Origin of the sequence: Paenibacillus sp. FSL M7-1046 (assembly GCF_038007405.1) — a bacterium.
Taxonomy (GTDB): Bacteria; Bacillota; Bacilli; order Paenibacillales; family Paenibacillaceae; genus Paenibacillus_AQ.
Genome location: NZ_JBBOXB010000001.1, coordinates 6,629,849 through 6,687,519 on the forward strand (window position 1 = coordinate 6,629,849; position 57,671 = coordinate 6,687,519).

General features: G+C 49.8%; 57 protein-coding genes and 1 riboswitch (2 of these 58 running past the window's edge). Of the genes, 19 read left to right on the top strand and 38 right to left on the bottom strand.

From position 1 onward, the window contains the following. The 9 genes from NYE29_RS29640 to NYE29_RS29680 form a co-directional block, all read right to left on the bottom strand. Nucleotides 1-1,690: the beginning of a GH36-type glycosyl hydrolase domain-containing protein gene (locus NYE29_RS29640; RefSeq protein WP_340898685.1), read on the bottom strand. It extends 1,700 nt beyond the left edge of the window; the window shows 1,690 of its 3,390 coding nt (coding positions 1-1,690); its start codon is at nt 1,688-1,690; its stop codon lies off the left edge, out of view. Between the two features lie 70 nt (nt 1,691-1,760). After that, on the bottom strand, nt 1,761-3,929 hold the full coding sequence (gene bglX / locus NYE29_RS29645) for a beta-glucosidase BglX (RefSeq protein ID WP_340898686.1): 2,169 nt from the start codon (nt 3,927-3,929) through the stop codon (nt 1,761-1,763). 231 nt (nt 3,930-4,160) lie between these two features. Beyond that, complete coding sequence (locus tag NYE29_RS29650; protein WP_076112721.1) at nt 4,161-5,153, bottom strand: LacI family DNA-binding transcriptional regulator; 993 nt, start codon at nt 5,151-5,153, stop codon at nt 4,161-4,163. Between the two features lie 42 nt (nt 5,154-5,195). Continuing rightward, the gene (locus tag NYE29_RS29655; RefSeq protein WP_038590959.1) at nt 5,196-6,020 is read right to left on the bottom strand and encodes a carbohydrate ABC transporter permease; all 825 of its coding nucleotides are present in this window, start codon (nt 6,018-6,020) and stop codon (nt 5,196-5,198) included. Between the two features lie 42 nt (nt 6,021-6,062). Further along, nucleotides 6,063-6,962, bottom strand: coding sequence for a carbohydrate ABC transporter permease (locus tag NYE29_RS29660; RefSeq protein ID WP_076112720.1), 900 nt, complete (start codon nt 6,960-6,962; stop codon nt 6,063-6,065). A gap of 119 nt (nt 6,963-7,081) precedes the next feature. Further along, nucleotides 7,082-8,326, bottom strand: a complete 1,245-nt coding sequence (locus tag NYE29_RS29665) for a sugar ABC transporter substrate-binding protein (protein WP_340898687.1) — start codon at nt 8,324-8,326, stop codon at nt 7,082-7,084. Nucleotides 8,327-8,820: 494 nt separating this feature from the next. Further along, entirely contained in the window at nt 8,821-9,837 is a 1,017-nt protein-coding gene (locus NYE29_RS29670; RefSeq protein ID WP_340899845.1) for a LacI family DNA-binding transcriptional regulator, read from the bottom strand. A 13-nt stretch (nt 9,838-9,850) separates the two neighbouring features. Further along, nucleotides 9,851-10,993: an amidohydrolase family protein gene (locus tag NYE29_RS29675; RefSeq protein WP_340898688.1), complete on the bottom strand. Its 1,143-nt coding sequence runs from the start codon at nt 10,991-10,993 to the stop codon at nt 9,851-9,853. Nucleotides 10,994-11,152: 159 nt separating this feature from the next. Next, nucleotides 11,153-11,488 (bottom strand): antibiotic biosynthesis monooxygenase, encoded by a 336-nt coding sequence (locus NYE29_RS29680; protein WP_038590947.1) that lies wholly within the window; start codon nt 11,486-11,488, stop codon nt 11,153-11,155. A gap of 320 nt (nt 11,489-11,808) precedes the next feature. On the opposite strand from NYE29_RS29680, the gene NYE29_RS29685 reads away from it, so the two are divergent. Next, entirely contained in the window at nt 11,809-12,141 is a 333-nt protein-coding gene (locus NYE29_RS29685; RefSeq protein WP_340898689.1) for a hypothetical protein, read from the top strand. A gap of 56 nt (nt 12,142-12,197) precedes the next feature. After that, nucleotides 12,198-12,740, top strand: coding sequence for a GNAT family N-acetyltransferase (locus NYE29_RS29690; RefSeq protein WP_340898690.1), 543 nt, complete (start codon nt 12,198-12,200; stop codon nt 12,738-12,740). A gap of 373 nt (nt 12,741-13,113) precedes the next feature. On the opposite strand, the gene NYE29_RS29695 is transcribed toward NYE29_RS29690, so the two are convergent. The 6 genes from NYE29_RS29695 to NYE29_RS29720 form a co-directional block, all read right to left on the bottom strand. Beyond that, entirely contained in the window at nt 13,114-14,262 is a 1,149-nt protein-coding gene (locus tag NYE29_RS29695) for a DUF4179 domain-containing protein (protein WP_340898691.1), read from the bottom strand. Beyond that, nucleotides 14,252-14,782 (bottom strand): sigma-70 family RNA polymerase sigma factor, encoded by a 531-nt coding sequence (locus NYE29_RS29700; protein WP_340898692.1) that lies wholly within the window; start codon nt 14,780-14,782, stop codon nt 14,252-14,254. The genes NYE29_RS29695 and NYE29_RS29700 overlap by 11 nt, the downstream gene beginning before the upstream one ends. A 174-nt stretch (nt 14,783-14,956) precedes the next feature. Continuing rightward, nucleotides 14,957-16,189, bottom strand: coding sequence for an aminopeptidase (locus NYE29_RS29705; RefSeq protein ID WP_340898693.1), 1,233 nt, complete (start codon nt 16,187-16,189; stop codon nt 14,957-14,959). Nucleotides 16,190-16,300: 111 nt separating this feature from the next. Further along, the gene (locus NYE29_RS29710) at nt 16,301-16,951 is read right to left on the bottom strand and encodes a hypothetical protein (RefSeq protein WP_340898694.1); all 651 of its coding nucleotides are present in this window, start codon (nt 16,949-16,951) and stop codon (nt 16,301-16,303) included. Continuing rightward, nucleotides 16,944-17,435, bottom strand: coding sequence for a sigma-70 family RNA polymerase sigma factor (locus NYE29_RS29715; protein ID WP_340898695.1), 492 nt, complete (start codon nt 17,433-17,435; stop codon nt 16,944-16,946). The genes NYE29_RS29710 and NYE29_RS29715 overlap by 8 nt, the downstream gene beginning before the upstream one ends. Before the next feature lie 146 nt (nt 17,436-17,581). Then, complete coding sequence (locus NYE29_RS29720) at nt 17,582-17,932, bottom strand: hypothetical protein (protein WP_340898696.1); 351 nt, start codon at nt 17,930-17,932, stop codon at nt 17,582-17,584. 186 nt (nt 17,933-18,118) lie between these two features. Between NYE29_RS29720 and NYE29_RS29725 the strand changes: the two genes are divergently transcribed. Beyond that, the gene (locus NYE29_RS29725; RefSeq protein WP_340898697.1) at nt 18,119-19,255 is read left to right on the top strand and encodes a VanZ family protein; all 1,137 of its coding nucleotides are present in this window, start codon (nt 18,119-18,121) and stop codon (nt 19,253-19,255) included. An 88-nt stretch (nt 19,256-19,343) separates the two neighbouring features. Here NYE29_RS29725 and NYE29_RS29730 read toward each other — a convergent pair whose 3' ends face one another. Beyond that, nucleotides 19,344-20,108, bottom strand: coding sequence for an exodeoxyribonuclease III (locus NYE29_RS29730; RefSeq protein WP_340899846.1), 765 nt, complete (start codon nt 20,106-20,108; stop codon nt 19,344-19,346). A 137-nt stretch (nt 20,109-20,245) separates the two neighbouring features. On the opposite strand from NYE29_RS29730, the gene NYE29_RS29735 reads away from it, so the two are divergent. Continuing rightward, on the top strand, nt 20,246-21,415 hold the full coding sequence (locus NYE29_RS29735) for an MFS transporter (RefSeq protein WP_076112710.1): 1,170 nt from the start codon (nt 20,246-20,248) through the stop codon (nt 21,413-21,415). Between the two features lie 308 nt (nt 21,416-21,723). Here the strand turns inward: NYE29_RS29735 and NYE29_RS29740 are convergent, their stop codons facing one another. Together NYE29_RS29740 and NYE29_RS29745 are read right to left on the bottom strand one after the other, a co-directional pair. Then, the gene (locus NYE29_RS29740; protein WP_340898698.1) at nt 21,724-22,827 is read right to left on the bottom strand and encodes a citrate synthase/methylcitrate synthase; all 1,104 of its coding nucleotides are present in this window, start codon (nt 22,825-22,827) and stop codon (nt 21,724-21,726) included. A 118-nt stretch (nt 22,828-22,945) separates the two neighbouring features. Next, complete coding sequence (locus NYE29_RS29745) at nt 22,946-23,797, bottom strand: helix-turn-helix transcriptional regulator (RefSeq protein ID WP_340898699.1); 852 nt, start codon at nt 23,795-23,797, stop codon at nt 22,946-22,948. Nucleotides 23,798-23,933: 136 nt separating this feature from the next. Here NYE29_RS29745 and fabF point away from each other — a divergent pair, with 136 nt between their 5' ends. Continuing rightward, the gene (gene fabF, locus NYE29_RS29750; protein ID WP_340898700.1) at nt 23,934-25,175 is read left to right on the top strand and encodes a beta-ketoacyl-ACP synthase II; all 1,242 of its coding nucleotides are present in this window, start codon (nt 23,934-23,936) and stop codon (nt 25,173-25,175) included. 113 nt (nt 25,176-25,288) lie between these two features. Here fabF and NYE29_RS29755 read toward each other — a convergent pair whose 3' ends face one another. The 8 genes from NYE29_RS29755 to NYE29_RS29790 all read right to left on the bottom strand — a co-directional run bounded on the left by NYE29_RS29755 (nt 25,289) and on the right by NYE29_RS29790 (nt 33,719). Next, nucleotides 25,289-26,722, bottom strand: a complete 1,434-nt coding sequence (locus tag NYE29_RS29755) for a glycoside hydrolase family 43 protein (protein ID WP_340898701.1) — start codon at nt 26,720-26,722, stop codon at nt 25,289-25,291. A 187-nt stretch (nt 26,723-26,909) separates the two neighbouring features. After that, nucleotides 26,910-27,980 carry an ABC transporter ATP-binding protein gene (locus NYE29_RS29760; RefSeq protein ID WP_038590915.1) on the bottom strand — a complete coding sequence of 357 codons (1,071 nt, stop codon included), beginning with the start codon at nt 27,978-27,980 and terminating at the stop codon, nt 26,910-26,912. A gap of 138 nt (nt 27,981-28,118) precedes the next feature. Then, a complete protein-coding gene (locus NYE29_RS29765) occupies nt 28,119-28,658 on the bottom strand; it encodes an HXXEE domain-containing protein (RefSeq protein WP_340898702.1) in 540 nt (179 codons plus the stop codon). 92 nt (nt 28,659-28,750) lie between these two features. Further along, a complete protein-coding gene (locus NYE29_RS29770; protein ID WP_340898703.1) occupies nt 28,751-29,731 on the bottom strand; it encodes a phosphotransferase family protein in 981 nt (326 codons plus the stop codon). Between the two features lie 5 nt (nt 29,732-29,736). Continuing rightward, entirely contained in the window at nt 29,737-30,705 is a 969-nt protein-coding gene (locus NYE29_RS29775) for a sugar phosphate isomerase/epimerase family protein (RefSeq protein ID WP_340898704.1), read from the bottom strand. 41 nt (nt 30,706-30,746) lie between these two features. Next, complete coding sequence (locus NYE29_RS29780) at nt 30,747-31,817, bottom strand: Gfo/Idh/MocA family protein (RefSeq protein ID WP_340898705.1); 1,071 nt, start codon at nt 31,815-31,817, stop codon at nt 30,747-30,749. A gap of 44 nt (nt 31,818-31,861) precedes the next feature. Next, a complete protein-coding gene (locus tag NYE29_RS29785) occupies nt 31,862-32,959 on the bottom strand; it encodes a Gfo/Idh/MocA family protein (protein WP_340898706.1) in 1,098 nt (365 codons plus the stop codon). Beyond that, entirely contained in the window at nt 32,952-33,719 is a 768-nt protein-coding gene (locus NYE29_RS29790) for a sugar phosphate isomerase/epimerase family protein (protein WP_076112700.1), read from the bottom strand. Before NYE29_RS29790 ends, NYE29_RS29785 begins: the two co-directional genes overlap by 8 nt. 309 nt (nt 33,720-34,028) lie before the next feature. Here NYE29_RS29790 and NYE29_RS29795 point away from each other — a divergent pair, with 309 nt between their 5' ends. Next, a complete protein-coding gene (locus NYE29_RS29795) occupies nt 34,029-34,847 on the top strand; it encodes an AraC family transcriptional regulator (RefSeq protein WP_076112699.1) in 819 nt (272 codons plus the stop codon). Between the two features lie 431 nt (nt 34,848-35,278). Further along, entirely contained in the window at nt 35,279-35,959 is a 681-nt protein-coding gene (locus NYE29_RS29800; RefSeq protein ID WP_076112698.1) for a TIGR00266 family protein, read from the top strand. Between the two features lie 56 nt (nt 35,960-36,015). Here the strand turns inward: NYE29_RS29800 and NYE29_RS29805 are convergent, their stop codons facing one another. Continuing rightward, entirely contained in the window at nt 36,016-36,606 is a 591-nt protein-coding gene (locus NYE29_RS29805) for a TetR/AcrR family transcriptional regulator (protein ID WP_076112697.1), read from the bottom strand. 98 nt (nt 36,607-36,704) lie between these two features. Between NYE29_RS29805 and NYE29_RS29810 the strand changes: the two genes are divergently transcribed. Then, nucleotides 36,705-37,250, top strand: coding sequence for a hypothetical protein (locus NYE29_RS29810; protein ID WP_340898707.1), 546 nt, complete (start codon nt 36,705-36,707; stop codon nt 37,248-37,250). A 98-nt stretch (nt 37,251-37,348) separates the two neighbouring features. On the opposite strand, the gene NYE29_RS29815 is transcribed toward NYE29_RS29810, so the two are convergent. Beyond that, complete coding sequence (locus tag NYE29_RS29815; protein ID WP_038590839.1) at nt 37,349-37,819, bottom strand: Fur family transcriptional regulator; 471 nt, start codon at nt 37,817-37,819, stop codon at nt 37,349-37,351. A 212-nt stretch (nt 37,820-38,031) separates the two neighbouring features. On the opposite strand from NYE29_RS29815, the gene NYE29_RS29820 reads away from it, so the two are divergent. From NYE29_RS29820 to NYE29_RS29830, 3 genes are all read left to right on the top strand, one after another. Further along, nucleotides 38,032-38,904, top strand: a complete 873-nt coding sequence (locus NYE29_RS29820) for an AraC family transcriptional regulator (protein WP_340898708.1) — start codon at nt 38,032-38,034, stop codon at nt 38,902-38,904. Nucleotides 38,905-38,983: 79 nt separating this feature from the next. After that, nucleotides 38,984-39,559 (top strand): hypothetical protein, encoded by a 576-nt coding sequence (locus NYE29_RS29825; RefSeq protein ID WP_340898709.1) that lies wholly within the window; start codon nt 38,984-38,986, stop codon nt 39,557-39,559. Nucleotides 39,560-39,673: 114 nt separating this feature from the next. Beyond that, on the top strand, nt 39,674-40,348 hold the full coding sequence (locus NYE29_RS29830) for an S-layer homology domain-containing protein (protein WP_340898710.1): 675 nt from the start codon (nt 39,674-39,676) through the stop codon (nt 40,346-40,348). 225 nt (nt 40,349-40,573) lie between these two features. On the opposite strand, the gene NYE29_RS29835 is transcribed toward NYE29_RS29830, so the two are convergent. Genes NYE29_RS29835 through NYE29_RS29845 form a run of 3 tightly spaced genes read right to left on the bottom strand, consistent with a single transcriptional unit; the run spans nt 40,574 to nt 42,895 of the window. Beyond that, nucleotides 40,574-41,326, bottom strand: a complete 753-nt coding sequence (locus tag NYE29_RS29835) for an amino acid ABC transporter ATP-binding protein (RefSeq protein WP_076111377.1) — start codon at nt 41,324-41,326, stop codon at nt 40,574-40,576. A 12-nt stretch (nt 41,327-41,338) separates the two neighbouring features. Beyond that, complete coding sequence (locus NYE29_RS29840; RefSeq protein WP_340898712.1) at nt 41,339-42,007, bottom strand: amino acid ABC transporter permease; 669 nt, start codon at nt 42,005-42,007, stop codon at nt 41,339-41,341. A gap of 54 nt (nt 42,008-42,061) precedes the next feature. Further along, on the bottom strand, nt 42,062-42,895 hold the full coding sequence (locus NYE29_RS29845) for an amino acid ABC transporter substrate-binding protein (RefSeq protein WP_340898713.1): 834 nt from the start codon (nt 42,893-42,895) through the stop codon (nt 42,062-42,064). Nucleotides 42,896-43,169: 274 nt separating this feature from the next. Further along, nucleotides 43,170-43,273: riboswitch (TPP riboswitch) on the top strand. A gap of 151 nt (nt 43,274-43,424) precedes the next feature. On the opposite strand from NYE29_RS29845, the gene NYE29_RS29850 reads away from it, so the two are divergent. From NYE29_RS29850 to thiE, 6 genes are all read left to right on the top strand, one after another. Then, a complete protein-coding gene (locus tag NYE29_RS29850; protein ID WP_340898714.1) occupies nt 43,425-44,189 on the top strand; it encodes an ABC transporter ATP-binding protein in 765 nt (254 codons plus the stop codon). Next, entirely contained in the window at nt 44,170-44,946 is a 777-nt protein-coding gene (locus NYE29_RS29855) for an ABC transporter permease (RefSeq protein WP_340898715.1), read from the top strand. The genes NYE29_RS29850 and NYE29_RS29855 overlap by 20 nt, the downstream gene beginning before the upstream one ends. Beyond that, a complete protein-coding gene (locus NYE29_RS29860; RefSeq protein ID WP_340898716.1) occupies nt 44,943-46,001 on the top strand; it encodes an ABC transporter substrate-binding protein in 1,059 nt (352 codons plus the stop codon). The genes NYE29_RS29855 and NYE29_RS29860 overlap by 4 nt, the downstream gene beginning before the upstream one ends. 521 nt (nt 46,002-46,522) lie before the next feature. Next, the gene (thiM, locus tag NYE29_RS29865) at nt 46,523-47,320 is read left to right on the top strand and encodes a hydroxyethylthiazole kinase (protein ID WP_340898718.1); all 798 of its coding nucleotides are present in this window, start codon (nt 46,523-46,525) and stop codon (nt 47,318-47,320) included. A gap of 25 nt (nt 47,321-47,345) precedes the next feature. After that, nucleotides 47,346-48,164 carry a bifunctional hydroxymethylpyrimidine kinase/phosphomethylpyrimidine kinase gene (gene thiD / locus NYE29_RS29870; RefSeq protein ID WP_340898720.1) on the top strand — a complete coding sequence of 273 codons (819 nt, stop codon included), beginning with the start codon at nt 47,346-47,348 and terminating at the stop codon, nt 48,162-48,164. Continuing rightward, entirely contained in the window at nt 48,161-48,820 is a 660-nt protein-coding gene (thiE, locus tag NYE29_RS29875; protein WP_340898721.1) for a thiamine phosphate synthase, read from the top strand. Before thiD ends, thiE begins: the two co-directional genes overlap by 4 nt. A 107-nt stretch (nt 48,821-48,927) precedes the next feature. On the opposite strand, the gene NYE29_RS29880 is transcribed toward thiE, so the two are convergent. Further along, the gene (locus NYE29_RS29880; RefSeq protein WP_340898722.1) at nt 48,928-49,473 is read right to left on the bottom strand and encodes a GNAT family N-acetyltransferase; all 546 of its coding nucleotides are present in this window, start codon (nt 49,471-49,473) and stop codon (nt 48,928-48,930) included. A 127-nt stretch (nt 49,474-49,600) separates the two neighbouring features. Here NYE29_RS29880 and NYE29_RS29885 point away from each other — a divergent pair, with 127 nt between their 5' ends. Beyond that, on the top strand, nt 49,601-50,056 hold the full coding sequence (locus NYE29_RS29885) for a MarR family winged helix-turn-helix transcriptional regulator (protein WP_340898723.1): 456 nt from the start codon (nt 49,601-49,603) through the stop codon (nt 50,054-50,056). Between the two features lie 33 nt (nt 50,057-50,089). Further along, nucleotides 50,090-51,919 (top strand): ABC transporter ATP-binding protein, encoded by a 1,830-nt coding sequence (locus NYE29_RS29890; protein WP_340898724.1) that lies wholly within the window; start codon nt 50,090-50,092, stop codon nt 51,917-51,919. A gap of 111 nt (nt 51,920-52,030) precedes the next feature. Here the strand turns inward: NYE29_RS29890 and NYE29_RS29895 are convergent, their stop codons facing one another. The 6 genes from NYE29_RS29895 to NYE29_RS29920 form a co-directional block, all read right to left on the bottom strand. Continuing rightward, entirely contained in the window at nt 52,031-52,726 is a 696-nt protein-coding gene (locus tag NYE29_RS29895) for a pseudouridine synthase (RefSeq protein ID WP_340898725.1), read from the bottom strand. Nucleotides 52,727-52,822: 96 nt separating this feature from the next. After that, nucleotides 52,823-53,002 (bottom strand): DUF3934 family protein, encoded by a 180-nt coding sequence (locus NYE29_RS29900; protein ID WP_038590786.1) that lies wholly within the window; start codon nt 53,000-53,002, stop codon nt 52,823-52,825. Between the two features lie 147 nt (nt 53,003-53,149). Next, nucleotides 53,150-54,235 carry an aspartate-semialdehyde dehydrogenase gene (gene asd, locus NYE29_RS29905; protein ID WP_038590783.1) on the bottom strand — a complete coding sequence of 362 codons (1,086 nt, stop codon included), beginning with the start codon at nt 54,233-54,235 and terminating at the stop codon, nt 53,150-53,152. A 111-nt stretch (nt 54,236-54,346) separates the two neighbouring features. Next, on the bottom strand, nt 54,347-55,051 hold the full coding sequence (locus NYE29_RS29910; protein WP_340898726.1) for an alpha/beta hydrolase: 705 nt from the start codon (nt 55,049-55,051) through the stop codon (nt 54,347-54,349). Between the two features lie 164 nt (nt 55,052-55,215). After that, a complete protein-coding gene (locus NYE29_RS29915; protein ID WP_340898727.1) occupies nt 55,216-56,427 on the bottom strand; it encodes a VWA domain-containing protein in 1,212 nt (403 codons plus the stop codon). After that, nucleotides 56,428-57,671 carry the 3' portion of a DUF5682 family protein gene (locus NYE29_RS29920; protein ID WP_445322226.1) on the bottom strand. 1,099 nt of this gene lie beyond the right edge of the window, so 1,244 of the gene's 2,343 nt are visible here — the last part of the coding sequence; its start codon lies off the right edge, out of view; the stop codon is at nt 56,428-56,430.

The window sequence follows — 57,671 nt, forward strand, 5'->3', positions numbered from 1 at the left end:
TCCACTCTGCGCTTTCCTCCAGTTCAAGCACCGCAAGCGAAGCACTGCCCTGAACCGGTCCGTCTGCCAGCAGACTTTCATCTCCCAGACGGTAAGAAGCCCCATCGAGGAACATCTTGTAAGTGAGCTCCGGATATACCTCAGCACTCGTTCCGGACTTCTCGCCGCGGAAGCTGATCACTCCGTTCGGATCCTGAGCCATTTGGTAAGGCACCTCATACTCTGCCACATTCATCGTAATCTGGTTGCTGACGAGGAAACGGTAGGCTTGGCCGCTTACAGATCGCACATGCAGCTTTACTTCCGGTGAATCAACTGTTGTATAGTTGGTAATTACAAGCGTGTCGGAAAGAGTTTTATAGTACCAGCGCACGTAGTTAAAGCCGATTTCAAATAGCGACGGCATCGCAAGCATACGGTATTGTCCATCCATTTCCACATAAATACGCTGTCCTGAAGTCTTGTACACATTCAGCGCGTTACGGGGGTTGGACATCATTTTATTGAAATTCGTATTACCGACTACCACCTGGGAATTGAAAATCCCATACATATACGAGGTTGTGGTCATGACCTCAGCACCCAGATGAGCATTGTCCCCGCTCATCAGAATATGCCCATGCGGACGTTCGACCAGCAATTCCTTACGCTTGAGCACAATATGCTCATAGGTGCCGGTAAAGAAGGCCAGCAGCTGGCCGCCATCACGTTCTTCCTCAAATCTCTGCGGGAACAATGAGTTCAGCTCTTCTTCAAGCATGTCTACAGTTTGCAGCGGAGCTCCAAAACGTGAAGATAAGGAGGTCTGATTCAGCCAATGACCTGTTTCCTGAACATCTCCCAGGGCTTCAGCCTCATCCCACGCTTGACGCAGTGCCGAATGAAATTCCAGCTCTGTAATGGCTGCGGGATGGTCTTCACGGAACAGTCCGTAAAAAGTAAAACATGCAGCTCCATCCAGTTGAACTTTCTCGGATTTCAGCGCCGTATAGGCAAATTCATATTGATAAATCTCATTGGCCAGCTGTTCCTGGTACAATGCTTCCGGTTTGTCGGTTTCCTTGTAGGATAATCCGAAGAACTGGAATCCATCAGTGGAATACCCGGTAGCTCCGGTGAGAGCACCTTGCTGCAGGTACGGGAACTTGCCGCCTTGCGGCTGATTTTGCCGGGAGCAAACCACATATCCATACTTCTCATCCTCAAATACCGCATGATCAATATATTGCGATAAATAGGCTTCATTACTGGTGACAGCTGCAGGGGAAGCAATCCCCACATCTTGACTATAGATGACGTCCAGCAGCACATTGCTGCCTTCAACCTTCACATCCCAGAACCACACCCCACGGCTGGACAAAGTAAATACCACCTGATAACGGATATCCGTCAATAGCCCTGGGACATCCGGACCCGCAGTAATTTCACCTTCCCACACCAGGCGTTTGCCATCCTGACGGAAACGGCTGCTCGATTTCACACCTAGCAGGGGAAAAACCTGAATGCCATCCTGCAGGTGCAAACGCGTATAAAGATTTCCGGGCGCACCGTCTACGCTATTAGACAGCAGCTGATTGATCATCATCGTCCCGCCGACAGCCTGGTACAGGTCGCCGCTTTCCAGGAAAGTAAAAGTTAATCCATCCTCGTGAAGCGACAGCTTGGAGCCAGTTCCTGTTATAGTTGTCATTTCTACTCACTTCCTTATCTGCTGCGGCAGATTGCCGCTATTCGTCAGTATTTGTGTTTAACATTTTGCATTATTTAAGCAAACGGAAAGACGCTGCCTGAACATCCTTGCTGCTAGCGCCGATGAACAGGCTGAATTGGCCGCGGTCACTGCTTACGGACAAGTCACTGTGGTGATAGCGGAGCATACTTTCGTCAATCTGGAAGACAACCTCGCTGCTTTCTCCCGGAGCCAGTTCGACCTGCTGGAAGCCTTTCAGCTCTTTAACCGGGCGGACTACCTCTGCTGATACATCACGGATATAAAGTTGCACCGTTTCTGTTCCAGCCATCTTCCCGGTATTTGTGACAGTCACCTTCGCCTCAATCGGCTGATCACTTTTTATTGTCTCCGCTGAAAGTGTAAGTCCCTCATAGGAGAAATCCGTATAACTTAGACCGAAGCCAAATGGCAGCAGCGGTTCGTTAGGAATATCAAGGTACTGGGAAATATAACGGTTGCCTGTCTCTTCTTCCGGTTTGGGACGGCCGGTGCTGAAGGAGTTATAATAAACCGGAATCTGGCCAACCGAAAAAGGAACGGACATACTGAGCTTTCCGGATGGATTAACCTTTCCGTATAACAGATCTGCCAGCGCAGCACCGCCTTCACTTCCCGGGAACCACGCTTCAAGTACAGCATCGGCAAGATCATACACACCATGCAGATCGAGCGGGCGGCCGTTAAACAGGACTACAGCTAAAGGTTTGCCCAGCCCTTTCATCAGCTCAATCAGTTCCAGCTGCGCCTGCGGCAATTTGATATTGCTGCGGCTGCCGCCTTCACCGCTCATCTCTGAAGATTCACCGACCGCAAGCACGATTACATCGGCATCTGCGGCTGCTTTAAGGGCCTCATCACGCTGAGACTCACTGATCGTGTCGATGCCGCTTCCCTCTGCAACAATCACATTGCCCGGACTTTCGCTGAGTATTCGCATGGATTCACCAAGCTTGACCGCCGTCTCTTTAGAACCCGTCCACGACCACCAGCCCAGAATATCTCCGCTATTCGCAAACGGACCAATCAATGCAACCCGTTGCTCAGGCGTCAGCGGCAGTACACCTTCGTTCTTAAGCAGTACACTGGATTTCTCGGCAAGCTTGCGGGAAACCTGGCGATGCTCGGCGGAGAACACAATCTCGCGTTCAAGAACCGGATCCGCACCACGCATTGGATTCTCGAACAAGCCCAGCTTTTCCTTCAGCTTCAGTATCCGCAGCACAGCTTCATCAATCAGCGCTTCATCCACAAGACCTTCTGCCACCAGTTCCGGCAGATGATTCACATAGCTTGTAGTCATCATATCGATGTCGACGCCACTCCAGATTGCCTTAAAGGCGGCTTCTTTTTCGTCTTCGGCAGCACCATGGGCAATGATTTCCTTAATAGCCGCCCAGTCTGAAATGACGATTCCCTCAAAACCCCATTCTTCACGCAAAAGGCTGCGCAGCAGCTTGCTGTTTCCGGTAGCCGGAATCCCGTCCACAATATTAAAGGAAGTCATCACCATCTCGACTCCTGCGTCTACCGCTGCTTTATAGGCCGGCAAGTAGTATTCGCGCAGCTGGCGTTCTGACAAGTCGACTGAATTGTAATCACGTCCGCCTTCTGCCAGTCCATAAGCTGCAAAATGCTTCACGCAGGCTGCAACACGGGAAACATCATTTCTCAGGTCATCCCCTTGGAATCCCTGTACAAATGCCTTGGCAAATACAGAGTTCAAATAGGGATCTTCACCGGTTGATTCCATCACACGGCCCCAGCGGGCATCCCGGACCAAATCCACCATCGGCGCAAAAGTTACATGAAGTCCTGATACTGCAGCTTCACGAGCGGCAATTTCTGCACTCTGTTCAGCGAGTTCCGGGTTCCAGGAGCAGCCGATCGCCAGCGGAATCGGAAAAATCGTCTTGAATCCATGTACAATGTCCGCCATAAACAGCAGCGGGATGCCGTGTCTGTTATTCTTCAGATGTTCTTTCTGCACAGCCATCATTTTCTCTGCACCGGCTATTCCAAGTACGGAACCAGCCGCAAGTTTTGTCTCACTGCCGATACCGAGCTCCTCCATAGGTCCGGTGATTTCCGAATGATCGCCCGGTTCGTCATAAAAGGGGGCTGCGAGCTGCAGCAGCTGCGCTATCTTTTCTTCAAGTGTCATGTGCTTAACATATTTGTGATAGAGATGTTCAGTCATGGTTGTATTCCCTCCACCGAAACGAAACGTTTCTATTCTATTATCTCTTTATTTATATGGTCTTTTCTAGTATATGTTATCTCTTTTTCATAAACGTTTCTATTAATTTCGACAGCAATACGGAGCATTAAGAGTGCCAGAATCTTCTCTTGCCCGATAAATAACCGGAAGCTTGCCGCCGCGCTAGGCCAAAAACTAAGCGTTCGGCGGGATTATCGCATCCAGCTCCGATTAACTGTTGATTTTAACCGAGCTCCGTTCAATCAGTTCGATCTTGAGCTTGTAGAAATCGTTGACCTCATCTCCGTTCAACCTTTGGAACAGCAGATGTCCGGCCAGCGAACCGGATTCGTACATTGGTTGACGAATGGTGGTCAGCCTTGGCTGAAGATATTCGGCTAACTGGATATCGTCAAATCCAATGACCGAAAGATCATCCGGCACGGAAACTCCGGCTTCCTCCAATGCCTTCATTCCCCCGACTGCCATTTCGTCATTGGCATAAAACACCGCCGAAGGCAGCTCACCCTGCACCAGCATCATCTTCGTTGCTTTATAACCGCCCTCACGGACAAAGTTGCCGCTCAGCTTCCACTTCGTTTTTTCATTTAGTCCCGCCTCACGCATGGCACGCAAATACCCCTGATAACGCAGTGCATTGTCATAAGAGTTCGCAGGCCCGCTAATATAAGCAATGGAATGATGCCCTTTTTCAATCAGATAATGGGTCGCACTGTAACCACCCTGTTCGCTGTCTACCACTACATTAATAAGGCCTTCACCGGAAATGAGACGATCCATCACGACGATTGGAAAACGCGCACCCGCAGCAGCGTGAAGAAGATCTACTGTAATATTATGAGCCAGCACAATAGCACCATCTACTCTTTTTTCGAGTAAATAACGCACAGCCGTGGAATCTTTTCCACCCATCGAACTGCAGGCAATCAGGTCATAGGAGTTGGATAGCGCAACATCCTGAATGCTGCGGATGAGCTCCGAATAATAAGGACCGGACAAATCCGTTAATATGAGTGCAATCGTATTGGTCCGGCTCCGCTTCAAATCCATGGCAAAGCCGTTTTTTTGATAATTCAGCTGTCTTGCTGCTGCCAGAACTTTTTCTCTCGTTTTTGCGCTAACCTTGCTGTCCCCGCTCATCGCATACGAAGCCGTGGACAGCGCTACCCCCGCCAGCTTGGCCACATCCTTGATTGTTGCCATCCATTTCAACCCTTCCTAAGCCCTGCATTATTTCTCTCTATACTATTTTATGCCAGAGATCGTATATCCTTCTATGATATGCTTCTGGAAGAAGATAAATATGATAATAATTGGAATGACCATAAATGCCGCACCGGCCATCTGCAGTCCAAACGCTGTACCATATTGGCCTTTCAGCAAGGACAAACCTACTGAGAGTGTATACAGTTTCTCGTCATTGGCGATAATCAGCGGCCACAGGAAGCTGTTCCAGGCCCCGATAAACGTCAAAATCCCTTGCACCGCAAACACCGGCTTCACGATCGGCACCATCAGCTGGAAAAAGATCCGCAGTTCGCCCGCTCCATCCAGCCTTGCCGCTTCCAGCAGATCCATCGGAATGGTAGTCATAAACTGACGGAACAAGAATATCGCAAACGCCCCTACCAAGCCGGGCAGAACGATACCCGCCATCGTATTTACGAGATGCATTTGATTAATAATCAGATACGTCGGGATCATGGTTACTTGTGATGGAATCATCATCGTACCCAGGATAATAAAGAAGAACTTATTTTTGCCCGGAAAATCAAATTTCGCAAAAGCATAACCGGCCATCGCATTCAAAAACAGTCCGGCGAAAGAACATAACACGATAATTAGCGTATTTTTCAAATAAATTAGAAAATCCATCTTCACGAACAAATCCCGGTAGTTGTTAAACGTTGGGTGTGCCGGGAAAAGCGACGGTGGAATCACCGTAAATTCATTCTCTGGTTTAAAGGATGAACCGATCATCCAAATAAACGGCACCATCATCAGAAGTCCTCCGACAACGAGCAGGGTAATCATAATTCCTTTTTCCATCTTCTTCATCTTCAGTGCCATGCTAGTTCCCTCCTTCTTAAGCCATCAGCATCACGCTGAAGCTTAGTATTCCACTTCTTTCTTTTTGACCGCGAATTGGATAAGTGTCGCAATAATAATGATGATGAACAGTATGAATGAACCCGAAGCCGCATAACCGAATTTGCTCAGCTGGAACCCGTTATTGTAAATAAAGAGCGCCATTGACATCGTTGCATTCAGCGGTCCACCTTTTGTCATCACGAGCGGCTCTTCGAAGAACTGAATCCAGCCGATCAGGGTCGTAATGGTCACAAAGAAAGTAGCGAATCCAAGCAAAGGAACAGTGATGTAGCGCAGCTTCTTCCAGCCGGTTGCACCGTCGATTTCCGCAGCTTCATAATACGAACGCGGAATCCCCTGAAGGGCCGCCAGGAAGATGATCATATTGAGACCAATTGATTTCCAGAACGCCAGCAGGATAAGTGAAAATTTCGCCAGCACAGGATCTTGGAGCCATTGCTGCGCAGGCAGGTCAAACCAGGAAAGAACATAGTTAAACAAACCGTACGACCCGTTGTACAAATAACCCCATACTACGGCTACGGCCACAATGTTGGTAATGGAAGGCATATAATAAATCACCCGGAAGCTTTTAAACAGCCAGCCTGTTCCGTAATTCAGCAGCAATGCAACCCCCATGGAAGCAATAACCACGCAGGGAACCCCGACCACAACATAAATAAGTGTGTTGTACATCGACTTTAAGAAAATAGGATCTTTGAAAATATTAAAATAGTTATCAAAACCAATTGCACTTATATTCGAATAATCCGCAAGCCCCACCAAATCCATATCCGTAAAACTGATGACCAGTGCGATAATTATCGGGATAATCGAAAAAAGGGTCAGCAGGATTACCGCAGGCGCGATAAACAAATATGGATACTTATGCTTGTTCCACTGCTTGACAAATGAACTCACAACATCACACCCCTTCGCATTCTTTCACTTCCTTCCGTGTGGAAGGATATACAGGCATAATGCCGGAACCTCCGTAAAAAAGAGATCCCGGCAGTCAGCCTGACACAATACATCAATAATTATTTGTTGCCCAGCAATTCATTCGCTTTGGCGTTCAGCTTGTCCAGCTCGGCTTGTGTATCCGCTCCGCCCATGGTAATCTGCTCGAAAGCAGCCATTGCAGCCTGTGCAATTTCTTCATATTCTCTGACCGTTGGAGCCGGACGGGAATTTTCAAGCTGTTTACCGAACGCTGCAATCATTGGATCCTGAAGCGCTTCGTTCTTCCAAGCTGCTTTGAGTGCCGGCATGGAGTTAGAAGTTTCGAAATACTTCAGCTGTGCATCCTGTTCGGCCATGAAAGCAATGAATTTTGCAGCTTCATCAGGATTTTTGCTGTAGTTAAAGATGGACAGATCAGCACCACCAATGGAAGAGGTGTTGGTTACTTTAGCAGGCAAGGTCGTTACAGCCCATTTTCCGTCAATTTCAGGGTTTTTCTCTTTTACGGTCTGGATCATCCAAGGACCGCTGATGAACATAGCCATCGTTCCGTCTTTGAATGCTGCTACAGTATCAAGGTCAGTGCCTTTAGGCGACAATCCTTCATCGTAGAAGCTTTTCAGAAAATTAACGGTCTCTACGTAGGCCGGTTGATTGAACTGCGGCTTACGGTTGCTATCAATAATATCGCTGCCGTTCTGCCAAGCAAAAATTACAGGGTAGATAGAGTCTTTACCTTCAATCGGCAAGGCATAATGTCCGGCTCCGCCCTTTTCCACCAGCTTCTTGCTCGCATCCTTCAGCTCGTCCCAAGTTTTTGGACCTTCAGGGTATCCAACATCACCAAGCATATCGGTGCGGTAGAACAGCGCCCGTGTCTCAACATAGAATGGGATACCAACCGTCTGATCTTGATATTTGGTCGTTTCAACAGCTCCGTCAAAGAAGTTCTCCGGTTTCATGCTTGGATACTTTTCGATATATGGAGTCATATCTTTCAAAGCTCCGGCAGCGGCGAATTCAGGAATCCATGTGGTACCCATCTGAATAACGTCCGGGCCGTTTTTGGAAGCGACTGCGGTCAGCAGCTTATCATGTGCGGTATCCCATGGGATCGCTTGCACATCCACTTTGATACCAGGATTTTTTTCTTCATACATTTTAGCAATAGGTTCTACGGTATCAGATGTACCCATGAACCATACTTTTAGCGTCTTGTTGTCTCCCGATGCCGCATTGTTGGAATTGTTGCCGCAACCCGCCGCAACTAATGAGAAACTCATCAACATTGCCATCATCGTAACTCCAGTTTTTTTCTTCATTTCTCTTTCACCCCTGTTTTAGTATGAGCAAAACTTAGAAAACTATGATTAAAGCCCTTACATCGAAACGTTTCGATTATTATCGAAAAAAAATTCGAATATTATCATTCTTTTTCTTATTCCCTGAGGTAGTTACAGGTAATATTAACCAAAAAAATGTAGGATGAAACGAATTTTTAGACATTTTTCGAGTTGAATGAGTATTTCCGTGAACATATTGCTAATTCATTCGATGGTTGATTCGAATCGTTTCGATAGCCCTATTATAAATCCATGTGTTAGCGATTTCAAGTGGCTTACTAAAAAAAACAACTTTTCGCAGCCAACTCAAGGACGCAGTGTTAATATATGGATTAATCTCAGCTTCGAAAAAGTAAATAATGGAATCCGCTGTATAAATGTTTACAAAAAAGGACGCACTGTACAAAACTCAGCGCGTCCTAATTGTATTGCTGCAGACTTGAAATAACCTGACTGCCCTTCTAATTAATTCATTAATTCGTTGAAATTTGGTTAGCATTAACCGATTCCCGGCAGATCAATTCCGGGACAAGTTTCAATGTTCTGCCAGCTCCGCCGTTCATCACTTCAAGCAGCATTTCAGCAGCGAGTGTCCCCATACGTTCGTACTGATGCCGCACTGTAGTCAGCGGCGGGTTATTATATGCGGTAAAAAATGCTCCATCATAGCCCATTACAGAGATATCCTGAGGCACGGAGATGCCTTTGCGGGCAAGCTCCATAACCGCGCCCATTGCCATTAAGTCATTTGCGCAGCAAACCGCCGTCAGCTCAGGTGCCCTTGCCAACAGTTTCAGGACTGCCACCGCTCCGCTCTCCCCGCCAAAATCTCCATATTCCAGTTGGGCGGAATCATGGAGAGTCCCTGTTTCGGTTAATAATATCTCGCTGAAGCCCTTGTAGCGTTCCTCGCATATGCTTACATCCGGGGGGCCAGTAATATAGCCGATTCTTCGATGTCCTTGCCCAATCAAATAGGCGGCTGCTATTTTCCCGCCTTCCCGGTCGTCAGAAGCAACCAGTGAGCAGCGTGGTCCTACAGCCGAGCCAAGATTTACAGAGGGAACCTGCAGCTTTACCGCTTCCTTGATGAGCGGGTGATTCTTGGCAAAGGGTGGCATAAATACACAGCCTTCCAGATTTCTCATCCGCACCCATTCGGTTAAGCTGTTGGGCTTATACTCCGTAAAGGGCACTGAGAAAATTAGAATCTCCTTCTGGTAGAGCCGTAAGGCCTTTCTTAAGGTGGCAAAAATATCGTCGAACTCACGAATCGACTCCTTTTCCATCTCCGGCATGAATACACCAACCAGGTTGCTTTTACGGGTGACCAGCTGCTTGGCACCCAAATTGGGGACGTATCCAAGGGACTGGGCCGCTTCTTGCACGCGGGCTATGGTTTTCGGATGTACACCGTAACTGCCGTTCAACGCTCTGGATACGGTACTGACCGATAAGCCCAGCTTTTCCGCAATATGCTGTATCGTCACTTCCAAGCTGATCTCATCCTTTTGCGGCTTCCGCCAAGATTTTACCCGCCTCCACCTTCAAGAGCGTTTCCACATGATAGTCCTTTCCGGTTTCCTGCTCAAGCTTGCGCAGAGCTTCGCGCTGAGTGTTGGTTGCGGGTTGATGCTCTATGAGCGCGGCCAGATTGTCATGAGCGATTTTCCGCGCAAGGACAGGATCCTCCATCAGCTCAAGCATTTGGTACATCGCGGCTATCGCCTGTTCTTCACCCGCTATTCCATACCCGGAGTCTGTGCTCAGCATAAAGCGGTCGGGGAACTTTTTCATGACAGGAATGAATTGTTCCGGCGCACCTCCCCCAGCTGGATTATAAACAGAGAACCCGGCAAAAAAGTCAGCATATAAATTGGGGTGCGCGGAAAGCAGCCGCTCAATCTCTTCCGGTGTATTGTAGGCATTTATATGCGCAAAAATCATCATCGTGTCCGGATGCTCTTCCAGTGCCTGCTCCAGCTTCTCAACCGGCATACCGCTAGGCGGATCAATGTGCAGCAGCACCGGCACCTTGTATTCTGCGGCCAAATCATAGATTTGCGGAAGATAGCCATCGAGAGGATGATTGGCCTTCCAGGCCACCCGGGATACAACCGGTGACATCGTGGAGGCAGCAACGATTTCGCCAATGCCCATATATCCCTGCTCCAGATTATTTCTCACTACCGTCAGGCTCTCTACGCGATGCAGGTCAAATCCGCAGAAATACGGAATAATAGTCTCCGGGTGCTCCTGATAAGCCTTCCATGCAAACTTATCGGAAATAACGGCACTCGGCTCAGACACATCACCAAACAGGACTACTTGCTGCACTCCATGATCTTTCCAAGTCTTTAGCATAATCATATACTTCATTAGACTGGCATCATGATTATGGGCGTCGATAAGCCCCAGGTCCTTATACTTGGCAACTAAATCTGTCAGCGGATTGTCTGCCTGATCGGGAGCAATGCTGGCTTCTGCAGCGGCAGGCTCCGCTGTATTGGGCATAGAGGACTGTATTGTCTGTTCCAACACAGGGTCTGCTATATCTTTGGCTTGCTCATTCCGCAGATACAAACCAGCCAGTGCTCCGAGTACAATAATAGTGCCGAGCAGCCACACCACATTTCTGCGCATCATGATCTGATACCTCCATATTTTCGGAAACGTTCCCGATATTTACGATAATTATAATTCTATATCTATAATATGTAAATGTCGTTTTCGGGAACGTTTCCGACATAGCTGTCAAACCAGCCGTAGGCGGTTCTTTTGTAAACCACCGTGGCCGTCTGTATCCTACACTTGTTTTCCGTAGGCCTTGCCTTCTTTTATCTTCTGTACTTCATACATATTTACCGTTGTGCTGATGATAAAAGCCGGTTTCTCTTGGCCCCTGCTGTTGCGGTGGCCCTGGATATGCGCATCACTTTTCTCCCAATTCTTCCATGCTTCCTCTGATTCCCAGCGGATCAGGAGCAAGACTTCCTCGTTATCCTTGCTCTTCTTGTTCAGCGTAACGCTGATATCAATGAGCCCTTCCATTTCCTCCAGCGCCCCCGGTGCACTGAACTTTTCAATCACTTTATCGCTGTTCCCCTTCTCAATGACGATGGATCTGGTCTGGATAAACATCAATTATTCCTCCTATGATGCCATAAGCGCCTCTAGCTCTGCTGCTTTTGCTTGGCATATTCTCTTGTTTCAACTCTCTGTTTTATTCTAATTGATAATCGTTATCATTTCCAGTCGGATAGAAAAACAGTCTTTCATATTGAATAGGTGCATACTTCTTTTTTAACTGAACTCTCTCTTGTACGGGGTTTCAGGCAAATATATACTCGATATAAATTACACCCATCCTTTACTGGAGAAAGTTGGCCTGTTATGAATGTTCAGATCAAACTTGCGGATACAAACGAAGCTTATATAATCAAAATCTCTATCCTTTATACTTGCATGATTTATCCGGTCACTATGGACTAACGGGCGGCCCCATCCTTAACAGGCATGGCATCTTCGAAGACAGACAGGAAATCAGAACTTTGACCGATCAATACGAGGTGCAGAATGTTTGGTGGGAGAAACCGGGATGCCTGTATCCTTTTTTATTCAAACTGGGTGCTGTGCCTGCCGGCTTTGCATTCATCGCTACCCCTCCTTATTGCGCCAAAGCTGTAAACTACTTCGTAAACCGGAAAAGAACATCACCGGACAGAAGTTCTGGAGAAAGACCGTATCGGGCTATGGAAAAGGCAAGTATGAAGAGAAGCTTGAAACGACCGTAGACGGCCCTAAGATGGTATTTAGATTTAATAATGGAGACAGACAGGAGCTATAGAGAATGGAAATTATAGGCGAGCGAATACAGCTAAGGGATTTTACCGGCAGCGACCGGACTTTTTTCGGGGAATTGGAGGGCCATGAGCTGACCACCCGTTTCGAGAACCACAAACCGGATGCCGCACAAATTCAAAAGGATTTTGAAGCAGCTTTATCACATGCACAGTGCAAACCCCGTGAGCATTTCAATTTGATCATTTGCAGAACTGCAGATAACATACCCTTAGGTGGCGTCAGCCTTAAGCTGAACTGGTCAGAAATCAGGGAATGGGAAATCGGCTGGGCGCTGCATCCGGATTTTTGGCGGCAGGGTTATGCTGCGGAAGCGGTTAGGCTGATGACCGGCTATGCCTTTGAATCTCTTCAGGCCCATCGAATCGTAGCGTATGCCAACGCCGATAACATCCGCTCTGAGAACCTGATGATCCGTGTGGGCATGATCAAAGATGGCGTACTCCGGGAGACAAGATATTGCAATCAAACCTGGTGTGATGAGCTGATCTATTCGATGCTTGAAAAAGACTGGGTCCAGCTTAATCTATAGGGCAGCAGCACTCCCTCAAGTATTCAATGATACCTCTCATTTACAGGGATAAAAGGAACAGGGTCAGCACGACTATGCTGACCCTGTTTATTACTATATAGATTGAACTTAAAAACTTGAGAAAAGGGAAAGGAGCAACGGAGGGGAATTTGGGAACTGGAGGAACGGTAGTGTCCGCCTGAAAGCTTTCCGAAGGAAAGCTAGCATCGAAAGCATAAGCAGTCTTCGGATTTCTACCGCTATAGCGGTTAAAATCAAGAAATTTGAAGACAACAGCGGCCGGAAGTCCAAATATTCACTGTAGTTGCGACTGGTCCTGAAATCTAAAACCACAAGTTCAATCTATATAGTTTCAGTGTGTACAAGGCAAAGGTTATTGATTAACTACAGGAATCTTAAGCTTGATCTCCGATAGGCCCTCTTCCTCTGATCCAGTCTTAATTAACAGCTCCATAGACCTTGGGTTATCCAAAAGATTGCTGCTGAGCAGATAACTAAAACCCTCATCCGTCCCACCCCCGGAGTAAGAGAGAAGCTGATCTACACCCTTTTTCGTTTCAGAGGCAATTTCTGTTCCCTTGATCGCCACAAACAATTTGTCTCTAATTTGCCATTGATCACGCTCGTTCTCCCGCAACGCCAAATTCACCCGGGTCATTAAGGGGGAGAATTCAACCTGGGTCAGCGTTATCTCATGCCCTTCCAGTGTAAAAGTCTTGTCCGGATATACGGTTTGGGTTGGGTGCTCCTTAAACTTGGAAGCTAAAGTAAAACTGATTTTAAGACTGGGAGAATATTGAACATCTTCATAAGCAATTTCCGAATTGGGGTCCTCCATCATGCCAGGGTCTACCAAAGCAATTTTAAAATCCGCTTCCAGCTGTTCAGGGAATGGCTTGTTCCGGTCGAGGTCGAACGTGCTCCGCCCGATGAATTTACTGTAACTCTTCACACCCGGTCCCCTAAAATGGCTGGCCACCCGCATCGTATCTTTCAAATAACTGTTCGTTGCCTTGTCTTCAAGCTTTGCACTATTAATACTGTGAATCTCCTGAGCGTTATCTGTGGTAGCCGTATATAGAATAATAAGCTTATTCTCGTCCGCAGTAACGGCGTTCAAGGTCACCGTAAAGCCTTCGCTGCTCACCGATTTGTTGATCTTTTGAATATATCCGTTTCTAAGTGCGGAATAAACGGTTTCGTCGTCGACATCAAATGAAGAAAGATCTTTGAAATCCTCCAGCCCTGTCCAGTCGATTCTTTGCAACGGCCGGGCCGTTTGCGGCTCTGACTGGATATAGGGAAGAACAAACAGCAGAATGGCGACCGCAGCAGCTGCGGCAAATCCCATGAATGTGCTTCTGGAGAATAAAGCCATCTTGCTTTTTCGCTTCCCCCTCTCAAGCCCCTGTTGAACCGCAAATCTTATCGCGCTGCTCTGCTGCTCCAATTCCACTTCTACCTGCTGGTGCATCTGAACCGCGTTTGATAGCAATTCCTCTTCTTCCTTGTTACTGATCATTCCAGTCACCCCGATTCCTGATAATCGTCCTAAGCTGCTTAAGCCCTTTATGCTGCCAGGTTTTGATTGTCCCTTCCGGCTTGTTCAACAATTCCGCAATCTCTGTCAACGTCATGTCATTATAGTATTTAAGCAGCAGCACATGACGGTACTTGGGTTTCACCTGTTCAAGCGCCCAGAGCATTTCCATCCTGCTGGTATTATGCATTGTAACGGGCTCCTGCATCTGTTCGTCCGCTGTCAGAACACTTCGCTTGCGTCTTCTCTGCTCATCTATGCAGACATATATCAGAATCCGGATGATCCAAGATTTAAATGCCTTGGGATCTTTCAGCGTTTTCCGCTTGATCCACGCCCGGCAGGTCATTTCCTGTACCGCTTCCAGCGCATCGTTCCGGTTACCCAAATAACTGTAAGCTATACGATACAGCTGCTCGCTATGCTCTATCACAGTGTCATAGAACACAGATTCTTCCCGCGACACTGTACTGCTAACCCTCTTCATCTCTACCCCGGACATTGTCATCTTTCCTCCTACTCCCCCTTACCTTACATAGTTAAGACGGGGAGAACACACAAACAGTTTTCTTAAATTGTAATTTATCCTTTTCTTCACTCCGCAAAGTCAAAATAGACAAAAAAAAGCCGTAAACCCCGCCTTTCAGCGGGACTACGACTTTTCGATAAATGTATGTTACAGCACCCAGTTTCCTTTGCGGAATACGGGTTCAATGGTACCATCCGCCAGTTCGCCGTCGATATCAAGCTCAGCTGAGCCGACCATGAAATCAACATGCGTCAAACTTACATTGGCACCTTTCGCCAGCAGTTCTTCGCTGCTTAGTCCAACGCCGCCTTCAATATTGACAGGGTAAGCACTGCCCAGCGCAAAATGGCAAGACGCATTCTCATCGATGCCTGTATTATAGAATACCCGGCTCATACGGGAGATTGGCGAGTCGTGCTGCACCAGGGCCACTTCGCCCAGGTAGGAAGCACCTTCATCCGTTTCCAGAAGTGAAGTCAGATGCTCACGCCCGGACTCGGCATCGTATGCGGTAACCTTGCCGTTTGTAAAAGTAACGGTGATGCCATCCACTAGACGCCCGTTCAAATTCAGCGGAAGGGTACTGGCCACTGTGCCGTTGACGCCTGTGCGACGCGGCATCGTGTAGATTTCTTCAGTAGGCATATTCGCTACGAAGTATACGCCGCTGCCATTCTCGCCGCCGCCACCGCGCCACAAATGGCCTTCAGGCAGTTCCACATGCAGGTCCGTGCCGGGGGCGCGGTAATGCAGGCTTTTGTAGCGCTTCGCATTCATCCGGTCCTGGCTTTGCTTCAGCTGGGCAATATGCTCCCGCCAGGCTGCAACAGGGTCCTCACTGCCTACGCGGTTCATCTGGAATACCGCTTCCCACATCGCTTCCACTCGTTTTTCTGCTGGAAGATCGGCAAATACCTTATCCGCCCATGCACGCGTCGGCGCTTTGATGAGGGACCAGCTGATTTTATTGTTCCGGGTATAGTTCTGATATTTCTTCCGCGCCACTGCAGCAGCCTTGACGGCTGTTGACACCTTCGAGGAATCAATGCCGCGGAAAAGCTCCGGATCGGGTACTTTAATATGTAAGATAGCTCCACCCTCTTCGGCAAAACCCTCCAGCATATCCGCATGCCATTGCGGGTAATAACCAAAAGAGTCTTCGGGAGCCTTTTCGTAACGGATGCGCGTAACCGCCTCATCATCCCAGTCCACCATGACGTATTTAGCACCGGCTTCATAGGCTTTGCCTACGATCAGGCGCGTAAGCTCGGCTGTCTCCAGGGGAGAATGGATCATCAGCACTTGTCCAGGCTGTACATTTACTCCGACCTTCACAACGAGGTCCGCATATTTCTCCAGCATCACTTCAAAATCCTTCATGACTTCTTTTCCTCCATATCTAAGATTGCTGTAGTTCTACAAATCCAAACGAACTGCTCTTGTTATTTTAACGCAAAATGATCCTCGTTGCGATTCTTTATGATTTGACCTCTACTGTTGCCCATTCCCCACCAGTTTACCAGAGTAAGTACCGGATTCGTCAGACTGTATCCTAATAAGCGCCCTGCCAATTTCAGTATGACTGCTGTAGGCAGTAAGGGTCAGTTCACTTTCCCTATTCTTGCTGGGTAATGGCGACCAATAAATCGTATCTCCGGATGCAATGGCCGTCTCCGTTCCAAGCTCATGCACCACATAATCCGGCGGAGTCCAGCGAAGAAAACTGCCCTCTGTTGTCTGCAGCCTGATTTCATCCGCGCCGTCAGCCGTGATCTGTATCGGAAATCCCGGCGACCTGCTGTTGGTCACACGATAGTCCCCGATGGGGAACTTAATTTCCGGCTGTACCTGTTGCGGCTCACCGTTTGCCGCGTACACCGTTACCGCGAAGATGTCTGACAGGAAGGGGCGTTGACCCGGCTGGCGCTGGCCGTTACTCTGGATCAGAAACAAACTAAGCAGTGAAAGAAGAACCAGCGCTACGGCGATAATGGATATGGCAGGTTGTAGTCTATAACGGCAGGTTAGTGTAGGCTTACCTGTATCCGATTCAGCTTTTTCCTGAACGGCTTTCTTCACTATCCCTTCTGCAAGCTCTGTTGAAGCCGTAATTTTCCTCATCCCATTCACATATTTATTCATCCTCCATCCCTCCCATTACGGCTTTCAGCCGCTCTCTTGCACGCTTCAGCTGTGTGCGGACTGTACCTTCTTTATACTGCAGCATTGCGGCAATCTCTGCCGTGCCGTAATTTTCGAAATAATAGAGATGAATGACTATCCGGTATTTGACGGGAAGCTTCAGCACTGCTGATACCACTTCCCTATCCTCCTTTTCAGGTATGGGCAATTCCGGTCTTTCCAGAGCAGAGATGTACCTTTTCCATGGGCTTCGCAGCATGTCCTTACACCGGTTAATGGTGACTCTTATCATCCATGCGCGTTCATGATCCTGATCTGCAAACTCAGGATGATGCTGAAACAGTCTGATAAAGACATCCTGGCAAATATCCTGCGCGTCAGCCATATTCCTGACATAAGCTAAGGCCAGCCGCAGTACCATGTCCGAATGTTTCCGGACCATTTCATTTATGTATTTCTCAGTGCAGGGCAACTGTTTCTCCAATCCGTCTCCCCCCTTCACTGATAACACGCCGGAACCCGCGAATATGTTTCACTTCTTCACAAAAAAATACGGCCCCGTGCAGGAGCCGCTGTCTGCTTCTCATAGATAGGCCAAAGGGTTCTATTAACCTGTGGCAGCATCAGTGTCTATTGTTTATCCACCTGCAACAAGGTCACGGTCTTCACAGCGTAAGTATGCTGAATCTTTTCTTCTGCGATGATATTCAGTTTGGTCAGACTGGCCACCTTTGCCGGATCGGTCTTTGAGAGCAGACGCCAAACCTCCGGGTCGGACAACGTGTTGTACAGCTTTTCATCATCATATTCCTTGCGGTTCTGTGTGACAAGCTTAACCTTGTAGCTGCCAATCACTGCCTCCGTCTCCCCGAGTTCACTGCAGTAGGACAAAATGTCCTGCCGCAGCTCGGCCAATTCCTTCTCAAGCTCCTTTTGTTTTGTTTTGAGTTTATAATACTGCTGAACCTTCTTCTCCATCATTGCTCACGCTCCTCTCCAAACATATGTATGCCGGATGAGGCCAATAAATAAGTTGAGCCCTATTCCATAAACTTCTATAATAAAATAGATTCTGCTGCAGTGATTCCGCCAGTAAGCAACGTCTAACCGCAAGGGTATGTTCAAGTGCGGGTAAGCTCAATAAACTAACAAAATGGCAGGTGAACCATGTTTCAATCGTATCTATTTCCGATCTCTTACGCCTTTATGACCTTTCCTGTAGCGGCGCTGTTCTTCACGCTGCCTTTTCTCATTGTTCAATACCGGAAGCATGGATATATCAACAAGATCAGGGCAGTTGTTCTTTATTTGCTGCTGCTCTATCTGCTGAACGCCTTTTATCTCATCATGCTGCCGATGCCGGCGTCCCGGCACAACCTGCCCCCTTCGGGCAATACAATTCAGCATATCCCACTGCAATTTATTCAGGAGATTCTGAAAGAAGGCAATTTTTCCGCTCAGCAACCCTCAAGCTATCTGGCATTGCTGCGCGAGCCTGCATTTCTTCAGACCGTGTTCAATATCGTCTTGACGATTCCCTTCGGCTTGTTCCTGGGCTACTATTTCCGCACCCGGTGGGTGGTGTGCATTCTGCTGTCCTTCTCGCTCTCATTGCTGTTCGAGATCACCCAGATCACCGGCATCTACGGTATATTTGATTATCCTTACCGTATCTTTGATGTCGACGACCTGATCACCAATACGCTTGGCGGAATGATCGGATTCAGAATTGCCTTGTGGATTTCAGGATTGCTCCCAAAGATCGAACAGCTCGACAACCACGAGGATCTGGCGGCCAAAAGAGTCACCTTCACCCGCCGCAGCATCGCCTTTATGCTGGATGCCTTCGTATGGCTGACTGGGCTCACCCTGTTGAATGCCTTGTCTGTATCAGGAGCATTCTGGATATCAACCAGTGTCTTCTGTCTGCTCGTGCCCTGTCTGGCCGGAGGAAGAACACTTGGCAAATGGATCGTGCGCATCCGTATAAGCACTCAAAGGGAACGGCTCCGGCTGTGGATGCTGATCACCAGATACTTGCTGCTGTATGGGCTACTGATTGGAATGAACCGCCTAATTCTTGTTTCTTCTCAGCTCGACGGTCTGACCTCTGCCCTAGCAACAGTTATTCGTATTGCTGTATTACTGGGGGACATGGCATTTAGTATTCATCTATTTATTGGAATCTTTAAGAAAAAACGAGTGTTATTCTATGAGAACATAAGCCAGACCTGCAACGTAATTACATGGCCGGAGAAGAAGCAGGAATCCGCTAAGGATGTTACAAATTCAGTTGTCAATTAAGAGAGTTTTTTCATGGATAGCATAAGAGGCCATGTTCCCCACTTACCGGGGACGCATGGCCTCTTTGCATTTTGAAAGTAATTTAAAACTAGGAATCCAGTTCCTTAATCGTCAGCACCACCGGACAATGGTCGCTGCCGAGGACATTACACTCGATACCGGCCTCCACCAGCTGCGGAGCCATCCGTGATGAAGCCAGGAAATAATCAATCCGCCAGCCGACATTGCGCTCTCTGATCTTCGGCATATAGGACCACCAGCTATAGGCCCCTTCTGTGTCAGGGTAAAAATATCTAAAGGTATCCACAAAACCTGAGTCAAGCAATGTCGTCATTTTACCGCGCTCTTCATCGGTAAATCCTGAATTCCCCCGGTTGGATTTCGCATTTTTCAAATCAATATCCTGATGGGCGACGTTGAGGTCACCGCAGACTACAACCGGTTTATGCTGATCCAGCGCCAGCAGATAATTGCGGAACCGGTCCTCCCATTCCATTCTATATTCCAGACGGGTCAAATCCCGTTTGGCATTCGGAGTATATACATTTACGAGATAGAAACCGGCAAATTCCAAAGTAATAATCCGGCCTTCCGGCTCTGTATCCTCCTCTATTCCATATCGTACGGAGAGCGGTTTGATTCTGGTAAAGACCGCCGTTCCCGAATACCCCTTCTTAAGGGCATAATTCCAATATTGCATATATTCCTCACCCTGCTCCAGGACAATTTGCCCCTCCTGCAGCTTTGTTTCCTGCACACAGAAGATGTCTGCACCGCTTTCCTTAAAGAAATCGTTAAAGCCTTTGTTCACACAAGCTCTCAGACCGTTTACATTCCAGGACACCAGCTTTATCATGTTCATTCTCCTTACATTTCGCTAGAATTATCCCCAGTGTAACATATTATAAGCTGTTTAGAGTTGCTATGCGTGATACAATAACTGGGCTTGCTTCTTCCAATCTACTAAAATATGCGGGGGTTCCTAAGGCTATGAATATACCAAAACTGCTTCGCAGCTTTAACTTTTTATATTTTGCCCTGCTCGCCATGTTCATTCCCTTTCTTCCGGTCTACCTGGATAATCAGGGTCTGAGTCCGGCGCAAATCGGATTTGTTGTCGGCACCGGCGGTTTCATAACGATAGTCGCCCAGCCGCTATGGGGAATGATCAGCGACCGGACAAAAACCATCCGTAAAGTACTGCTGTTCCTGCTGCTGTGCTCAGCCATTGTCGGCTACCTGCTGTATGTCTCAAACAGTTACAGCCAGCTGATCCTGTTCGCTATGCTGCTCTACTTTTTCCTAATGCCGATTGATCCGTTGACAGAAAGCCTCAATTTCCGTATCGCCGAGTCTTCCGGGATCAGCTACGGCTCAATCCGCACCTATGGTGCGCTCGGTTATGGTATCATGGCGCTGCTGACCGGATATGTGATGTATTATTTTGGCGCACAAGGTCTAGGGCTGCTGTTTGCCGGCAGCAGTCTGCTAGGCTTCCTGGTCAGCTGGAACATGCCGGATGCCCCGGTTACCGGGAAACCGGTCACCCTGGACAGTCTCAAGCATTTCCTCTCCAATAAAGAAACGCTGTTATTTCTGCTGCTGGTCTTTGTCAGCTCTGTACCGGCAAGAATGAACGATACCTTTCTGGGGGTATATATTATTGATCTGGGCGGAGGATCAGCATTGGTGGGACAGTCATTTTTCCTTGCGGCAATAAGCGAAATCCTTGTGTTTGCCTTGAGCTTCTGGTGGCTGCGCAAAGGCAAGGAGCTGATTATCATCGCTTTCGCGGGAGCCTTCTATTTCCTTCGTTTCTTTATTTCTGCCTGGATTACCGATCCGCAGCTGCTCACTTACCTGCAGGTTCTGCAGTTGCTCACATTTCCCGTCTTCTACTCGGCGGCTATCCAGTACCTGTACAGCATTGTACCGGAGGAATGGCGGGCTACGGGCCAGACAGTGCTGGCGCTTCTGTTCTTTGGGGTGTCGGGCATCCTGGCCTCATATGCGGGAGGTGCCATTTATGACAGGTTCGGGGGCAAAACGTTCTTTTTATGCGTATCGGCATTGTCCTTTACCGGCATGATCTTTGGCCTCATTCTTTACCGGATTTATGGTAGACATAGCCGTAAAGGAGAACATGCAGCAACTCTATAAGACCGGAAGCCGTGTCAGCGTTAAGGAGAATCAATAAAATCTGGAGAGTACAGCGATTGGAATAACGGTCCGTTCGCGGAACGTTCTAAATTGTGCTAATCTCTTAAGTCATTCGCTGCTGCATTAATAGAAACGGAGAATATAATGTTCTATCATTGGAAAGCAGAGCTGCCTCTGATTTCTAATGTAATGCCAGAGTATCCCGCCCATACTCTCTCATTTCACTCCCCCTGCTAACATCCCTGGACGTTCAACGGCCAGGGATGTTTTGCGCGCTATAGGATAAACAGATTACATACAGCTTGTTCTTAGAACTCCCCTTCAGGCATAGGTCCCGTATATATGGATTGCGGTCGAAAAATACGGTTGTTGGCGGCTTGCTCCAGAATATGCGAGGTCCAACCCACAATTCTGCCGGACGTAAACGTAGGCGTGAAGATCTCCGGGTCCAGTTCCAGTGCCTGCAGGATCGCGGCGGCATAGAACTCAACGTTAGTGAACAACCGGCGTCCCGGTTTGTATTCCTCAAGCAGGCGGATCGCCGTATGCTCGACATGAATCGCCACATCGAAGGAAGGATCCTTGCCGATCATTTCTTCGGTAGCAATCTTGAGCGCTTCGGCGCGGGGATCTTTGGTCTTGTAAATGCGATGACCGAAGCCCATAATCTTGCCACCTTTATCCAGAACCTCACGGATCCATGGCTCAGCCCGCTCCTTCGTTCCAATATCCGCCAGCATTGAGATGACTTCGGAGGGTGCTCCGCCATGCAGCGGACCTTTCATCGCCCCAATGGCACCACATACGGCTGCGCACATATCAGATTCGGTGGAGAGAACCACCCGTCCGGCAAAAGTCGAGGCATTCATTCCATGCTCCATGCAAAGAATCAAATACGCACTAAGTGCCTGCACATGGGCTTCCTGCGGAATTTGTCCATTCAGCATATACAAATAATTAGCGGCATGCCCAAGCTCTGGAAGCGGGTTCACAATAGGCAGTCCTTTTAACCTGCGGTATCTGTAAGCAATAATCGTTGGCAATAACGCAGTCAACCGCACGGCTTGCCGGAGCGTCGGTGGCCATGTTGCATTCCCCTGCTCCCCTAACGCAGCTACTGAGCTTTGCAGAACCAGCATCATCGGAACCGAAGCCGGGAGCAGATCAACAATTCTGCACAGATACTCCGGCATCGCTCTGGCCGCTGCCATTTCCAGCTTCAACATCTCCAGTTCCTCCGAACTTGGCAGATGGCCATTCCACAGCAAATAAGCTACTTCTTCGTAACTTCGGCTTATTGCAAGTTCTTTCGCCCTATATCCGCGGTAAACCAGATAACCCTTTTCTCCGTCTACCAAACCAATTTCTGTTTCTCCAGCCACTACACCTTCCAACCCGCTTACTGTTGCCATTGCACTTAACCCCTTTTCCGATCCAATAGGAATTGAACACTATATTAGGAGTATATGCTGTAAATCCCATATTGCATATTTATAGTTTTTTATGAATACATAAAAATAATTTATCAGGTTAATGTATCGAGGGCTGCCCGATAAGCTGCTTTAGCTTGGCTTCTGTATTTGAAGCTCCTGCGGGGGTATAGATGCTGCAGCGCAGATCCGTGCTTCCGTGAACCTGAAGTGAGGTTAGATGAAACAGCATCTTACCGGCTTTGGCATGGCGGAATTCGAGCACCACATCGGGAGCCGAGCTAACCTGGCTCTCCTCCCAAAGTGCTTGAAAAGCAGGATGTTTGCCCTTCATCTCCGCAATGAAATCATCATACCAATGATCTTCAACATATTGCCCGTAGTACGCCCGGAAAATAGCCAGATAACCCCTGACGAATTGTTCCCAGTTCACAGCAAGCCGCTGAAATTCCTTGCGTTCGAACAAGAGGCGGATCATGTTCCGTTCTTCTTGCGGCAACGAGGCAAAATCCAGAAAAACATGTGCCGCCGCTTCATTCCAGCCGACGATGCCGCAGCGCCGGTCCGAAATAAGGGTCGGGCAGGTGGTAAGCTCCTGCAGAATTTTCTGCAGTGGCGGGCTAATGACGGAAACCTCCACCTGCTCAAATGGCATATTCCCGGGACCATTCTCAAGGGCCAAAGCGAATAAATAGCTACGCTCATCCTTGGTCAGCTGCAGTGCCGAGGCAATGCAATCCAGCACAGATGCCGATACTTTGATATCACGTCCCTGTTCCAGCCAGGTATACCATGTGCTGCTGACTCCGGCAAGCTGCGCTACCTCTTCTCTGCGGAGCCCGGGCGTTCGTCTGCGCGTTCCTTCCGGCAAACCTGCGTCAGCGGGAGAGATCGCCGCCCGGCGTGATTTTAAGAAATCCGATAATGCCTGAAGCCTCGTCTGATTGGACAATATCTGTTCCTGCCTTTCTGAAACCGTCCTATAAATAGTAGTAATTATACTAGTATAAACTACAACTTGTAATAGGATAAGCAAAGTGGAAAAATACATGTATAACCCCTATGTACAAGGATGGAGGAGGACGATTATGGAACGCGTAGTAATTACCGGGATGGGCTTGATCTCGCCCCTTGGCAACACTGTAGAGCAATTCTGGAGCCGCCTGACTGCAGGCGAATCGGGAATTTCCGAAATAACTTCATTTGATACCTCACATTTCAAATCCAAAATTGCCGCTGAAGTGCGGGACTTCGATCCTGAGGGCAGATTCGGCCGCAAGGAAGCCCGCCGGATGGACCGGTTCACCCAATTCGCACTGGCTGCCGCCGAAGATGCGTGGGAGCATTCCGGTCTTCAGCGTGATCAGATTGACAAAGAACGGCTTGCTGTATATGTAGGTTCCGGGGTAGGCGGTATTCATACCTTGATGGAGCAAGGGGATGTACTGCGGACACGGGGACCAGAACGAGTCAGTCCCACCTTGATACCCATGCTGATCTCTAACATGGCGGCTGCGACGATCAGCATTAAGCTGGGAGCGTTGGGTCCTACTCTCTCCCCGGTCACCGCCTGTTCAATCGGCAATACGGCGATCGGAGAAGCGTTCCGGTTAATCCGTTACGGCGGAGCTGATTGTGTAATTGCCGGAGGCTCCGAGGCGGCGGTCAGCGAGATTTCGTTGGCCAGCTTCGGAAACGCCACTTCCTTATCCACCTGCAACGATGAGCCCGAGAGAGCCAGCCGCCCGTTTGACGGCAAGCGTGACGGGTTCGTTATCGGCGAAGGCGGCGCGATTGTCATTCTGGAATCACTCTCCCACGCCTTGCGCAGAAATGCCGTGATTCATGGAGAAGTCATCGGTTATTGCGCCAGCTCTGATGCTTATCACATGGTAGCCACCCATCCGGAAGGCATCGGTGCTTATCAGGCGATGAAGCTTGCACTCCGCGAAGCGGGAATCAAGCCGGAGGAAGTGGATGTTATCAGCGCCCATGCAACCAGCACCATTATCGGGGACCGCTCGGAAACATTGGCGATAAAGAAGCTGTTCGGGGAAGCGGCTTACCGCATTCCGGTTACCGCCAACAAATCGATGACCGGCCACACGCTCGGAGCTGCCGGCGGGCTGGAAGCCATCGCTCTGATTCAAAGCCTGAGTAGCGGCATCATTCCGCCTACCATCAATCAGGAAACCCCTGATGAAGTATGCGACCTGGATTATGTGCCTAATATTGCCCGCAAAGGCGAGCTCAAGATTGGAATCTCCAATTCTTTTGGTTTTGGCGGCCATAATGCTGTTATCGCCCTAAGCAAGTACGAGAATAGATAACATAAGAATAATTTGTATCGTGAAGCATATAAATGCTTATATTTTGTAAAAAGCTCCAGCTCACCATTCTTCACAGTGGGCTGGAGCTTTTGGTCAAATATATAATAATAGATTTATTTGCTCTCTGCTGCTGACGAGACATGACTTCCCCAGATAGCAATCCCCTCGGCAGAAAGTGCACTGAACGTCATGACTTGGGCCTCAACGGCTTCATTCCATTCTTGCAGGAAGACACCACTGTACACGGTCCCATCTATTGTCAGCTCAGCGTTGTGTTCTCCGTTTATCGTCCATGTTCCCGTTACCGCTCCCGATATCTTACCGTCGCCGCCCAGCTGAATCAGTTCCGACTGCACTGTATTTGCAGTAATGTCTTTGCCATGATTCACATATTTGTAATCTCCGGCGACTTCCGCTGCAGTATAAGTCCCGATCTTCTCACCGCTGTAACGATGAGGAGCGACAACCGGCCAGCCGTCCTTGTTCATGAACATCTGATGTACTCGAACTTCGTGTTCTTCTCCCCGGTTAGGGAATCGCGTATGGAAGATCAGATAATATTCCTCTTTCTTCGCATCATAATAAGCCGAATTATGTCCCGGCGACAAGTAGCCAACCTCGCTTACAGCATTCTCAGTTGAACTATTGATGAACTTAAAGTTGCCCATCAGCTTCACCCCGTAAGGTGAATAAGCCGGATCATCGAACAGCTTGTCGGCCGTGCCCTTGGCGTCAATCATCGCTTTGCCTTCGGAGTCTTCAAAGGGACCATCAGGATTCTTGGAACGCGCTACGCGGATATTATAGCCGCCTTTGGTGTCCAGTCCCCCGTAGGAGAGAAACAGATAATAGTAATCGGTTTCCGGACTGTACAGCATATAAGGGCCTTCAATCCGGGCGTGATTTGCTCCCAGCAGCTTTTTGCCATAGCCTTGGTCCGGCAACGGGAAGCCGGTAGCGGCATCCAGCTCCATAATAAAGATCCCGCCGGAATAGGAACCATACACCATCCACAGCTTGCCGTCTTTATCAAAAAACACATCAGGGTCAACCACATTCGGTTTGACAGTAGCATCATAAATCTCACCGTCATTGCCTACACCAGCCATGCCGGATTTCAGGATAATCCCCTGATCCTTATACGGTCCTTCAATCTTGTCGGCTACGGCAATACCCATTGCAGACAACGGAGAATCCCCACGGCAGGCGTTATAGTACATATAGAACTTCCCGTCCGCCAGCTGAATCACATCCGGTGCCCACAGTGTGTCCGACTGGGCCCAACTCAGGGTCTGGCTCAATTCCTCGGTCACGTTGGGAATCAGCACGTTGCCGTCCGCTACGCCGGAGGAAATTTGTTTCCATGATAACAGGTCCTTGGATTTGGCTGAAGCCAAATGGGAACCGAATACATAATATGTATTGTTCACCTTGATAACAGAAGGATCATGTACTGAAACATTATCGAACTTCGGCGTACCGCCGTCACCGCTGCAGCCTGCCAATAATGTTAACGAAATCAATGTGGTCAATGTGTATTTTTTCATTATCTTACCTCCTATGTATACCCTTACATTTTGCTGCGAAAATAACATTTAGTCAATACTTTTATTTACACATATTAGTTTCGTTTTAAATATATATAAAATATAAAATTCTGCACCCACGCAAAAAAGCGCCAAGCCTTACGAAGGCCTGACGCTAATCTCAATAGTATGCCATTACTTGATCTAATTAATTCACGCTGAAGCTTTCCACCAGAACCGGCTCCGGATAAGCATTTTTCAGCACGCGTTGTCTCTTCTTCACAACTTCAGGCGGCTCTACAGCCGGAGCCATCGGATGCATCAGCCAGGATTTCACCAAATGGGAGTCCGAAACCTTATACATTGGCGGCTCTTTCTCCATATCGATTTGCATCGCATAGGTGCTGCGCAAGGCAAAGGCGTCGCCCTTAGGCGGTTTGATCAGATCGGGAGGGGTTCCTGGAATGGCTGTAAGCTTGGTGCCTTTGCTTTCCAGACTCGGCATGGAAGCGAGCAATCCCCAGGTATATGGATGTCTTGGGTCATAGAAAATTTCTTCCGCTGTGCCCATCTCGACAATTTGTCCGGCATACATAACGGCTACACGGTCGGCCATTCGGGCCACGACACCGAGATCATGGGTGATAAAGATGATTGCCGTATCAATTTTCTTCTGGATATCCTTCATCAGGTCAAGAATCTGCGCCTGAATGGTTACGTCGAGCGCTGTTGTCGGCTCATCGGCGATCAGCAGCTTAGGGTTGGCTGCAAGTGCCATGGCAATAACAACACGCTGGCGCATACCGCCGCTGAACTCATGCGGGTACTGCTGGAAACGACGCTCAGGTGAAGGAATTCCCACCAAATTGAGCAATTCGACACCCCGTTTGTATGCAGCGTCTTTGGACATTTTCTCATGTTTGAACAGAACCTCGGTAATTTGCTTACCGACCTTCATCATTGGATTCAGCGAGGTCATCGGATCTTGAAAGATCATACCGATTTCCTTACCGCGAATCTTCTGCATTTGCTTCTCACTCTTCTTAATCAGGTCTTGACCATCGAACAAAATCTGTCCACGTTTATAAATGCCCTGCGGCTCAGGAACAAGCTTCATGACCGCTTGGGAAGTTACGCTTTTACCGGAACCGGATTCGCCTACAATCGCCAGTGTTTCCCCTTTATTTACATGGAAGTTGACGCCACGGATTGCTTGCACTTCTCCGCCGCGTGTTTTGAAAGATATTGCTAGGTCCTTTACCTCTAAAAGGCGCTCCATCCTGTCACCCTCTCTGCTCTTTTCAAGATATGATAATGATTCTCAGTATATAGAAAGGCAATAAGTATTATTTTATCTATCTTTATAGTCTTACGTCAAGTGCTTTCTGAAAATGTGTCTTTATAGATTCAAGCGGTTTCACCCTTGATTACGGCGCATTCTGCTCTTCATCAGGCCCCAGACAGCCGGTGGAGCCAGGCACAGCAAGAGGAATAGCGACCAGCCTATATCCGCAAAGCTAACGGTCTCTGCCTCCAGCAGCCTGTAAAAGGCATACACTGAATAAGGCAATGCTACTAACACCGCGGTTACTACGCCGGGAGTATACAGTTTCAGATAGATACTTTGCCCCAGATGTGTAAAAACATGCAGCAGGAAAACGGCAAGAACCGCCAGATATAACCAGTAAAAAGAAAAGAATACTGCAAGTACGGTCACTGTTACTATCAGAATATACACGAACAGCACATCCATAGCAAAAGCCCGCGTCGTCATGTGCATGGTACTCCTATACATTGTGCTCATGTACTTAGGAAGAGCCGCTTCCACGCGGCTGCCGTATTTGCCTGCCCAAGACTCAACAGTAAGTATTTCTTCAAAATCATGAAACATGAAGCATACAGGCAGCAACCACAACAAGCTTATCGTATCGATATGAAGATTCAGCCAACTCAGCATTTGTAAACCAGCCTCCCACAAAAGAAGTTTTTTTCGGTTAATCAGAGCAGCAAGAAGACCGGTCTCCCTTCAGAGGACCGGCCTTCCGCGTTCTATTTTATGGCTTCACCGCTGCCTGTGAATGTTCTCCAGCTCTCCGTCAGGTTATCCAAGGTCCAGCTTACATGATTCTCATCCTTATACTGCCGTGAATAACACTCAATCACAAGGATGAGGTCGAGATACAGGTCATAGAGTTTCTTACGCCGCATCTCGTTCGGGCTGTCGAAGATGAGACCATAGCCTTTGTGGAAGGCTGCTGAGTCCTCGAAGTGGCGGAAATAATACTCCTGCAACACATCGCCCCACAGCGCTCTCTCCCAATCAATTATGGAGACAATAACTCCATCCTTCACAAACAGATTGCCATTCCACAAATCCCAATGCACAAGCCGGGGTTCGGTTACCTCATCAAGGGCGGGATAATATTGCTCCAGCACCCGTTTAATTTCATCGTGGGACGCCGGTAATTTGGCTTCCAGTCTGGCGGCATCAGCAAGCAGGTTATTCATCAGCGAGGTGAAGCTCTCCCGCCATGAGGCTACCGTTCCTTCCGGCATCTGCCCGAACAGGCCAAACTGCGGTCCCTTAATCTCGTTAATCAACCGCTGATACCGTCCCAGCTCCTGCTCGATGGAGGCTCTTTGTTCGATGGACAAAGTATCTTTCACTTCACTGTAGGGCTGCCCTTCAATCTTCTCCATGAAAAAATAGGGAGATGGAATTAGCTGCAGGCTTTCGTCATAACTGTATACGGCTGGCACAGGAATACCACCGGCTGTCTTGACCAGCTGCAGGGCTTCTACTTCTGCCCGCATAATATCCTTCTCATAGCTTAACGTTTCCGTCTCATCTGCAGGAGCGATCTTCAGAATCACAGTCTGGCCATCGCTTAATTCAAGATCATAAGCCGTATTAAAAAAACCCCCGGTCAGCTCCGAACAAGAGACAATCCCAGCATCTTTGCCGAAAGCCGTCTCTACCAGCAGTGCCAGCTGCCCGTCATCCAATTTGACTTTAGTGAAGCTATCCATAGTATTTACACCCACCACATATCAGCAAGCGGCTCTTCAATCAGCACTTGGCGAAGATTGTCTACCGCTTTGGAGAACCCTTCTTCGATGGACATCAGTCCATCTTCGTGTTCGATACTGACTACATAATCATAACCAACCAAGCGAAGGGCACTGATGATATCTGCCCAGACCTTCACGTCATGTCCATAACCGACTGAACGGAATTGCCAAGCACGGTCAAGCATATTGGTATACGACTGCATATCGGTCAATCCGTACATATTCACATTTACCGGATCAATCACGGTATCCTTGGCGTGGAAGTGATGAATCGCGCCCTGACGGCCGAGAATATGAATGGCCTGCACCGGATCAATGCCTTGCCACCACATATGGCTGGGATCAAGGTTGGCTCCGATAGCTTCACCTGCAGCTTCTCTCAGGCGCAGCAATGTCGCTGGCGTATGCACGGAAAACCCTCCGTGCAGCTCCAAGCCAATCTTGACGTCATGCTGTGTTGCGAACGCGCCCATTTCCTTCCAGTAAGGAATAACTTTATTCTCCCACTGCCAAGCCAGAATTTCCTGATAATCGTTCGGCCATGGAGCAACCGGCCAGTTGGGGTATTTGGCATCCTCATGGTCGCCCGGGCAGCCCGAGAAGGTGTTTACCACCTGAACCCCGAGTTTTTGCGCCAGTTTAACAGAGTTCACGAAATCTTCGTGGTCCTTGCGTGCCAGCTCTTTCTGCGGATGCAGCGGATTGCCGTGGCAGCTTAACGCACTGATCATCAGGCCGCGAGACTGCACCGCATGCTTAAATTCCTTCAGCGCCGTTTCATTCTCAAGCAGCAGCTTCGGATCACAATGGCTGTTGCCCGGGTTGCCGCCGGTGCCGATCTCCACTGCCTTAAGTCCTTTGGAAACTACATAATCCAGCGCATCCTCAAGCTTGCGACCGCCGAAAAGCACCATAAATACACCAAGTTTCATTGCCCTGACGCCTCCCATAGATAATAAGTCATGTTCGTTATTTAAACCCCGTAGATATCAAAATCCTTAATAATTTCATTGCTCTCCGCAGCCTCGAAAATCGCTTCAATCAGATTCTGCACACGCAGCACTTCCGCATTCTTGACGATAGGCTCAGCCGTACCTTCAATTACAGCGACAAAATTGTTGTAGAAACCGTCCGCAAGCTCTGCTGCCGGCGGCAGCGCTTCGGTAATGGTCGAGCCTTCTGAAGGCGGTGCCATCGTCTTGGTCAAGCCGACACCGGCACGGATCGGCGTGGGCTCCCGGTGTTCACTTTCATTGTTGCGGGTAACAATTCTTCCGGTCAGCGACCAGTCTTCGATTACTGCTGAACCTTCAATCCCTTTCACATACCATCTTGGCAATGTGATGAAGTTGGTCGTGCCGACCTCAACGATCGCCTTGATGCCATTTGCGAATTGCAGCACCGCTTCAAATCCGTCATCGACATCATTGCCGAGAATATAGCTCAGCGTGCTGGTCACGCTGATCACTTTACTGTCGATCATAAACAGCAACTGGTCCAGCAGATGTACGCCCCAGTCGAGCAACATACCGCCACCCTGCTCCTTCACATGGCGCCAGTCGCCGGGAATGCCATTGGCTCCATGTACGCGGGACTCAATCTGGAACAGTGCTCCAATCGTTTCCGTCTCGTACATTTGCTTGATCACGCGAAAATCCTCATCCCAGCGTCTGTTCTGATGAACCATCAGCACGCGTCCGGCTCCATCGGCCGCCGCAGTCATCTCCTTAAACTCAGCAGAGGACATTGCTACCGGCTTCTCACAGACGACATGCTTGCCGGCTTGGAGCGCACGGATGGCTATTTCTTTATGGACATCGTTCGGGGTTGCAATCAGAACCACCTCGACAACCGGGTCAGCAAGCACTTCCTCATAGCTGGCATAAGCTTTGTAACCTGCTTCTACTGACGCTTCGCGCCGTACTTCCAGTAAGTCGAACGTACCTGCGACTTCCAGGCGCTCATTCTCACCGATCAATTGTGCATGATAACTTCCCATTCCACCATAGCCGACAATAACCACAGAATGTTTGTTTGAACTCATGGATTCCACTCCTGCTTTTCTTATTGTATCCGTGTTAAATTCTCTTAGTTGTCAGAACTTCCGTCAAAATAGACTGCACGGCCAGTGCGTGCGGATTCATAAACAGCTTCCAGAATCTGCGTCACGACAAACGCTTGTTCAGGCTTGACGACCGGGTCCTTGTCTTCAATAACCGCCTCAAGCCACAAGCGGGCTTCGCGGTCAGCCTCGGTCTCTGCAGACCCGCTGTAGAAAGCAACGCCGCCGGAAGACAGGTCCACCTTTGTTTCATACAGGCGTCCGGCGCGCTCTCCGTTAATGCGCAGGCCGTCTTTCATATCCGCACCGCCTTCGGTGCCTGCAAGCAGCGTCTTCGCTTCACCGAATTCAGCGACATTCAGTGCCCAGCTTGATTCCAGCACGATGGTTGCCCCGTTCTCCATTGTAATAAAGCCGAAGGCGGAGTCTTCAACCTTAAATTGTTCAGGATCCCATGGACCGAACGCATTTGCGGCATTTTTACGCTGACCCAGCTTGTGGAAGGTAGAACCGACCACTACACGAGGTTTATAATTGTCCATCAGCCAGAGTGTCAGATCCAGGGCATGCGTTCCGATATCTATCAGCGGGCCTCCGCCCTGCTTCTCTTCATCCAGAAATACCCCCCAGGTCGGAACGGCGCGGCGGCGCAGCGCAATGGCACGGCCATAATAAATATCGCCCAGCTCCCCGCTTACGCACATTCCCTTCAGGTATTCACTATCTGCACGGAAGCGGTTCTGATACGCGATTGACAGCTTCTTGCCGGTGCGGCGGGCAGCATCCAGCATGTCCTGCGCCTGCGCCGTTGTCTTGGCCATCGGCTTTTCGCACATGACATGGTTGCCGGCTTCAAGCGCCGCAACCGTAATTTCAGAGTGGCTGTCATTAGGTGTACATACATGCACGATATCAAATCCGCCCGCTGCAAGCAACTCACGGAAATCCGTATAGACAACTGCACCTTCGGCACCATAGATTTTGGCGGCCTCCTGAGCACGTTCTTCCACGATATCGCAGAATGCTACCATTTCAGCATTCTGTTGACGGGATAGGCTTGGCATATGTTTGCCGTTTGCGATACCACCGCAACCGATAATAGCAATTTTAAGTTTGTTAGACATGAACTTTTCCCCCTTGATTGGCATAGCCTCTAACCCATTTCATACTGTCCGCAACACTTTCCAGCGCCGGACGGCTGCAATAATCCTGTTCCACTACAGCCCATTCCACTCCAGCCGCATCAGCAGCCTCCAGAATCGCGGTAAGATTCACTTCACCTTCGCCCAATACAACAGTCTCTGCCGAGCCATCTTCGAGCTTCTTCATATCCTTTAAGTGGATAAGCGGCAAACGGCCGGCATATTTGTGAATATACTGAGCAGGGTCATAACCGCCGTAGTACACCCAGCAGGTGTCCATTTCCACCTGAAGCAGCTCAGCAGGAACCTCTTCGAAGATACCGTCAAATGCGGTGCGCTCTCCAAAATGCTCCGTGAATTCAAAATCATGATTATGATAAGCAAAAACCGCTCCTCTTGCTTTGCACTTCTCTCCGATTATGCGGAAATTAGCAACAACCTCTTCCCAGTTACGCTGTTCCTCAGTCAAGAAAGGCACAATCAGGTTCCGGTTGCCGATCTCAAGATTAAAGCTGATTTCCTGCTCCGTATCGTTCAGCATGGCATCATATGGACGATGTGCTCCGAGAGCAACCAATCCCGTTTCCTGAAGCAGTCCCTTTACTTCCTCTGCTGTCCGGCCGAAAAAGTCGTAAAATTCCACTCCCGCATATCCCAGCTCAGCCACCTTGCGCAGCGTTCCTTCGAAATCCTGCTCCAGCTCTGCTCTCAGTGTATACAACTGTAATCCAATCTTCAGCATTCTTTCCTCACTCCTAGTCGATGTAGAGTTAACTTGCGTTATTCAAAACGGCGTACCCGCTTCGGCCACACTATGGAAATCACCTGAACAAAAGGGCTGTTATACAAAAATGTCCTTTATATCTATTTCCTGCGCCTTCTGAACCCCACGCCTGCTTATGTAGCTTCCAGAGCCGCCATACAGCCTCCTTCGCATCATTTATATGTTTTTGCTTAGCTACATGGTAATATGAAAGCGTATATAATAAAATGAATAATATGATTAAAACATGAACAATCTGCTTATCATTTCAACAACCCAGGAGGACTCATGACATCTGCTGCTGCCTGCCACGTATTTTCCGCGGGATTCTCTTTTCACCGCAAGCCTTTCCATTCGTCACTCAATGAAGGCCTCCAGAATTATCTCCTGCGATTGCAGACGGAGGGGCGCAGCCGGACGCGGATTGACGGTGTCATCTCCACAGTGGAGACCGGAGACCTCATGCTCTTCGCCCCGGATGATCCTTACTATTTAAGCATCGACAAAGAGAACTACCCTGTTGGCAAACCGCGGATTGAAAGCGGGGATTACCATATTTTTTGCGGCGGCCCCTGGATCGAGGAATGGTGGACACGCACACAGCGTCCTGCCCTTCTCCGCTTGCCGCGCAGCGATTATTTTCTCGGCTTATTCCGCCAGCTTGTGCTGGAGCAGCGCAGGCTCTCCGACTCCTCACCAGAGATTTCAGCGTGTTATCTGCAGATTTTATGTATGGAGATTGATAGACTGATGACCGAACAGCCGGTGATCTCGCCTAAAGGTTATCTTGCCTACCGGATGAAGCAATATGTGGAGGAACATGCCGCTATTTCTTTTCGGCTCGAGGATGTGGCCAGCCACGTCGACATTTCTGTCTCCCGCGCGGTGCATCTCTTTAAAGAAGCTTTTGGCACCAGCATAGTGAAATATGTAAATGACGTCCGGCTGGAAATGGCGCGGGAACGGATCACCTTCAGTCCGATGCCGCTGGAGCATGTCTCCGAAACCTGCGGTTTTGCCAACTATACTTACTTTCACCGCGTGTTCCGCAGCCGGTTTGGCATGTCGCCAAAACAATACCGGATACACAGCAGGGCACAGACTTAAATGATGAGGCCCCGTATAAATGCAAAGGAGCACCATCCCGAAAGATCTGCTCCTTGTGTTTGATCTTATTCAATTGCTGTTGTTTGCTGGGTGTAAGACGTACATGCTGGGAGATTGCGCTGTAGTCATCATTTGTTCTCCGGTTTCTTGCGGCGCACCATGTTCCGGCGCGTTCTGCCTTGAGCAAAGCTTTTTGTGTTTTCGTGCGTGCCATAGCAGCAACACTCCTTTTGTATCGTTATGACCGGCAAGCCGTCTGCCGATACTTTAATTTTAACATATTCACGACCTGATTTCCCGGTATAGTTAATTATAAAAATCTGGTACCCGCTTAAATCTAGAAGCTTGCAGACCAGATAATGGTATAATACAGTATCCTTGTTTTACAGGAATTCCGTTATAAAAGCTAGGCAGAATCGGAGGAGAAATCAATGAAATACGATGTATTGTATGATGGCGCTTTTGCCATGCTCAAGGTGCATTTGAACCCGGGTGAAAGTGTCAAGGCGGAAATGGGCGCGATGGTCGCCATGTCGCCGAATGTTGAGATCAGAGGTACGGTAGACGGCGGTTTGATGCGCGGACTCGGCCGGATGCTGAGCGGGGAAAAATTCTTCTTCCAGGAGCTTACAGCCACACGGGGTCAAAGCGAAGTGTTGCTCTCCCCCGGTGCAATCGGCGATATCCAGGCGATTGAGCTTGACGGGTCGTACAAGCTGTATGTTCAGAAGGACGGCTTCCTCGCGGGAACCCATGGTATTCAGGTCAACACCAAAATGCAGAACCTGACCCGCGGCCTGTTCTCCGGCGAAGGATTCTTCATCATAGAAATCAGCGGCAGCGGAACGGTGTTCCTCTCCTCCTTCGGGGCGATTCATGCGATTAACCTCGCACCTGGCGAGGAAGTAATTATCGACAACGGGCACCTGGTGGCTTGGCCGGATTATATGGACTACAAGGTGGAAAAAGCCGCCTCCGGCTGGCTGAACAGCTTGACCAGCGGTGAAGCTCTCGTCTGCAGATTCCGCGGCGAGGGCGTGGTGCTGGTGCAGACCCGCAATCCGGGAAGCTTCGGAACATGGATCAAATCGTTCGTGCCAAACCGGCCTTAAGCCGGAGAAATAATAACACAAACAAGCTGCCATAATTCCAAGGCAGCTTGTTTGTGTTATTGAAGCAAACCCCGCAAATGGTAGGTTACAAGCGTGCTGAGGTCTTTCTGGGTTACTTGCTCCGGCTGGCTGATATGATGCAGCACCAGCCCGTCCACCAAGGCATGCAGCGCCATGGCTTCGGCCCTCAGGTCCAATCCCTCCTTAAGCAATCCCCGGGCCGCGAGATATTCAATGGCTTGGTTAAAGCCATCATACATAGCGTTATGTACCTCCTGTTTCAGCACCTGCAGCTCAGGGTCTGTAACAGCCTTTACGGAAAATGCCAGCCAGACTTCGGCCTCCACACTCCGTTCTTCATCCAGCGGCATCAGCTCACGGATAAACCGCTCGATGTCCTGCAGTGGATGATCCGTAAATTCCATAGCTTCCATACGCGCGTTGACCCGATCCGACACCATCTTCATGGAGAAGGCAAGCAATTCTGATTGGGTGGCAAAATAATGGCGCAGCGATCCCAAAGACATGTCGGCCTCGCTCGCTACACTCCTGACGGAGACTGCCTCCATCCCTTCCCGGCGGATAATTCGCCAGGCGGCCTCGGCTAACTGTTGGCGCCGTTCCTCATGATTCACTATTTTTGGCATAAGGCAATTATATCACAGTTGAATTTATAAGGTCATCCATGCTAAACTTACAGCAATTGATTTAATACATTTGTACTATTTAGGAGGAAAATACGAAGATGGCGTTATTTATTATTGGCTGTGAGATCGCCTTTTGGGTGTTTGTCCTGGCGGGGCTGACCTTCCGTTATATCCTCCGCAAGAAGCAGATAGGAGCCATATTGCTGTTCTGCACTCCGCTGATTGATCTGGTGCTCATCGCCGTTGCGGTAATTGACCTGAGAAATGGCGCGGAAGCCACATTCATGCATAGTCTTTCCGCCATTTATATCGGTGTATCCATCGCATGGGGCCACCGGATGATCAAATGGGCGGATGAACGGTTTGCTTACCGTTTTGCCGGAGGTCCAAAACCTGCTCCCAAGCCAAAACACGGCACTGCACATGCACGCAATGAAAGAATCGGCTGGCTGCTTCATCTGCTCGCTTTTGCCATTGGCGCACTTGTGATGTACGGTATGATTGTTGTGACTGGTGATTCTTCTCGAACAGAGAATCTGTTCGAAACGTTAAAAGTCTGGGCAATTATTGTAGGGATTGATGCCCTTATAAGTTTTAGCTACACTTTCTGGCCCAAGCAGGCTAAAGGCACTGCAGAGAAATAACCATTATAAGTATATATTTCCAAAGTATGATACACCTAAAGACGCAGGCTGCCAGAGCTCTGCGTCTTTTTTAAGCCCAATATTAATCTTCAGAAACCTTAGGATACCGCCTGTTTTTGCTTGTCCGCCTTACAGCCGTTCTGCTTGCATGTCTTGTAAGTGCCTTTGAAGTCGAGCCTGTGATCGGTGACTTTAAATCCGTACTCCACTTCCAGCCGTCTTTCCAGCTCCAGCAGCCAGTCTTCCTTGATTTCTTCCAGCCTTCCGCACACATTGCAGATCAGATGATGATGCATGTGGGCATGATCATCCCGCAGATCATAACGGGCCACGCCATCGCCGAAATTCATCTTTTCTACAATATGCAGCTCACATAGCAGCTCCAAAGTCCGGTATACCGTTGCCAGCCCCAAATGAGGATAACTGGTTTTCACACGCATGTATACCTCTTCCACACTTAAATGCTCTTCCTCATTATCAAGCAGCACCTTCACGATAGCCTCACGCTGGGGCGTCAATTTATAGTTTTGCGCAGCAAACTGTTGGCTGATATTTGCAATTGGGTTCATGGCTTCTCCCGCCTTTCCGCAAGAATTTCCTTATATCTTGTACTTATAATTAGTAATCGTTACGATATAAGCATAACAAAATTGACCATAAATGAAAAGTCTATGACATGATTATAACATCACCCGCCGAATTTCCGCACAATGAATCAAAAAACATTTCAACATATCCCGCATAATTAAAGCTGTAATTAACGCGCAAAGGAATGACGCCGATGGACTATTACTTCAGAATCCAGCAGTCGCTCGACTACATTGAAGAACATCTGCAGGAGGAACTGCGGATTGCGGAGATTGCCGCCCGGGCTTATTTCTCGGCATTTCATTTCCAGCGGATGTTCCTGGCAATCTCCGGCTTCACTGTCAACGAGTACATTCGCAAACGAAGATTGTCCGAGGCGGCTAACCGCCTGCGTGGAAGCAACGAAAGCGTACTGCAAATCGCCCTGTGTCTTCAGTACCAGTCCCAGGAAGCGTTCACCCGGGCTTTTCAAAGCTTTACCGGCCTGACGCCCGGTAAATACCGCAAAACTGCAGACGTTATCCAAGGACAGCCTGTCATCAATTTTCTGGAACTCCAAAAAAAAACCAAAGGAGATGTACACAAAATGGACAAACCAACTCTGATCCACTGGGAAGGAACAAAGATTATCGGCGTAGAGTACAAAACGAATCTAAATGAAGACGCGCATTACAAGGATATTCCCGGATTCTATGATGACTTTGGAAGAAACGGGCGGTTCATGGCTATTCCGGAAAAACAGTCACCGGGGATGTCCTACGGCATCGCCTGCCACTATCAGGAGAACGGAGACTTCTCATTTATCATCGGTGAAGCGGTAGCGGATACAGCGGAAGTTCCAGCGGAAGCTTATGTCCAATTCGATATCCCGGCAGGAAACTATGCCATGTTCAAGGCCCATGGCCCAGCCGGGTTGACCCAGTCAACCCGAGACTATATCTACGGAACCTGGCTGCCGAACACCAATTATGAACGGCGGGAGGGGCCGGACTTTGAAATTACGGATGTGTTGAAGTCATCGTATCCCGATAATATGCGAATAACTATTTATATTCCTGTAGATTAAACGTCTGCCCAATCCGAAATAGGCCCGGCTTCCATACCTTATATTGAGGGATTATTTTATTGATATGAGGAGGGTCCGGATGGCAAATGCAATCGCACCTACAGCAAGACCCCTTGTGACTGGCTCCATTCTTCGCAAAGTTGCTGCGGCCATGCTGCCGTTCTACCGGAAGATAGCCGGAAGCGGCAGCTTTGCCGCGCAATGGTCAAGCGCCATCGTTAACGCAGACCTTAGTCTTATGGGCAAACTGCTCGCAAAGATTCCTACTCTGGCTTCTGTGGAGAATTACGGCACAAACGGCATCGGCTACTTTATTACCTTCCCCTTTCCGCTGCCGGTATCCTTCTATACAAACGGGACGACGATCCCGCCGGGTACCGTACAATTTACTTTTAATGCAAGGATGCACCGCAGGATTGCCGCAGCTGTACTCCCGTTTTACCGGAAGCTGGCCAGAAGCCGCAGTTATGCCGAAAGCTTTGCCGCCGCAATCCGGCGCAACGACAGGACCGCCGTTAACAAGCTGGTTCGCAGATTCGTTAAAGCAAGTTCACTGAAATCCGTCACGATAGAGGAGTATGGTGCCGCTCTATTGTTCAAGAGCAGCCTCAGTAAGTATCCTTACCGCAACCTGATGTTTCAGGAAGTGATGTGAAAACGCAGACACAGCCATTTAAAATTAAATTGTCTGCAACCTTCTCCCCAACAATAACGTCAAAGGAGTTGATAATGGCCAAGCGGCCTACCCTACTATAGAGGTGGAATCTCCATGAAACTGAAAAAAAGTGCTTTTGCAGTGATAACAACCGTATCACTTCTCTCCTTCTCGCTGGGAGGACAGATGTTTGCTGCTGGCAGCAGCTTTAAAGATATTGACAACGTATCCGGAAAGTCCAAGATCAACTCCCTAAAGGAACAAGGTCTCATAAAAGGCATCTCCGATACCCAGTTTCTGCCCGGCGCCAAAGTGACCACAGCACAAGGCGTGCAGTTTATCACTGGTGGACTTCAACTCAGTCTGGCTGCCATTGATTTCAACAAGGCTCCTCTGGCCAGCGCTATATTCTCCAAGGTAAAAGATAAAACCTGGTATGCGGAAGCATTCGTCAACGCCCATTACAACGACGTTGATATTCCTGCAGATATCGATCCTTCCAAGCTAATTACTAAGGAGATGTTCACCAACCTGCTCGTTCAGGCCGTGGAGAAGGTTGGCAATCTGCCACTGATCAATATTGTTCCTGTAGATATCGCTGACGAAGCTGCACTGGAGCCTTCCTACCAAGGCAGCATACAGCGTTCGCTGAAATACAAGATCAACACGCTTGATGCAAATGGCAAGTTTAATCCGAAAAGCGAGCTCACCCGCGCCGAAGCGGCTGTTATGCTGTACAATGCACTGGAGTATCTGAATTCAGTCAATGATGCATCCACACAGAACTAAATACTATTGACCGCATCTCAGGCGCTTCCTTGCGCATCATGAGATCAAGTGGAAACGGCTTTGCCGTCCTTTTTAAGGACGGTACCGTTTCAGCGAGAAATAGAAGGATAAGTTATCGTGTGAAACATATAAATTCTTATATTTGAACTAAATACAAGTAAAGGCAGTCCGGGTCTCCCCCTGGACTGCCTTTACTTGTTCCACGCAGCTTGGATACACTGCGACTCACAAATCATCGCCGCTCAGCCGGTTCAGAAACTGCAGGGCCCGCGGATTCTCCGTCTGCTCCAGTACCTGCTGCGGAGTTCCCTGTTCCAGGATCACACCGTTGTCCATCAGGATGATCCGGTCGGCCACATCGGCAGCAAACTTCATCTCATGGGTGACGATCACCATTGTCATGCCTTCAGCCGCAAGCTGCTTGATGACCTTCAGCACCTCGCCCACCAGTTCAGGATCGAGCGCTGAAGTGGGCTCATCGAACAGCAGCACTTCGGGATCGACCGCCATCGCCCGGGCAATAGCCACACGCTGCTGCTGGCCGCCGGACAGCTGATGAGGGTAAGCCTCCGCTTTATCACTGAGGCCTACCTTGGCCAGCAGCTCTAACCCCCGCTGCTTAGCTTCCTCCTTGCTGCGTTTCTGTACAGTAACCTGCCCCTCCATTACATTGCCAAGCGCAGTCATATGCGGAAACAGGTTGTAGGACTGAAAGACCATCCCTGTTTTTTGGCGTAGGGCCATCAGTGTCTTATGCGGAATTTTCCTGTTTTGCGTAAATTCAAGGTTTAATTCCCCCAGCGACAGGCTGCCCTGATCCGGTATTTCCAGCAGATTAAAGCAGCGAAGCAGCGTTGTTTTGCCGGAGCCGGAGGGCCCGATAATCACCAGAACCTTGCCATGCTCCATGCTGAGGTCGATACCTTTTAACACCTGTAGCGAACCGAAGGATTTATGCAGGCCGCGAATTTCAATCAAGTGCTTTCCTCCTTATCTCGCCGAATAACGGTCAAACCGCTGTTCCAGGACATTTTGCAGCGCGGACAGTACGGAGCAGAACAGCAGGTAGAATAATGCAGCCTCACTATAGAGCAGCAGCGGTTCGTAGGTGGTCGCCGTGATCTGCTGCGCTGTTTTGAACATCTCAACGTACGTAATGCTTGCCGCCAGGGAGGTGTCCTTTACGAGACTGATAAAAGAGTTCGACAAGGGCGGAACCGATACACGCGCCGCCTGAGGCAGAATAATCCGCCGCAGTGCCTGCCCCCGGCTCATTCCGACGGAAAAGGCAGCTTCCCATTGGCCTTTATGTATGGACAGGATGGCTGCCCGGACAATTTCCGAAGAATAGGCTCCAACACTGAGTGTAAAACCGATTACAGCGGCAATAAAAGGATCCAGCACAATCCCTGCCGCCGGAAGTCCATAAAAGATAATAAAGAGCTGCACCAGCAGCGGTGTCCCGCGGATTACCCAGACGTAGAACCGGGCGATCAGCTTCGGGATTCTCCATGAGGAGAGACGGAACAGCGCGGCAAGAACAGCCAGCAGCAATCCAAGCGCAAAGGAAACAAGCGCCAGCGGAAGGGTATAAGCCACCCCCGCTTTAAACAGGGGTAGCAGTGAATCCATGAAAATCCCAATTTTCCGGTCATCCATCGTTCAGACATCCTTTTTGGACACTCGGCTGCATCTTCGCGCCAGCTCCATTTGTTATTTGGACACATCCGCCCCAAAGTATTTCTCCGATATTTTCAGATAGGTTCCATCGCTCTTCATTTCAGCCAGTGCATCGCTGACGGCATTAACCAGCTCTTCGTTTCCTTTGAGGAAAACTGCCGCACTTTTCGATCCCTCAGCCGTTTCATCCACCTGTTTGATCTTTGCATCTGGTTTTTGCTTCTTTAAGTCGAGATAGGACAAGCCGTCATTTACGGTCGCATCAATCCGGCCCGAGGTCAGCAGGTCTATGGCCTGGTTGAAGCCATCCACAGCGACGATCTCTGCACCGTTCTCCCGGGCGATATCGGACAGGTTGCTGGTCAGCGATTGACCTGCCTTCTTGCCTTTAAGATCCGCGAAGGCTGTAATATTCTGGTTATCCTCGCGCACGATCAGCACGCCCTTGGAGACGATATACGGCTCAGAGAAATCATATTTCACCTTGCGTTCATCCGTGATCGAAACCTCGTTGAATATCGTATCGAAACGTTCTGCATCCATGCCGGCAAACAGGCCATCCCATTGGGTTTCTATAAATTCGGGTTCCACCCCCAGCCGTTTCGTAATCTCCTTCGCAATCTCCACATCAAAACCGGTAAGCTTGCCCTCTGCATCATGAAAAGTAAACGGAGCATATGTCCCCTCCGTACCAATACGCAGCTTGCCACTCGCTTTAACAGCTTCCAGTGAGTTCTGCCCGGCCGGAGCCGCCGCTCCTTCTGTGGGCGCGGCAGTAGCCGCAGGCGCTGTATTGTTATTATTGCCGCATGCCCCTGCCGGCAGCAGAGTTAGCAGCAGCAGGATAGTCAGACTAAGCTTCTTCATCACATGAACCCCTTTCAAAATCCCTCTATTTTTCACTGCATGGACACTTGCTTATCTTGCCCAAAAGCACCGCTGCTTCATCAAGTTTTTTGCATCTTCAGTCAGACCTCTACTTATGCCAGCCGAAACGGTACGGCTCCAGCAAAGAGGCGATTTCCGCCGGTATGATCACGCTGTTCATAACCGGACTGCAGCAATGTGAGCGACTGCTTCTCTTTACAAACTGCCGGGATATGGTATATTAATTAGCAATTGCAAATTCAATATTGACCTGTTATTTCACTAGGGGAGTCGGCCGACTGAGACGGAGCTTTAAGCTCCGGACCCTTGGAACCTGATCTGGATCATACCAGCGGAGGGAAGTGGAGCAGAATTGTTCAGCGGAGCCGCACTAAGCTAACTGACTGTGACGTTCAGACCCATTTATTTCCTCCGGAAATGAATGGGTCTTTCTTGTGTTTGCTGTTGCCGCCGATCCGGCAAGTATCGTCATACAAACTACACCCGCAGGAGGTTTCCATATTCCAATATGCTCACTATAACCAACCTGACTTATTCGTTTGCAGCGACTAGAAATCCGGTATTCTCCGGTCTTTCAATGACCGTCCGCCAAGGCGAATTCATTTCCGTTGTTGGAGCCAGCGGCTGCGGGAAAAGCACACTGTTCAAAATTATTGCCGGCCTGCTCGAGCCGTCCGGCGGTGAAATAACCGTACATGGACGCTGCTCTCCTTCGACATGCTCGCGGCTTGGACAGATCGCTTATATGCCGCAGCAGGACCTGCTGCTGCCTTGGAGGACCGTGCTGGACAATTGCCTGCTTCCCTGGGAGCTTAAGCAGGACTCTAGCCGGCACGAGGCACTCGCCCGGATCCGCGGAATGCTGGACGGCTTTGGTCTTTCCGGCAAGGAAAATGCTTATCCGCAGGAGCTGTCCGGCGGGATGCGCCAGCGGGTCGCCCTGCTGCGCACACTAGCTGCAGGCAACGAACTGCTGCTGCTTGACGAGCCGTTTGGAGCGCTGGACGCGATCACCAAACGGGAGATGCACCGCTGGCTGCTGGAGCTGTGGGGCGGGCTGGATAAATCCGTTCTGTTCATCACTCATGATCTTGAAGAAGCGCTGCTGCTCAGCGACCGGATTTATTTGATGACCGGCGGCTCTGGCGGCGGGCTGCAGGAGCTAATCGTCACTTTGCCGAGACCCAGACATTACAAAATGAATTATGAACCGCAGTTTGTTGCCCTGCGGGAGGATTTGGAGAGTAGATTGCATGAGAGCTCTATGGTATAAGAAACAGCTGCGGACTTATGGCCCCTTTCTACTGCTTGTGGTGCTGCTTATTGCGGCATGGGAGATCACAGCACAGCTGAACATGATCCCTTCATTTATTCTCCCGGCGCCAAGTGCAATTTGGACAGCGCTGATTGAAAAGCGGGGACTGCTGTTCGGAGAGCATTTGCCCGCCACGTTGCAGGAGTCACTGATCGGGTTTGCCCTCTCGGTTGTTTGCGGAACACTGCTGGGTACCGGCATGCATATGTTCGCTCCGCTCGCCAAAGCACTTTATCCCATGCTGATTATCAGCCAGACCATTCCGCTGATCGCGCTCTCACCTATTTTTATTATGTGGTTCGGCTATACCCTGTGGGGCAAGGTTGCTGTCGTCTTTCTGACTGCCTTTTTCCCGGTTGTGGTAGCCGTCTATGACGGCCTGCGGCATAGCGGCAGCCTGTACAGAGACCTGCTCCTGACGCTTGGGGCAAACCGTTGGCAGATATTGCGTAAGACGCAGATTCCGCTGGCGCTGCCCTCCTTTTTCTCCGGACTTAAGCTGTCCATCGTCTACTGTGTGATCGGAGCGACGATCGGGGAATGGCTGGGCGGCAGCCGGGGGCTTGGTTATTTCAGCCGCCGGATGGCCGGCAATCTGCAAAGTGCAGAAATGTTCGCCGCCGTATTGCTGCTGTCCGTTTTGGGTGTAGCCTTGTTTCTCAGTATCGCTGTGCTCGAAAAACTCATTTTGCAGAAAAGAGGATTTTACCGATGACCCATCCTGAGCTATATCGCAATCATTCCACACATAAGAAAACACACCGCCTTATTCCATACTTATTGTTGTTATGCCTGCTTACCCTCTTAAGCGGCTGCGCCAGCGCAAAAGACCCGGATACCTCCGCCGCTTCTTCAGAGAATTCCAGCGGCAATCCGCACAAGCTGACTATAATGCTCGACTGGTATCCGAACGCAGTTCATTCCTTCCTGTATGCTGCTCAGCAGAATGGCTATTTTGCCGAAGAAGGGCTGGAGGTGGACATTCAAATGCCGGCGGACAGCAATGATGCTTTGAAGCTTGTAGCCGCAGGCAAAGCTGATCTGGCTCTCAGCTACCAACCACAGGTACTAATGGCGCGCAGTGAAGGAATACCTGTAAAATCTGTCGCAGCGCTCGTAAGGCATCCGCTCAATCATCTTCTGGTCCCCGCAGAGAGCGCGATAACCGGCCCGAAAAAACTCACAGGCAAAAATGCCGGATACTCCTCCATTCCCCTGTATGAAGCGATGCTCCGGACAATGGTCAAATACGACGGAGGCGATCCGGCTTCACTGAACCTGATTGATGTTGGATTCGATCTTATTCCTGCCCTTTCTACCGGACGCACAGACGGCATTATCGGCGGATTTATAAATCATGAGGCATTGATATTGGAAAAAGAAGGCCACCCCGTCACTTCATTCGATCCGACGGACTACGGAGTGCCGGACTATTATGAGCTTGTACTTGTTGCCAGTGAACAGGGCTTGTTGGATTCGGAGGATGACTACCGGAAGTTCATGAATGCGGCACGCAAAGGACAGCAATTCGTACAGGAGCAGCCTCAGCAGGCACTTGAAATATTGTTTGCACACGAAGACGCTACCGCCCCGCTCGACCAAGCAATCGAGACAAAAAGTCTGGAAATCCTTCTGCCGCTGATGGATGCAGGAAAACTGCCTTTTGGACAGCAGGAGGAGAAATCCTGGGAGAACGTGCACACGTGGCTGTCCGAGAACGGACTGTTGAGCGGAGAATCGGACAGTAAGGAAGCTTTTGTTAATCTGTAGGAGCTAAGTTCTAAGGGCCGAAGTTTAGAGATTCATGTATGGGGACTGGACTTATGTATGGGACTTGTATCGTGGACCATTCTTTATGGGACTAATCCAGTGTTAGCGGGACCATTATTTTTGTGCATTATTTTCACTCAAAAGCTTACGCAACAGCGTTATCTGGATACTGTGAATGCGGTTCTATTAGATGTATGTAGGCTGAATCTAGAATTAGCAGTGTTAGGTTAATTTCTAAAGGGCATTTTTTGGATGAGTGTATTTTGTGCAGCAGATTGCTCATTTCTCTGCGGTGATCCGCATTCTGCTGTATTTCATGCAGTAGATTTCTGCATTTCCGAGCAAAAGCCCCTTTTCTGCTAGATTCTGCTGTATAGAGTGCAATAGAAGCTGTTTTGCGGCTGAGATTTAGGGGCCGTCTGCTGTAGAAAGTGCAATAGAATGTACCTCGCTAACGCACAGAGAGATGAGATGTATGAGAACAGACATGCGCTGTAACAAAACTTTGAGGAGGACTAATAATGAGTTATTTAGCTAAAGTACGTGAAGCCAATCCGCTCGTGCACAACATCACCAACATTGTGGTGGCCAACTTTACCGCCAACGGGCTGTTGGCCCTGGGCGCTTCGCCCTTCATGGCCGATGCCCATGAGGAGGTCGCGGACATCGCCGCGATGTCGGGAGCTGTCGTGCTTAACATCGGCACGCTGAACGAGCATGCCATCACCTCGATGGTGCTGGCCGGACAAGCGGCTGGGCGCCATAAGGTACCGCTGGTACTGGACCCGGTTGGAGCCGGTGCTACCGCCTACCGCACTGAGGTCACGCATAAGCTGGTCCAGGAGCTGCGCATTACCGCCCTGCGCGGTAATGTTGCTGAGGTGGCCCATGTTGCCGGGGAAAGCTGGGCCATCAAGGGCGTTGACGCCGGTGCGGGCGATGGCGATGTCATCGCTTTGGCGAATAAAGCGGCACGAAAGCTGGAATGTGTGGTCATCATTACCGGGAAAGATGATGTAATTACCGACGGCATCAGCACCTACGTCGTCAGCAACGGTGATCCCATCCTGACCAAAGTCACCGGTACGGGCTGCTTGCTCAGCGCCGTAGTCGGAGCTTTTCTGGCGGTCAGCGGCGGGTCATGGCTGGAAGCGGCTGCCGAGGCGCTCTCCTTCTATGGTGTCGCTGCCGAGATCGCAGCCGAACGGACAGCTTTTAAAGGCCCCGGCGCCTTCCAAATTGAATTCCTCAACCAGCTGGCCCTGGTCACTCCGGACACCTACAAGGAGAGAGCACGGGTACAGCTGCTCACACTATAATGCTTGCGGTAAAGGAGTGGACTACATGACAAAAGTATTCAAAGCGCTGACAATCGCCGGCTCCGACAGCGGCGGCGGTGCAGGCATCCAGGCCGATCTGAAAACTTTCCAGGAGCTTGGCGTGTACGGCATGTCGGCACTTACCGCTGTGACTGCACAGAATACTCTCGGAGTACAAGGAGTATACCCGCTCGGAGCAGAAGCTGTCACCGCACAGCTTGATTCCGTCGGAAGCGATCTGCAGCCGGATGCGGTCAAGACCGGCATGCTTTTTAGCGGTGAAATCATCCGCGCCGTTGCCGGGAAGGTACGCCAGTATGGCTGGGATAAGCTGGTGGTTGACCCGGTTATGATCGCTAAAGGCGGTTCACCGCTGCTGCAGCAGGAAGCCGTGCAGGCGCTGATTACCGAATTGCTGCCGCTCTCCCTGGTGGCAACACCTAATATACCGGAAGCAGAAAACTTGACCGGGATGAAGATTTCCGGCTTGGCGGAACGTGAACGGGCGGCGGTGCTCATCCATTCCATGGGCGCCCGCTTTGTTGTTCTAAAGGGTGGCCATGATGACGGAACCACCGGAGTCCTCGATCTGTTGTATGACGGAAACGAGTTTATCTATCTGGAAAGCCCGCGCATTTCCACGCGGCACACCCATGGAACGGGCTGCACCTTCTCTGCGGCAGCGGCGGCCGGATTGGCACAGGGCAACACCGTTAAGGAAGCGGTCCATACCGCGAAAGCTTTTATCCAGGCGGCCATCGAAGACTGTCTTGGTATTGGAGCGGGACATGGGCCGACAAATCATTTTGCTTATGGCAACAGAATGCGGGGAAATGTGAGATGAAGAGAATCGACAGCGAAGACATGCGCAAGCTCCTAAAGCTGTACTTTATAATGGGCAGTGTCAACTGCCGGATCTCACCAGCAGTCACATTGACACAGGCCATTGAAGGCGGAATTACGCTGTTCCAGTTCCGGGAAAAAGGCCCCGGGGCACTGACCGGAACAGCAGCATTCAATCTGGCCAAACAACTTCAGCAGATATGCCGCGAGCATCGTATCCCCTTCATCGTGAACGATGATATTGAGCTGGCAATCGCGCTTGACGCCGGCGGTGTCCATGTGGGACAAGAGGATGAGCCGGCCCGCTCCATCCGTCAGCGGCTAGGTGATCACAAGATCATCGGCGTCTCTGCCCATACACAGCATGAAGCCCGGCAGGCCATCGCCGATGGCGCAGACTACCTTGGAGTTGGCCCGGTCTACCCGACCTCCTCCAAAGACGATGCCGAGGCCGTGCAAGGCACCCGGGTCATTGAAGAGCTGCGGCGCTGCGGCCTTACCATCCCGCTGGTCGGCATTGGCGGAATTACGCCGGGTAATGCCCAGCCGGTTATCGGAGCCGGAGCCGATGGAGTATCCGTCATCTCAGCCATTGCCCGGGCGTATGACGTTAGCGCAGCTGCAAAGAATTTGTTGCAGATCATACGGTATACATGACTGCACCCGATTTTTTTCGAATAGAGTAAAGCTAACTTAAAGAGCTGCCCATTACAAAAAACGCAGATACCGTAACAGACGGCTCTGCGTTTTTTTATTGGTGAAACTTATAACTTAAACCTTCCCATAACTATCGTGTTATAGTAGTTGCCGTCAGAAAGAATCCGGTCCTTCGTGATGACCCCTTCGATTTCAAATCCGAACTTTTTATACAGCTGCACAGCTTTTTCGTTTGTTTCCAATACATACAATACGATCTTAGTGATTCCGTTCGCGTCTGCCCAAGCAAGCGACTGTTCCAAAAGATGTTTCCCGATGCCAAACCCCCAATACTCCCGCGCTGCACAGATTCCGAATTCCACTTTGTGCGAGAATCTTGTAAGATGGTTCCCCTCACATCTCGAAAATGCGACAATTTCGCCTTCAGCTTCCGCCACTAAAAATAAGTTTCTGTTATCTTCCGTATCCCGGGCGATCAATTGTTCAAAGCCTGAAGTGTCGATAACCCCCTCACCCTGAACTCTGTCCATGTTTTCGGTTTCGCCGTCAATCTGCAGCCTTAATTGCGATAATTTCGCGGAATCTGCTGGGTCGGCGGATCTGATGATGTAGCTTAAGCCTTTTACCTCAAAACCTTTTTGGTCAATGTTCATGCTTTACTCCTTTATACAGTGGTAGGTAAATTATAGCATTTACATCCCGCTGTTTCAGGTGTATTATTAGTTTACTTTGTAAACTGTTCACAAACGTAACTATATTCAGCAAAGGGGGTCCGTACATATGATTGATCCGCAGCAGACGAGTGAGGTTTATCATTCCTTTTTCGCGGTGTCCCGCCAGCTCAAGAAGCTTGCACACCAAAGTGCAGCAAAGCTGGGGCTGACGGTGCATCAGATCGGCATCCTGAACTCCATTCAAGACAACCCGGGCCAATCACAGAAGGAAGTTACCGAACGGCTCGTTTATGCCAAGAGCCGGGTAAGCACTCACATTGATGCTCTGGCAGAGAAAAATTTGGTCACCCGGGTCATTTCCGAACAGGACCGCAGAGAAACCAAACTGTATATTACTCCTGCCGGAGAAGAGCTGTGCAAGCGATATAACGAGGAGGCTTTTTCCTATAAAGTACTGGGATCGGCACTGGAGCAGTTTTCCGGGGAAGAGATTGACACCCTCCTGCGGATGAACAGACAACTGCTCGACAAGCTGGCACAGGCACAGGAGCAAGAGACTTAACAACAAAATTCCACACAAAGCTGGTGATGTGTAATGTCAAGAGGTTTTGGTGCAGCAGGATTTGGTGGCGGGCCTGGGCATGGCAAGCTAAAATTTGATGATGAGCTGCATCCGAAGATTTCCAAGCAGCTTCTGCTGCGGATTTCTAAGTATTTTCTTCCCTACTGGAAGCAAACGCTGCTGGTTATGATCGTATTATGTGTTTCTGCAGTACTGGGGCTTTTGCCGCCAATCCTGATCCAGCATATTATCGACCAGGCGCTGCCGGACAAAAATCTGCATCTGCTGTTGTTGCTGGTCCTGGCTTCACTAGGCGCAACCGTTGTCTCGGGACTGCTGGGAGTGCTGCAAAATTATTTGAATTCTTTTATATCGCAAAATATCGTCCATGATATGAAAAACCAGATGTACAGTCATCTCCAACGGATGCCGCTGCAGTTCTACTCCGGTGTCAAACAGGGGGAAGTCATCACCCGGATGACTAGCGATATCTCGGGAATTCAAGGTGTGTTCAGCAACACGATTGTTAATTTTGCCAGCAATTTATTTATCCTTGTCACCACTGCGGTGACGCTCTTTATTATGAACTGGAAGCTGACGCTACTTGGAATTTTTGTTATTCCTCTATTCATACTGCCTACCCGCAAAATGGGCAATTTGAGCTGGAAGCTGGCTAAAAAGACACAGGAGAAATTCTCCGAACAGAATGAAGTCATTGAGGAAACGTTAAGTATCAGCGGCTATTTGTTAATGAAGCTGTTCACCAAAGAAGAAGCGGAATATACAAATTTCAAAACGATTAATGCAGAAGCTACACACCTGCAAATCCGCCAATCAATGGCCGGGCGCTGGTTCATGATGGTCCTCTCCACCTTTACCAGCATTGGACCGCTGTTGATCTACTTGTATGGCGGATATCTGTTCATCCAAGGTGAGCTAACAGTCGGTACAATCATCACTTTTGTCGCCTTACTCGGCAGACTGTACGGGCCGGTCTTGCAAATGACGAATTTGTATGTCGATATTAAACGCTCCGCAGCGCTTTTCGAGCGGATCTTTGATTATTTTGACATGGATCCACAGATTGTTGATTCTCCGCTTGCCCTGCACATCAACGCTTCCGGGAAAGACATCGAATTCCGTGACGTAAACTTCGCTTATCAGCAGGATAAACCGGCGCTCCGCCATATATCTTTCACTGCTGCTGCCGGAACCTTAACCGCCCTCGTCGGGCCCAGCGGTGCCGGCAAAACAACGATCACGAACCTCATCCCGCGCCTCTATGAGCTTGATTCCGGTGCGATCACCATCGGCGGCAAGGATATCCGCGATTTCACCCTGGACTCGCTTCGCTCCCAGATTGGTCTGGTGACGCAGGATACCTATCTGTTCAACGGAACGATCAAGGAAAATTTGCTGTACGCAAATCCAGAGGCCAGCGAAGCAGAGATCATGGATGCCTGCAGATCCGCTTATATTCATGATTTTATTATGGAATTGCCTGAGGGTTATGATACCGTTGTGGGTAACCGGGGCATCAAACTGTCCGGCGGTGAAAAGCAGCGAATCTCCATTGCCCGAGTGCTGCTCAAAAATCCGCCGATTATCATCATGGATGAGGCCACATCCTCGCTCGATACGGTGTCGGAATACTACATTCAGCAGGCCATGCATGTGCTGCTCCTGAACAAGACCAGCCTTGTCATCGCCCATCGGCTGTCCACGATTATGGCCGCTGATACGATTCTGGTGGTTAAGGCCGGTTCGATCGTCGAAGAAGGCACACATGACTCGCTGCTGAAGAATGACGGGGTCTATAGGGATTTGTATAACAAGCAATTTGAACCGAAGATACTGTCGTGATGATCCCTGATTCAAGTGGAAGCGTAAAAGTATTTATATTTTCAAAAATCCGCACAGCCCGCTGAGAGTAGCGTTCTGATGCGGATTTTTTTGCCTGCATTCAGCTGTTGCTTATCCGTTCAACCGAAAAAAAAGCTCCTCCCGCTCCTCCTCGCCCAAATGTCTCCAATGTCCCCGTTCCAGTCCGTTCAGACTAATATTCATAATCCGTATCCGCTCCAGTCTAAGCACTCTGTAGCCCAGCTCTTTGCACATGCGGCGAATTTGCAGGTTCAGCCCTTGGGTCAAAATGATTCCGAACTCAAATTCACTAACCGCATAGGTCACGCAGGGTGTGGTCACCGTTCCCAGAATCGCGACACCGGAGGACATGTCCTGCAGGAAGGTTTCACTCACCGGTTTATCCACAGTTACCCTGTATTCCTTCTCGTGTCCATTCTCCGAACGCATCATGGTGTTCACGATTTCTCCGTCATTGGTCATCAGGATCAGACCTTCGGAATGTTTGTCCAGACGGCCGACAGCAAAGATCCGTGAGGGATAACCGACAAAATCTATAATATTGCCCTCCACCTGCCGCGCAGCGGTACAAGTGATCCCAACAGGCTTATTGAGTGCCAGATATACAGGTTTCTCCTTGCTGGGGGTTACGGTCTGTCCATCAATCGCTACAACATCCCCCGGCTCTACGGTGGCACCCGGTTCACATACCTCTCCATTGACAGAAATCCGCCCGGCGGTGATCATCCGGTTCGTTTCTCTGCGCGAGTAAAGACCCGTTTCGCTGATATACTTATTAATTCTCATGCTGATCACGCTTCCGTCCCGAAAATGAAAAACATCTGATTTCAGCGTACAAAATCAGATGCTTCAGTTCACATAATCTATGAGCACTACGCTCTGCTATTTGCTGCGACCGGATGGAGTTCCCCCGCTGCTCTTGGCAGCAGCATTCCCTTTACTTCCTTGGCTACCGGGAGCTACGCCTTTCGGTTTCACCGGCTTTGCCGTTTTGTTCCAGCGCGTCCAGCCCTTGCTGCCTGTTCCTCTGCCTGTGCCGCCGCCTTTGCTTTTTGCCACAATATCACTCCGTCAGTATTCAGTTTTCGCCTTGCATTTCTCTATCTTACCATTACTATAGGCAATGTGTCAGGAAAATACACAAACAACCCGCCGGTACGAGTCCGGCGGGTTGTTATTCAGCGGAAGAAATCCAGTTGTTCAGGCGATTTATTTCGGCTGAATATAACCTTCAGCCTTCAGCAGCTCGGCAATCAGTACGGCTCCTCCGGCAGCGCCTCTCACAGTGTTGTGAGACAGGCCGACGAATTTATAGTCGTACAGCGAATCCTCGCGGAGTCTGCCGGCAGAAATGCCCATGCCGTTCTCGATATCTCTGTCGAGCTGAGTCTGAGGACGGTTTTCTTCTTCGAAATAGGTGATAAATTGTTTTGGCGCACTTGGCAGTTCCAGTTCCTGCGGACGTCCTTTGTAGCTATTCCAGCGTTCAAGAATTTCTTCCTTGGACGGCTTCTGCTCAAAGGAAGCAAATACTGCAGCCATATGGCCGTCAGCGACAGGCACACGGATACATTGTGAAGTGATCACCGGCTGTTCGCTCTTGACAATCCCTCCGTCCGTAACCGTTCCCCAGATCCGCAGCGGCTCCTGCTCGCTCTTCTCTTCTTCGCCGCCGATGAACGGAATCACGTTATCCACCATCTCCGGCCAATCAACAAACGTTTTGCCGGCGCCGGAAATTGCCTGATAAGTTGTCACGACAACCTTCGAAGGCTTGAACTCGTTCAGTGCATGCAGCATCCCCACGTAGCTCTGGATCGAACAGTTCGGTTTCACAGCGATGAACCCAGTTTCCGTACCCAGACGTTTGCGCTGCTGTGCAATGACCTCAAGATGCTCCGGGTTGATTTCCGGTACCACCATTGGAACATCCGGAGTCCAGCGGTGCGCAGAGTTGTTGGAGATTACCGGCGTGCCGGTACGTGCATAAGCTTCTTCCAGCGCCTTGATCTCTTCCTTCTTCATATCCACAGCGCAGAAGATCAAATCCACATCCGCAGCCACTTCCTCTACCTTGGAAGCATCCTGTACCATGATGCTCTTCACTGCTTCAGGCATAGGTGTAGACAGCTTCCATCTGCCTTTGACCGATTGTTCATACGTTTTGCCTGCCGAATTCGCACTGGCGGCAATAGCTGTCACCTGAAACCAGGGATGATTCTCAAGAAGTGCAATAAACCGTTGACCCACCATACCGGTACCGCCGACGATACCCGCTCTTAACTTACTTGACATAAGAAATTCATTTCCTTTCAAGCAGCTCCTATTGATAGGTGCTTTTTAATAACCGATTATAAATGATATACGCAGCTTACACAATATGTGAACGAAAAGTAAGTATTTCCTTTAATAAATATAGCCCAATTCATCCAGGAATTTCACGATCTCCTGAAGAGTCCGCTGGTACGGAATATTATCATAATTACCATAATTAAAAAATCCATGACCTAGCCCTTCAAATCGAACCAGACGCGAGTCATTGCCGGATTTCCACATGGCATCTACGAATTCCTCCACGGTTGCATAAGGAATATTCTCGTCCTGTGTCCCATGAAAGAAAAGACTTGGAGGCAAAAACCCTCTCACATGATCTTTAGGAGATGCGCCAGCGAGGTCAACCGAAAGTTCCGGAAACATTTCAATGAGTACTGCTGTGTCCACCCCACCGTTGAAGATAATGAGCACATCTGGAACACTACTAACTGACAGATCACCAGACAGATCATCGGGAAGATCAGTAACTGTTTCAATCATCGCCGTGCAAAGGGCCAGGTAACCTCCGGCAGAAGCGCCTGCAACGACAATACGGCATGGATCGATCCCGAGTAGTGCAGACTGTGCTCTAACCTGCCTTACCGCTGTTTTGGCATGCTTAATGCCCGTAACAGGTGAGAACAAACCATCAATGTGCCTTGGACGGTATTCCACGCAGATCGAAACAAAACCGAGTGCGGAAAAATAATGTGCGTGATGCTGAAACTGTTCCAGCCTTGCTTTACCCGCTGAGAACCCTGCGCCATGAAAAAAACAAAATGGCTGGACGCAGCTCATCACACGCCGGAGGTTCAAACACATACATTTTCAGCTTTCCATACTCCGCACTACTTGTATACACGAGTTCTTTAATCCGGAATTTGAACAGTTTCATCACCCTCTGGGTACGCTGATATTGACTTATGTTTCAACTAACAGTCGCCTCGCAAACCGTCGTAAGCTTATGAAGCTCCCAGACGTTTGGCCAGCTCGCCCAAATCCTGTCCTTTCAGTGCCCCTTCGACCAGTGCCGGCAGCAGCGTAGGTGTGCAGGCAAAACACGGGGTTCCATCCCGCGACAGCTGCGCCGCCAGACGTTCATCATAGGAAGGTTTCCCTTCATCCGACAGAGCCAGCAGGGTCATCGTCCGGACTCCCGCCTCGCGCAGCTCGCGCATCCGCCGCACCAGCCCGGCCTGATTGCCGTTCTCATAGAGATCCGAGACGATGATAAAGAGTGTCTTCTTAGGCTCTTCAATGAACTGCTCACAGTACTTCACCGATTTATGGATATCCGTGCCGCCGCCCAGCTGAATGCCGAACAGCATGTCTACGGGATCATTGGCGCATTGTTCGGTAAGATCGACAACCTCTGTATCAAAAGCTACTACACGGGTGTTAAGCGCCGGGATGCTGGCGAAGATCGAGCCGATGACCGAAGCCCAGATAATGGAGTCGGCCATGGAACCGCTCTGGTCAATGTCAACAATTACCGTCCACTCTTTGCTGCGGCGCGCCCGGTCAAAATAATAAAACCGCTCGGGAATAATGATCCGCCGTTCCGAGTCATAATGTTTCAGGTTCCGCTGTATTGTCAGCTTCCAGTCCAGCCCGCTGAGCGATGGCAGAGGAGAGTGCTGCCGCTTATTCAAAGCCCCTGTCACTGCCCGGCGGATATCCGTCTCCAGCAGCTTGACCAGTTCGTCGACCAGTGCCTGAACCAGCATTCTTGCTGTGTCTTTGGTCTTTTCCGGGATCTTGCCCTTTAGCGATAAAAGGGTACCAATAAGCTTGATATCCGGCTTCACGGCAGCCAGCAGCTCCGGCTCGAACAGCAGCTGCTTCCAGCCCTTACGCTCCATCGCATCGCTCTGAATAATCGAAACTACATCTTCCGGGAAAAAATTGCGCACATCCCCGAGCCATTTCGAGAGGTGGACCGCGCTCCGCCCCGTTCCGGCACCTTTGCCCTTGGCGGTGCCGGCATTCCCGGAGCTGCTGCCGGCACCGGTCTCATCATAGATGGCGGCAAGCGCTGCATCCATAATCAATTCCTCTTCTGTCAGCGCAAGCCCGCCGCCTTCGCTATAACCTGATAACGCTTCTTCCGCTTCCTGACCCAGAATCAGCCGCCAGCGGGATACCGTATTCTCCTGCCTGTTCTCCGCCGTCATCTAAAAGTCACCGAAGTCAAAATCATTTAGCTCATCCAGCATTTTGGCCTCTTCCTCCTTCAGCTCCCCGGTGAGAATCTCTGCGGCCTGCTCCACATTCACACCCCACAGCTCGCCCAGCAGCTCGGAAATCATCGTTTTCTCCCTTGGAGAGAAGGTGCTGAATGCCCGGCGCAGAAAAACGAGTGCACGCTTGAATTCATCATCCGCAAGAGCATTGATATAGTTGTTCAGCTGTTCCCACAGGCTCATGCGCGACAGCAGTCCGTACCGGTTGCGCATGGAGAGCCCTTCAAACCAGCCGGCTCCAAGATCGGCCGGTATCCCCGGAGATAATCTGCGCGATACTTCCGCTGCAACTTCCTCCGCAGAAATTGCAGCCCGCTCCATCAGAATGGCGCAGGCGAAGCCTGACAGCCGCGGATTGCGGTCATCCCGCTCTGCTAGCTGCTGCAGCTCCTGCAGCCATAAACCTTCATCCAGCGTTTCGCCATGCTCAAGTGAAATCCCGTTCAGCTCATTGATGGCAGTCAGCATACTGCCGGCCGCTTCGTCGTTGCAGCCGCTGGCATCCAGCAGGAACAGGCAGCCGCGCCGGAACAACTCCTCCATCAGCGGTACCAGCGGTGCGGTATCCACCTTGCGGATATCGCCAAAGCTGATAATCGTCGACAGCTCGCTGGCGGCCGCTGCGATGCCGACTACATCCCGGCTGAGGGCAGCCAGATTCTGCAGTACTCTGCTGGCCTCCTCCATCTGGGCAGTCATGCCGCATTGGCAGGCAATCCGGATGAGTGCCGAAGCTTCGGCGATAGAGCGGCATTCCTGCAGCCGTTCACGCAGCACATAGGCTCCGGCCACTTCCACCGTTTCTCCCAGCAGGGTGGATTCTACAACCTGTATCTCCACCTCCGGCGACCACTGGATCACCCAGTGCTCAGCCCAGGTAGCTCCCTCCTGACCGCTTGGCCGGTTCTTGGCAAATGAAATTCCGAGCAGAGTGAGCCGGTGGAACAGCACAGAACGGTGCAGGTCCAGATAGGCCGCCTCAACGCTTGACACCCTGCGGTTCTCCCTGAGATCAAGGGACAGTTCACTGGCTACCGTCGATTTGTATTTCTCCAGTTTATAACGTTTGAGCAGCCTGTTCAGATCATCCTGAATCGGAGTCTGACTGACCCCTTCGGCAAGGCTGCCAATGGCTGTGCCAACGTCTACTCTGGCCAGAGCTTCGGCCACAACCG

Excerpts from the sequence above, each read along its gene's own strand:
- NYE29_RS29910 (WP_340898726.1), bottom strand. The coding sequence starts at position 55,051 with ATGAGCTGCGTCCAGCCATTTTGTTTTTTTCATGGCGCAGGGTTCTCA.
- NYE29_RS29810 (WP_340898707.1), top strand. The coding sequence starts at position 36,705 with ATGGCGTTATTTATTATTGGCTGTGAGATCGCCTTTTGGGTGTTTGTC.
- NYE29_RS29735 (WP_076112710.1), top strand. The coding sequence starts at position 20,246 with ATGAATATACCAAAACTGCTTCGCAGCTTTAACTTTTTATATTTTGCC.
- NYE29_RS29820 (WP_340898708.1), top strand. The coding sequence starts at position 38,032 with ATGGACTATTACTTCAGAATCCAGCAGTCGCTCGACTACATTGAAGAA.
- NYE29_RS29650 (WP_076112721.1), bottom strand. The coding sequence starts at position 5,153 with ATGGCAACAATCAAGGATGTGGCCAAGCTGGCGGGGGTAGCGCTGTCC.
- NYE29_RS29760 (WP_038590915.1), bottom strand. The coding sequence starts at position 27,980 with ATGGAGCGCCTTTTAGAGGTAAAGGACCTAGCAATATCTTTCAAAACA.
- NYE29_RS29740 (WP_340898698.1), bottom strand. The coding sequence starts at position 22,827 with ATGGCAACAGTAAGCGGGTTGGAAGGTGTAGTGGCTGGAGAAACAGAA.
- NYE29_RS29780 (WP_340898705.1), bottom strand. The coding sequence starts at position 31,817 with ATGAGTTCAAACAAACATTCTGTGGTTATTGTCGGCTATGGTGGAATG.
- NYE29_RS29755 (WP_340898701.1), bottom strand. The coding sequence starts at position 26,722 with ATGAAAAAATACACATTGACCACATTGATTTCGTTAACATTATTGGCA.
- NYE29_RS29860 (WP_340898716.1), top strand. The coding sequence starts at position 44,943 with ATGACCCATCCTGAGCTATATCGCAATCATTCCACACATAAGAAAACA.
- NYE29_RS29850 (WP_340898714.1), top strand. The coding sequence starts at position 43,425 with ATGCTCACTATAACCAACCTGACTTATTCGTTTGCAGCGACTAGAAAT.
- fabF (WP_340898700.1), top strand. The coding sequence starts at position 23,934 with ATGGAACGCGTAGTAATTACCGGGATGGGCTTGATCTCGCCCCTTGGC.
- NYE29_RS29800 (WP_076112698.1), top strand. The coding sequence starts at position 35,279 with ATGAAATACGATGTATTGTATGATGGCGCTTTTGCCATGCTCAAGGTG.
- NYE29_RS29680 (WP_038590947.1), bottom strand. The coding sequence starts at position 11,488 with ATGTTTATCCAGACCAGATCCATCGTCATTGAGAAGGGGAACAGCGAT.
- NYE29_RS29720 (WP_340898696.1), bottom strand. The coding sequence starts at position 17,932 with ATGATGGAGAAGAAGGTTCAGCAGTATTATAAACTCAAAACAAAACAA.
- thiM (WP_340898718.1), top strand. The coding sequence starts at position 46,523 with ATGAGTTATTTAGCTAAAGTACGTGAAGCCAATCCGCTCGTGCACAAC.
- NYE29_RS29805 (WP_076112697.1), bottom strand. The coding sequence starts at position 36,606 with ATGCCAAAAATAGTGAATCATGAGGAACGGCGCCAACAGTTAGCCGAG.
- NYE29_RS29795 (WP_076112699.1), top strand. The coding sequence starts at position 34,029 with ATGACATCTGCTGCTGCCTGCCACGTATTTTCCGCGGGATTCTCTTTT.
- NYE29_RS29895 (WP_340898725.1), bottom strand. The coding sequence starts at position 52,726 with ATGAGAATTAATAAGTATATCAGCGAAACGGGTCTTTACTCGCGCAGA.
- bglX (WP_340898686.1), bottom strand. The coding sequence starts at position 3,929 with ATGACTGAACATCTCTATCACAAATATGTTAAGCACATGACACTTGAA.
- NYE29_RS29665 (WP_340898687.1), bottom strand. The coding sequence starts at position 8,326 with ATGAAGAAAAAAACTGGAGTTACGATGATGGCAATGTTGATGAGTTTC.
- NYE29_RS29840 (WP_340898712.1), bottom strand. The coding sequence starts at position 42,007 with ATGGATGACCGGAAAATTGGGATTTTCATGGATTCACTGCTACCCCTG.
- NYE29_RS29770 (WP_340898703.1), bottom strand. The coding sequence starts at position 29,731 with ATGGATAGCTTCACTAAAGTCAAATTGGATGACGGGCAGCTGGCACTG.
- NYE29_RS29765 (WP_340898702.1), bottom strand. The coding sequence starts at position 28,658 with ATGCTGAGTTGGCTGAATCTTCATATCGATACGATAAGCTTGTTGTGG.
- NYE29_RS29915 (WP_340898727.1), bottom strand. The coding sequence starts at position 56,427 with ATGACGGCGGAGAACAGGCAGGAGAATACGGTATCCCGCTGGCGGCTG.
- NYE29_RS29885 (WP_340898723.1), top strand. The coding sequence starts at position 49,601 with ATGATTGATCCGCAGCAGACGAGTGAGGTTTATCATTCCTTTTTCGCG.
- asd (WP_038590783.1), bottom strand. The coding sequence starts at position 54,235 with ATGTCAAGTAAGTTAAGAGCGGGTATCGTCGGCGGTACCGGTATGGTG.
- NYE29_RS29700 (WP_340898692.1), bottom strand. The coding sequence starts at position 14,782 with ATGTCCGGGGTAGAGATGAAGAGGGTTAGCAGTACAGTGTCGCGGGAA.
- NYE29_RS29705 (WP_340898693.1), bottom strand. The coding sequence starts at position 16,189 with ATGAAGGATTTTGAAGTGATGCTGGAGAAATATGCGGACCTCGTTGTG.
- NYE29_RS29830 (WP_340898710.1), top strand. The coding sequence starts at position 39,674 with ATGAAACTGAAAAAAAGTGCTTTTGCAGTGATAACAACCGTATCACTT.
- NYE29_RS29695 (WP_340898691.1), bottom strand. The coding sequence starts at position 14,262 with ATGATCAGTAACAAGGAAGAAGAGGAATTGCTATCAAACGCGGTTCAG.
- NYE29_RS29725 (WP_340898697.1), top strand. The coding sequence starts at position 18,119 with ATGTTTCAATCGTATCTATTTCCGATCTCTTACGCCTTTATGACCTTT.
- NYE29_RS29675 (WP_340898688.1), bottom strand. The coding sequence starts at position 10,993 with ATGATGCGCAGAAATGTGGTGTGGCTGCTCGGCACTATTATTGTACTC.
- NYE29_RS29710 (WP_340898694.1), bottom strand. The coding sequence starts at position 16,951 with ATGAATAAATATGTGAATGGGATGAGGAAAATTACGGCTTCAACAGAG.
- NYE29_RS29855 (WP_340898715.1), top strand. The coding sequence starts at position 44,170 with ATGAGAGCTCTATGGTATAAGAAACAGCTGCGGACTTATGGCCCCTTT.
- NYE29_RS29845 (WP_340898713.1), bottom strand. The coding sequence starts at position 42,895 with ATGAAGAAGCTTAGTCTGACTATCCTGCTGCTGCTAACTCTGCTGCCG.
- NYE29_RS29825 (WP_340898709.1), top strand. The coding sequence starts at position 38,984 with ATGGCAAATGCAATCGCACCTACAGCAAGACCCCTTGTGACTGGCTCC.
- thiD (WP_340898720.1), top strand. The coding sequence starts at position 47,346 with ATGACAAAAGTATTCAAAGCGCTGACAATCGCCGGCTCCGACAGCGGC.
- NYE29_RS29785 (WP_340898706.1), bottom strand. The coding sequence starts at position 32,959 with ATGTCTAACAAACTTAAAATTGCTATTATCGGTTGCGGTGGTATCGCA.
- NYE29_RS29690 (WP_340898690.1), top strand. The coding sequence starts at position 12,198 with ATGGAAATTATAGGCGAGCGAATACAGCTAAGGGATTTTACCGGCAGC.
- NYE29_RS29655 (WP_038590959.1), bottom strand. The coding sequence starts at position 6,020 with ATGGCACTGAAGATGAAGAAGATGGAAAAAGGAATTATGATTACCCTG.
- NYE29_RS29815 (WP_038590839.1), bottom strand. The coding sequence starts at position 37,819 with ATGAACCCAATTGCAAATATCAGCCAACAGTTTGCTGCGCAAAACTAT.
- NYE29_RS29890 (WP_340898724.1), top strand. The coding sequence starts at position 50,090 with ATGTCAAGAGGTTTTGGTGCAGCAGGATTTGGTGGCGGGCCTGGGCAT.
- NYE29_RS29880 (WP_340898722.1), bottom strand. The coding sequence starts at position 49,473 with ATGAACATTGACCAAAAAGGTTTTGAGGTAAAAGGCTTAAGCTACATC.
- NYE29_RS29775 (WP_340898704.1), bottom strand. The coding sequence starts at position 30,705 with ATGAAACTTGGTGTATTTATGGTGCTTTTCGGCGGTCGCAAGCTTGAG.
- thiE (WP_340898721.1), top strand. The coding sequence starts at position 48,161 with ATGAAGAGAATCGACAGCGAAGACATGCGCAAGCTCCTAAAGCTGTAC.
- NYE29_RS29790 (WP_076112700.1), bottom strand. The coding sequence starts at position 33,719 with ATGCTGAAGATTGGATTACAGTTGTATACACTGAGAGCAGAGCTGGAG.